Source organism: Streptacidiphilus fuscans (genome assembly GCF_015690355.1).
Lineage (GTDB): Bacteria > Actinomycetota > Actinomycetes > Streptomycetales > Streptomycetaceae > Streptacidiphilus > Streptacidiphilus fuscans.
The window spans coordinates 687,206-743,541 of sequence record NZ_JADPRT010000003.1; the positions used below are offsets into that span (position 1 = coordinate 687,206).

The 56,336-nt window shown below is 72.0% G+C and carries 53 protein-coding genes, 1 tRNA gene and 1 riboswitch (2 of these 55 running past the window's edge); of the genes, 27 read left to right on the forward strand and 27 right to left on the reverse strand.

The window, feature by feature from the left end:
- From I2501_RS10270 to I2501_RS10290, 5 genes are all read left to right on the forward strand, one after another.
- A protein-coding gene (locus I2501_RS10270; protein WP_196193551.1) for a type I polyketide synthase crosses the window boundary here: on the forward strand, positions 1–2,156 show its end. The gene continues 6,988 nt to the left of window position 1, outside the view; 2,156 of the gene's 9,144 nt are visible here — the last part of the coding sequence; the start codon falls outside the window, past its left edge; its stop codon occupies positions 2,154–2,156.
- A gap of 8 nt (positions 2,157–2,164) precedes the next feature.
- The gene (locus I2501_RS10275; protein WP_196193552.1) at positions 2,165–4,573 is read left to right on the forward strand and encodes a type I polyketide synthase; all 2,409 of its coding nucleotides are present in this window, start codon (positions 2,165–2,167) and stop codon (positions 4,571–4,573) included.
- On the forward strand, positions 4,570–5,325 hold the full coding sequence (locus tag I2501_RS10280; protein ID WP_196193553.1) for a thioesterase II family protein: 756 nt from the start codon (positions 4,570–4,572) through the stop codon (positions 5,323–5,325). The genes I2501_RS10275 and I2501_RS10280 overlap by 4 nt, the downstream gene beginning before the upstream one ends.
- Positions 5,326–5,501: 176 nt before the next feature.
- Positions 5,502–6,539, forward strand: a complete 1,038-nt coding sequence (locus I2501_RS10285; RefSeq protein ID WP_196193554.1) for a ketoacyl-ACP synthase III family protein — start codon at positions 5,502–5,504, stop codon at positions 6,537–6,539.
- A 103-nt stretch (positions 6,540–6,642) separates the two neighbouring features.
- Positions 6,643–6,993 carry a YrdB family protein gene (locus I2501_RS10290; protein ID WP_196193555.1) on the forward strand — a complete coding sequence of 117 codons (351 nt, stop codon included), beginning with the start codon at positions 6,643–6,645 and terminating at the stop codon, positions 6,991–6,993.
- 84 nt (positions 6,994–7,077) lie between these two features.
- Here the strand turns inward: I2501_RS10290 and I2501_RS10295 are convergent, their stop codons facing one another.
- The 7 genes from I2501_RS10295 to I2501_RS10325 all read right to left on the reverse strand — a co-directional run bounded on the left by I2501_RS10295 (position 7,078) and on the right by I2501_RS10325 (position 14,957).
- Positions 7,078–8,685, reverse strand: a complete 1,608-nt coding sequence (locus tag I2501_RS10295; RefSeq protein ID WP_196193556.1) for an amino acid adenylation domain-containing protein — start codon at positions 8,683–8,685, stop codon at positions 7,078–7,080.
- Positions 8,686–8,738: 53 nt separating this feature from the next.
- Entirely contained in the window at positions 8,739–8,987 is a 249-nt protein-coding gene (locus I2501_RS10300) for an acyl carrier protein (protein ID WP_196193557.1), read from the reverse strand.
- 170 nt (positions 8,988–9,157) lie between these two features.
- Positions 9,158–9,478, reverse strand: coding sequence for a DUF6059 family protein (locus I2501_RS39185; protein WP_196193558.1), 321 nt, complete (start codon positions 9,476–9,478; stop codon positions 9,158–9,160).
- Positions 9,475–10,554, reverse strand: coding sequence for an SRPBCC family protein (locus I2501_RS10310; RefSeq protein WP_196193559.1), 1,080 nt, complete (start codon positions 10,552–10,554; stop codon positions 9,475–9,477). The genes I2501_RS39185 and I2501_RS10310 overlap by 4 nt, the downstream gene beginning before the upstream one ends.
- 439 nt (positions 10,555–10,993) lie before the next feature.
- A complete protein-coding gene (locus I2501_RS10315; RefSeq protein WP_196193560.1) occupies positions 10,994–11,812 on the reverse strand; it encodes an AfsR/SARP family transcriptional regulator in 819 nt (272 codons plus the stop codon).
- 249 nt (positions 11,813–12,061) lie between these two features.
- Positions 12,062–14,296, reverse strand: a complete 2,235-nt coding sequence (locus tag I2501_RS10320) for an MMPL family transporter (protein WP_196193561.1) — start codon at positions 14,294–14,296, stop codon at positions 12,062–12,064.
- Between the two features lie 208 nt (positions 14,297–14,504).
- Positions 14,505–14,957 carry a MoaF-related domain-containing protein gene (locus I2501_RS10325; RefSeq protein WP_196193562.1) on the reverse strand — a complete coding sequence of 151 codons (453 nt, stop codon included), beginning with the start codon at positions 14,955–14,957 and terminating at the stop codon, positions 14,505–14,507.
- 388 nt (positions 14,958–15,345) lie between these two features.
- Between I2501_RS10325 and I2501_RS10330 the strand changes: the two genes are divergently transcribed.
- The 4 genes from I2501_RS10330 (at position 15,346) to I2501_RS10345 (ending at position 20,272) form a co-directional block, all read left to right on the forward strand.
- Entirely contained in the window at positions 15,346–17,166 is a 1,821-nt protein-coding gene (locus I2501_RS10330) for an AMP-binding protein (RefSeq protein ID WP_196193563.1), read from the forward strand.
- A gap of 175 nt (positions 17,167–17,341) precedes the next feature.
- Positions 17,342–19,267, forward strand: a complete 1,926-nt coding sequence (locus tag I2501_RS10335) for an acyl-CoA dehydrogenase family protein (protein WP_196193564.1) — start codon at positions 17,342–17,344, stop codon at positions 19,265–19,267.
- Positions 19,264–20,112, forward strand: coding sequence for a 4'-phosphopantetheinyl transferase family protein (locus I2501_RS10340; RefSeq protein WP_196193565.1), 849 nt, complete (start codon positions 19,264–19,266; stop codon positions 20,110–20,112). The genes I2501_RS10335 and I2501_RS10340 overlap by 4 nt, the downstream gene beginning before the upstream one ends.
- A gap of 87 nt (positions 20,113–20,199) precedes the next feature.
- A tRNA-Lys gene (locus I2501_RS10345) sits at positions 20,200–20,272 on the forward strand.
- A 206-nt stretch (positions 20,273–20,478) separates the two neighbouring features.
- Here I2501_RS10345 and I2501_RS10350 read toward each other — a convergent pair.
- Positions 20,479–20,667: a hypothetical protein gene (locus tag I2501_RS10350; RefSeq protein WP_408022717.1), complete on the reverse strand. Its 189-nt coding sequence runs from the start codon at positions 20,665–20,667 to the stop codon at positions 20,479–20,481.
- A 789-nt stretch (positions 20,668–21,456) separates the two neighbouring features.
- On the opposite strand from I2501_RS10350, the gene I2501_RS10355 reads away from it, so the two are divergent.
- Positions 21,457–21,687, forward strand: coding sequence for a ribbon-helix-helix domain-containing protein (locus I2501_RS10355; RefSeq protein WP_215909408.1), 231 nt, complete (start codon positions 21,457–21,459; stop codon positions 21,685–21,687).
- Complete coding sequence (locus tag I2501_RS10360) at positions 21,684–22,160, forward strand: PIN domain-containing protein (RefSeq protein WP_196193567.1); 477 nt, start codon at positions 21,684–21,686, stop codon at positions 22,158–22,160. Before I2501_RS10355 ends, I2501_RS10360 begins: the two co-directional genes overlap by 4 nt.
- A 110-nt stretch (positions 22,161–22,270) precedes the next feature.
- Here the strand turns inward: I2501_RS10360 and I2501_RS10365 are convergent, their stop codons facing one another.
- From I2501_RS10365 to I2501_RS10380, 4 genes are all read right to left on the reverse strand, one after another.
- Entirely contained in the window at positions 22,271–22,474 is a 204-nt protein-coding gene (locus tag I2501_RS10365; protein ID WP_196193568.1) for a cold-shock protein, read from the reverse strand.
- Between the two features lie 262 nt (positions 22,475–22,736).
- Positions 22,737–23,009, reverse strand: a complete 273-nt coding sequence (locus tag I2501_RS10370; RefSeq protein WP_196193569.1) for a hypothetical protein — start codon at positions 23,007–23,009, stop codon at positions 22,737–22,739.
- A gap of 127 nt (positions 23,010–23,136) precedes the next feature.
- Positions 23,137–23,901 carry a glucose 1-dehydrogenase gene (locus tag I2501_RS10375; RefSeq protein ID WP_196193570.1) on the reverse strand — a complete coding sequence of 255 codons (765 nt, stop codon included), beginning with the start codon at positions 23,899–23,901 and terminating at the stop codon, positions 23,137–23,139.
- A gap of 109 nt (positions 23,902–24,010) precedes the next feature.
- On the reverse strand, positions 24,011–24,655 hold the full coding sequence (locus tag I2501_RS10380; RefSeq protein WP_196193571.1) for a TetR family transcriptional regulator: 645 nt from the start codon (positions 24,653–24,655) through the stop codon (positions 24,011–24,013).
- A gap of 72 nt (positions 24,656–24,727) precedes the next feature.
- On the opposite strand from I2501_RS10380, the gene I2501_RS10385 reads away from it, so the two are divergent.
- The 5 genes from I2501_RS10385 (at position 24,728) to I2501_RS10405 (ending at position 29,643) form a co-directional block, all read left to right on the forward strand.
- Positions 24,728–25,306 carry a pyridoxamine 5'-phosphate oxidase family protein gene (locus tag I2501_RS10385; protein WP_196193572.1) on the forward strand — a complete coding sequence of 193 codons (579 nt, stop codon included), beginning with the start codon at positions 24,728–24,730 and terminating at the stop codon, positions 25,304–25,306.
- A gap of 184 nt (positions 25,307–25,490) precedes the next feature.
- On the forward strand, positions 25,491–25,940 hold the full coding sequence (locus I2501_RS10390) for a hypothetical protein (RefSeq protein WP_196193573.1): 450 nt from the start codon (positions 25,491–25,493) through the stop codon (positions 25,938–25,940).
- Between the two features lie 2 nt (positions 25,941–25,942).
- On the forward strand, positions 25,943–26,269 hold the full coding sequence (locus I2501_RS10395) for a hypothetical protein (RefSeq protein ID WP_196193574.1): 327 nt from the start codon (positions 25,943–25,945) through the stop codon (positions 26,267–26,269).
- Positions 26,270–26,357: 88 nt separating this feature from the next.
- Positions 26,358–27,509: a Gfo/Idh/MocA family protein gene (locus I2501_RS10400; protein ID WP_196193575.1), complete on the forward strand. Its 1,152-nt coding sequence runs from the start codon at positions 26,358–26,360 to the stop codon at positions 27,507–27,509.
- Positions 27,510–27,588: 79 nt separating this feature from the next.
- Entirely contained in the window at positions 27,589–29,643 is a 2,055-nt protein-coding gene (locus I2501_RS10405) for a S9 family peptidase (RefSeq protein ID WP_196193576.1), read from the forward strand.
- 8 nt (positions 29,644–29,651) lie between these two features.
- Here the strand turns inward: I2501_RS10405 and I2501_RS10410 are convergent, their stop codons facing one another.
- Positions 29,652–29,990, reverse strand: a complete 339-nt coding sequence (locus I2501_RS10410) for a cupin domain-containing protein (protein WP_196193577.1) — start codon at positions 29,988–29,990, stop codon at positions 29,652–29,654.
- Between the two features lie 97 nt (positions 29,991–30,087).
- Between I2501_RS10410 and argS the strand changes: the two genes are divergently transcribed.
- The gene (argS, locus tag I2501_RS10415) at positions 30,088–31,917 is read left to right on the forward strand and encodes an arginine--tRNA ligase (RefSeq protein WP_196193578.1); all 1,830 of its coding nucleotides are present in this window, start codon (positions 30,088–30,090) and stop codon (positions 31,915–31,917) included.
- Between the two features lie 474 nt (positions 31,918–32,391).
- Entirely contained in the window at positions 32,392–32,991 is a 600-nt protein-coding gene (locus I2501_RS10420; RefSeq protein ID WP_196193661.1) for a DedA family protein, read from the forward strand.
- A gap of 14 nt (positions 32,992–33,005) precedes the next feature.
- On the opposite strand, the gene crcB is transcribed toward I2501_RS10420, so the two are convergent.
- From crcB to I2501_RS10440, 4 genes are read right to left on the reverse strand one after another with little or no spacing between them, the layout of a single operon-like run.
- Positions 33,006–33,374, reverse strand: coding sequence for a fluoride efflux transporter CrcB (gene crcB, locus I2501_RS10425; RefSeq protein ID WP_196193579.1), 369 nt, complete (start codon positions 33,372–33,374; stop codon positions 33,006–33,008).
- Complete coding sequence (locus I2501_RS10430; protein ID WP_196193580.1) at positions 33,374–33,754, reverse strand: DUF190 domain-containing protein; 381 nt, start codon at positions 33,752–33,754, stop codon at positions 33,374–33,376. Before I2501_RS10430 ends, crcB begins: the two co-directional genes overlap by 1 nt.
- Positions 33,751–34,236, reverse strand: coding sequence for a fluoride efflux transporter FluC (locus I2501_RS10435; protein WP_328806298.1), 486 nt, complete (start codon positions 34,234–34,236; stop codon positions 33,751–33,753). Before I2501_RS10435 ends, I2501_RS10430 begins: the two co-directional genes overlap by 4 nt.
- Positions 34,237–34,261: 25 nt before the next feature.
- A complete protein-coding gene (locus tag I2501_RS10440; protein WP_196193662.1) occupies positions 34,262–35,959 on the reverse strand; it encodes an LCP family protein in 1,698 nt (565 codons plus the stop codon).
- 273 nt (positions 35,960–36,232) lie between these two features.
- On the opposite strand from I2501_RS10440, the gene I2501_RS10445 reads away from it, so the two are divergent.
- From I2501_RS10445 to I2501_RS10455, 3 genes are read left to right on the forward strand one after another with little or no spacing between them, the layout of a single operon-like run.
- A complete protein-coding gene (locus tag I2501_RS10445) occupies positions 36,233–37,462 on the forward strand; it encodes an ABC transporter ATP-binding protein (protein ID WP_196193582.1) in 1,230 nt (409 codons plus the stop codon).
- Positions 37,459–38,118: an ABC transporter permease gene (locus I2501_RS10450; RefSeq protein WP_196193583.1), complete on the forward strand. Its 660-nt coding sequence runs from the start codon at positions 37,459–37,461 to the stop codon at positions 38,116–38,118. The genes I2501_RS10445 and I2501_RS10450 overlap by 4 nt, the downstream gene beginning before the upstream one ends.
- The gene (locus I2501_RS10455) at positions 38,115–38,783 is read left to right on the forward strand and encodes an ABC transporter permease (RefSeq protein WP_328806299.1); all 669 of its coding nucleotides are present in this window, start codon (positions 38,115–38,117) and stop codon (positions 38,781–38,783) included. The genes I2501_RS10450 and I2501_RS10455 overlap by 4 nt, the downstream gene beginning before the upstream one ends.
- Before the next feature lie 149 nt (positions 38,784–38,932).
- Here I2501_RS10455 and I2501_RS10460 read toward each other — a convergent pair whose 3' ends face one another.
- The 4 genes from I2501_RS10460 to I2501_RS10475 are packed head-to-tail and all read right to left on the reverse strand — an operon-like array spanning position 38,933 to position 43,128.
- A complete protein-coding gene (locus I2501_RS10460) occupies positions 38,933–39,460 on the reverse strand; it encodes a GTP-binding protein (protein WP_196193664.1) in 528 nt (175 codons plus the stop codon).
- 43 nt (positions 39,461–39,503) lie between these two features.
- Entirely contained in the window at positions 39,504–39,944 is a 441-nt protein-coding gene (locus tag I2501_RS10465; protein ID WP_196193665.1) for a DUF742 domain-containing protein, read from the reverse strand.
- A 53-nt stretch (positions 39,945–39,997) separates the two neighbouring features.
- Positions 39,998–40,438: a roadblock/LC7 domain-containing protein gene (locus I2501_RS10470; RefSeq protein ID WP_196193584.1), complete on the reverse strand. Its 441-nt coding sequence runs from the start codon at positions 40,436–40,438 to the stop codon at positions 39,998–40,000.
- Positions 40,435–43,128: a HAMP domain-containing sensor histidine kinase gene (locus tag I2501_RS10475; RefSeq protein WP_196193585.1), complete on the reverse strand. Its 2,694-nt coding sequence runs from the start codon at positions 43,126–43,128 to the stop codon at positions 40,435–40,437. The genes I2501_RS10470 and I2501_RS10475 overlap by 4 nt, the downstream gene beginning before the upstream one ends.
- 362 nt (positions 43,129–43,490) lie before the next feature.
- Here I2501_RS10475 and I2501_RS10480 point away from each other — a divergent pair, with 362 nt between their 5' ends.
- Positions 43,491–44,498, forward strand: coding sequence for an ABC transporter substrate-binding protein (locus I2501_RS10480; RefSeq protein WP_196193586.1), 1,008 nt, complete (start codon positions 43,491–43,493; stop codon positions 44,496–44,498).
- Between the two features lie 193 nt (positions 44,499–44,691).
- Here the strand turns inward: I2501_RS10480 and I2501_RS10485 are convergent, their stop codons facing one another.
- Positions 44,692–45,252: a MarR family winged helix-turn-helix transcriptional regulator gene (locus I2501_RS10485; RefSeq protein WP_196193587.1), complete on the reverse strand. Its 561-nt coding sequence runs from the start codon at positions 45,250–45,252 to the stop codon at positions 44,692–44,694.
- A 187-nt stretch (positions 45,253–45,439) separates the two neighbouring features.
- On the opposite strand from I2501_RS10485, the gene I2501_RS10490 reads away from it, so the two are divergent.
- The 5 genes from I2501_RS10490 to I2501_RS10510 all read left to right on the forward strand — a co-directional run bounded on the left by I2501_RS10490 (position 45,440) and on the right by I2501_RS10510 (position 50,722).
- Positions 45,440–46,744 (forward strand): MFS transporter, encoded by a 1,305-nt coding sequence (locus tag I2501_RS10490; protein ID WP_196193666.1) that lies wholly within the window; start codon positions 45,440–45,442, stop codon positions 46,742–46,744.
- A gap of 156 nt (positions 46,745–46,900) precedes the next feature.
- Positions 46,901–47,827 carry an undecaprenyl-diphosphate phosphatase gene (locus tag I2501_RS10495; protein ID WP_196193588.1) on the forward strand — a complete coding sequence of 309 codons (927 nt, stop codon included), beginning with the start codon at positions 46,901–46,903 and terminating at the stop codon, positions 47,825–47,827.
- 225 nt (positions 47,828–48,052) lie between these two features.
- On the forward strand, positions 48,053–48,598 hold the full coding sequence (locus I2501_RS10500; protein WP_196193589.1) for a thioredoxin family protein: 546 nt from the start codon (positions 48,053–48,055) through the stop codon (positions 48,596–48,598).
- A 99-nt stretch (positions 48,599–48,697) separates the two neighbouring features.
- Positions 48,698–49,801, forward strand: coding sequence for a bile acid:sodium symporter family protein (locus I2501_RS10505; RefSeq protein ID WP_196193590.1), 1,104 nt, complete (start codon positions 48,698–48,700; stop codon positions 49,799–49,801).
- Positions 49,802–49,832: 31 nt separating this feature from the next.
- Positions 49,833–49,961: riboswitch (cyclic di-AMP (ydaO/yuaA leader) on the forward strand.
- A gap of 11 nt (positions 49,962–49,972) precedes the next feature.
- A complete protein-coding gene (locus I2501_RS10510) occupies positions 49,973–50,722 on the forward strand; it encodes a M23 family metallopeptidase (protein ID WP_196193591.1) in 750 nt (249 codons plus the stop codon).
- Between the two features lie 176 nt (positions 50,723–50,898).
- Here the strand turns inward: I2501_RS10510 and I2501_RS10515 are convergent, their stop codons facing one another.
- From I2501_RS10515 to lhgO, 5 genes are all read right to left on the reverse strand, one after another.
- The gene (locus tag I2501_RS10515; protein WP_196193592.1) at positions 50,899–51,198 is read right to left on the reverse strand and encodes a hypothetical protein; all 300 of its coding nucleotides are present in this window, start codon (positions 51,196–51,198) and stop codon (positions 50,899–50,901) included.
- Between the two features lie 15 nt (positions 51,199–51,213).
- Complete coding sequence (locus tag I2501_RS10520; RefSeq protein WP_196193593.1) at positions 51,214–52,803, reverse strand: hypothetical protein; 1,590 nt, start codon at positions 52,801–52,803, stop codon at positions 51,214–51,216.
- Between the two features lie 198 nt (positions 52,804–53,001).
- Positions 53,002–54,771 carry a PrsW family intramembrane metalloprotease gene (locus I2501_RS10525; RefSeq protein WP_328806301.1) on the reverse strand — a complete coding sequence of 590 codons (1,770 nt, stop codon included), beginning with the start codon at positions 54,769–54,771 and terminating at the stop codon, positions 53,002–53,004.
- A 118-nt stretch (positions 54,772–54,889) separates the two neighbouring features.
- On the reverse strand, positions 54,890–55,696 hold the full coding sequence (trmB, locus tag I2501_RS10530; protein ID WP_408022718.1) for a tRNA (guanosine(46)-N7)-methyltransferase TrmB: 807 nt from the start codon (positions 55,694–55,696) through the stop codon (positions 54,890–54,892).
- Between the two features lie 128 nt (positions 55,697–55,824).
- Positions 55,825–56,336: the 3' end of an L-2-hydroxyglutarate oxidase gene (gene lhgO / locus I2501_RS10535; RefSeq protein WP_408022719.1), read on the reverse strand. It continues 670 nt past the right edge of the window; only the last 512 of its 1,182 coding nucleotides appear in the window; the start codon falls outside the window, past its right edge — the gene reads right to left on this strand; it ends in the stop codon at positions 55,825–55,827.

Here is a 56,336-nt window from a genome sequence, read left to right on the forward strand (position 1 = left end):
TGGGCAACTACGAGATCTACCCGGGCCTGATCGACTCCAGCTTCCAGTCCATCGCCGGCTTCATGGTCGACGACGTGGCGGAGGAGGCACCCTCGCTGGCGATCCCGTTCGCCGCGACCAGGATCTCCTTCCCGGGCCGTCCCGAGACGGGCGAGGAGCTGTGGGGCCACGTCAGCGTGACCCGCGCCGAGCCGCTGCCGAACGGCCGCAGCCGGGTGGAGACCGCCGACCTGCACATGTTCCGTGCCGACGGTGCCAGTGTGATGGTCGCCGACGGCTTCCGGGTCCGGCACGCGCCGCGCGCGGTGCTGGAGCACAGCCTGCGCGGCGGCGTCGCGCACGCCTACACGCTCGGCTGGTACCCGCTCGCGCAGGACGCAGACCAGGCCGAGCAGGCCTCGCTGCGGATCCGCCTGGTCGGCGGGACCAACTCCCGTGCCAAGGCGCTGACCAAGGCGCTGCGCGGCCAGGGCCACACGCTGACGACCAGCGCCAAGGGCAGCGCCGACCTGGTGCTCGACGCCCGGCTGCTGGCCTTCGGCGACGACGCTCCCGCCGGTGCGGCCGAGGCGCTCGCCGCCACGACCGGCCTCGCCGTCCAACTGGCCGAACTGACCGACGAGAACAGCAAGCGCGCCCCCTACGTGGTGCTGGCGGGCGCCGACGCGGCGACCGCTCCGGCCCGCGAGAGCGTCTGGGGCATGCTCGCCGCCCTGGAGGTCGAGGACGCCCAACGCCGTCTGCTGCGCGTCGCGTTGGAGCCGGACTGGCAGGCCTCGGACCTCGCCGGGCTGCTGGGCCGCGCGGCTGCCGCCGACGTCGCCGAGTCCCGGTTCGCGCTCGGCGCGGACGGGATCCGGGTGGCCCGGCTGGAGGCGACCGAGGACGCGCCGGAGGAGCCGCACTGGAACGGCGGCGTGCTGATCACCGGTGGCCTCGGCGCCCTCGGCCTCAGCGTGGCCCGCACGGTCGCCGCCCAGGGTGCTCCGGCGGTGACACTGATGGGCCGCTCCCAGCCCGACGAGGTGGCCCGCGCGGTCATCGCCGAGCTGGAGCAGTCCGGCGTCGCGGTGAGCGTCGTCGCAGGCGACGTCACCCGGGCCGAGGACTGCGCCCTGGCGGTAGCCAAGGCCAGCGCCACGACGCCGCTGCGCGGGATCTTCCACCTCGCGGGCGGCACCGACGACCGGCCCTTCGACCAGCTGACCCCGGAGTCCTTCGACCGCGTCTTCGCGGCCAAGGTCTTCGGCGCGGAGAACCTGGCGCAGGCGGCGAGCGAGGCCGGACAGGAGCTGGACGCCTTCGTCCTGTTCTCCTCCGTCTCGGCCCTGCTCGGCTCCGCCGGGCAGGTCAACTACGCGGCGGCCAACGGATATCTGGACGGACTGGCGCAGCGCCTGCGGGCGTCCGGTGTGCCGGCGACGGCCGTCAACTGGGGTCCGTGGGTGCCGCAGGACCGTCCCGGTCTGGCGGGCAACGCGGTGGTGAGCCGCGCGGCGGAGCGGATGGGCGTCAAGCCCCTCGGCGACGAGGAGGCGCGTCCGCTGCTGGCGCTGGCCGTGGCCGGTGGACTGACGCGGATGGCGGCCGTGGCGCTGGACCCCGCCCGCTACGCGGAGCGGCTCGCCGGATCCCCGGCGTCCGCGCTGGTCGAGCGGCTGATCCCGACCGACGCCCCCGACGCCCACTCCCCGGCCGCCGCACCCGCGGCGGGTGACCGGGGTGGGCTGCGCCGCCGCCTGGCGGAGGTGCCCGGCGCGGTCCGCGAGGAGCTGCTGCTGGAGTCGGTCCGCGAGCTGGTCGGCCGGCTGCTGGGCGACCCCGGCGCGGTCCGCGACTCGGTGGGCTTCGCCGACCTGGGCCTGGACTCGATCATGGTGATCGACCTGCGGTCCGAGTTGGAGCACGCCCTCGACCTGGACCTGCCCGCGACGGTGGCCATCGACCACCCGACCGTCTCCGCGCTGACCCGCTGCCTCGCCGAACTGCTCTCCGAAGAGGAGCAGGCGGACGAGCCCGCGCTCGCCGCGCCCGTCACGTCCCTCCCCGCGCCGAACGCGCCGAACGCCGAGTCGGAGCAGGCTGCCGACGCCGACCTCGGTGGACTCAGCCTGGACGAGCTGCTCGAAGCCGTGCGACACGACCTGTCGAATTGAGGACGACCATGCAACTCGAAGAGATCCGCGCCCTGATGGAGGACCAACTCCGGCTCTCCCGCACCCTCAGGAACCGGGTGCGCGAGCTGGAGGACGCCCGCCACTCGCCACTGGCCGTGGTGTCCGTCGCGCTGCGGCTGCCGGGCGGCGTGACCACCCCCGAGCAGTACTGGAACTTCCTGACCTCCGACGCGGACGGCCTCGGCCCGATCCCCGCCGACCGTCCCGGGCTGCGCGCCGTCCACGACCCGCAGCCCGGGCGGCCCGGCCGCTCCTACGTCGACCGCGCCGGATTCCTGGACGAGATCGCCGAGTTCGACCCCGCGTTCTTCGGCATCTCGCAGCGCGAGGCCGAGGCGATCGACCCGCAGCAGCGCCTGCTGCTGGAGACCTCCTGGGAGGCCTTCGAGCGCGCCGGCATCGCGGTGCGCCGCCAGGAGCGCCTCGACGCCGGGGTCTTCCTCGGCATCATGACCTCGGAGTACGCGGAGCGGTTCGCGGGCCGCGAGGACAAGTCCGGCATCGACCCCTACTACGGGATCGGCGCGGGCCACTCGATGGCCGCCGGGCGGATCAGCTACGTGATGGGCTTCTCCGGTCCGGCGCTCAGCGTCGACACGGCCTGCTCGTCCTCGCTGGTCGCGCTGCACCAGGCGACGCAGAGCCTGCGCCGCGAGGAGTGCCGCTACGCCCTGGTGGCGGGGTCCAACCTGCTGATCTCGGCGGACCTGATGGTCTCCCTGTGCCAGAGCCGGGCGCTGTCCCCTGACGGCCGGTCCAAGTCCTTCACGGCCGCCGCCGACGGCTACGGCCGTGGCGAGGGCATCGGCACGATGGTGCTGATGCGGCTCGCCGACGCCGAGGCGGAGGGCCGCCCGGTGCTGGCCGTGCTGCGCGGCACCGCCGTCAACCACGACGGCGCCTCCTCCGGCCTGACCGTGCCCAACGGACCTGCCCAGCAGCAGGTCATCCGGGCCGCCTACCGGGACGCGCGGATCGACCCGGCCGAGGTCGGCTGGGTGGAGGCGCACGGCACCGGCACCTCGCTCGGCGACCCGATCGAGGCCGGGGCGCTGGACGCGGTGGTCGGCTCCGGCGCCAAGGGCCGGACCGCGCCGCTCGCGATCGGCAGCGTCAAGTCCCGCATCGGCCACCTGGAGGCCGCCGCCGGACTGGCCGGGCTGATCAAGGTCGTGCTGATGCTCCGTCACGGCATCATCCCGGCCGCGCTGTCGGAGGCGGACGGCGAGCTGAACAGCTTCATCCCGTGGCAGCGCACCCGCCTCACCGTCCCGCGCGAGTCCGCGCCGTGGCCGGACGCGTTCGCGCGCCGGGTGGCCGGGATCAGCGCCTTCGGCATGAGCGGCACCAACGCCCATGCGGTGCTTGAGGCGTACCAGCCGGCGTCCGAGGTCGCTGCGGAAAGTGCGGGGTCGGAAGCGGAGTTGGTCGTGCTCTCCGCGCGGCACCCCGACAGCCTCTACCAGTTGGCCGTCGGCACCGCCGAGGTACTGGAGCAGGCGGACGCGGCTCGGCTCCACTCGGCCTGCCACACGCTGCGCGTCGGCCGCACCGCCTTCGAGTACCGGATCGCCGTCACCGGCGCCACCGGGGTCGAGCTGGCGCAGGCGCTGCGCACGGCCGTCGAGCAGCACACCGCCGCGCCGGTCGGCGAGGCGCCCGCCGTCCGGATCGGCGTGGCCGAAGGTCCGCAACTCGCCGCCGCGCTTGAGGCCTTGGATGCGGCGTACCCGGGCCTGGTCCCTGCGGGTGGCGGCCTGCGCGAGCTGCTGGCCGGGCTCGGCGTCCGCGTCCAGTCCGGCGAGGTGACGCTGCCCGGCGGCGTCCACGCCGCGCTGGAGCTGGAGGGCGGCACGCTCCTCGCGCTGGTCGGCGCGGACCCGGCGCAGACGCCGTCGCTGCTGCTGACCGCGCTCGCCGCGCTGCACGACGCCGGCGCCGAACTCCGCCTGGACGCCCTGCGTCCGGCCGGGGCCGAGCTGCTCGGCGACCTGCCGACCTACGCCTTCCGCCGTCGCCGCTGCTGGGTCGACGAGGTGGTGCACGCCGGCGCGGGCGGCACTGTGGCGCAGGACCAAGGCACGCCGGACGAGGAGTCCGGCTCGGCGGCGGAGGGCGTCCACGAGGTCGAGCAGTTCCTGCGCACCAAGCTCGCCGAGGTGCTGCGCGCCGACGAGCTCGACGGCACCCGCCCGTTCGCGGAGGTGGGCGGCGACTCGTTCTGCGCCATGCAGCTCACCATCGCCATCGAGGAGGAGTACGGCGTCGAGGACGTCCCGCTGGACCACTTCCTTGAGGAGATCCCGCTGGACGAACTCTTCCTGCGCCTCAGCACCTTCGTCGTCAGCAGCACCCTCAAAGCTGGGCTCACCGAAGACATGGAGCAGAGCGCATGACCCCCTTTGTGCGGCCGCGTCCGGTGGAGAAGCCGCGACTGCGCCTGATCGGCTTCCACCACGCGGGCGGTTCCGCGTCCGTCTACTACCCCATGAGCCGGGCGCTGCCCGATGACTGGGACCTGGTCCTGCTCGACCTGCCCGGCCGCGGCAAGCGCCACGGCCAGCAGCCGCTCCACGACATGGAGGAGCTGGTCGACCTGGCCGTCGCGGACGTCCAGCCGTGGCTGGACGCGCCGTTCGCGATCTTCGGGCACAGCCTCGGCGCGATCCTGGCGGTCGAGGTCTCGCGTCGGCTCCAGGCGAGCGGCAACGCGCCGTCCTTCGTCGTCGTCTCCGGCCGGGCCGCCCCGGCCTACCAGGCGCAGGTCTCGCGCGGCCTGCACGAGCTGGAGGACGACGAGCTGCTCGCCGAGCTGCTCGCGCTGGGCGGCACGCCGGACCGGATCCGCGAGGTGCCGGGCTTCGTCGAGCGGTTCCTGCGGATCAGCCGGGCCGACCTGAAGGCCGTCGACTCCTACAAGCCCTCGGCCGACCGGGCGCCGCTGCGTTGCCCGATCCTCGCCTTCGGCGGGATGGGCGACGCCTGGGCGCCGCTGGACATGGTCCTGGCCTGGGAGGAGGAGACCAGCGGGGACTTCCACACCCGCTTCTTCCCCGGCGGTCACTTCTACTTCCTGGGCGAGCCGTTCGCCCACTTCACCCGCCAACTGGTCACGGACGCACGGGAGCTGGCACTGGTGGCTGCCTAAGGTACGCAGGACGACGGCGCCGACCGATCCGCGTGATCGGTCGGCGCCGTCGTGCGTGCCACCGCAGTTCAAGGGGCGTTCGAGGACGGAGGCCGATGCTGGGACCGTCGGCTGGCGCAGGCCGACCCGCAGCACGATCCCCGGACAGTTCGTCCCCACCACCAGAGGAGCACGCCATGCGCTGGCAGAACCTGTACATCGCCGGTCTCGGCGCCTACCTGCCGGAGCAGGTCTTCACCGCCGAGCAGGCGGTGGCGGACGGCCTCTACGGCGAGGGCGAGCGCGAGGCCAACGGCTACCGCGCCGTCCGGGTCGCCTCCGACGAGGAGACCGGCCCGGTCATGGCCGCCGCCGCCGGCCGCCAGGCCGTCGAGCGCTCGGGCATCGCCGCCGAGGACTTCGCGGTGACCGTCCACGCCAGCGTCGGCCACCAGGGCCAGGACGTCTGGACGCCCGCCCACTACGTGCAGAACGAGACGGTCGGCGGCCACGGCGCGGCCTTCGAGGTGCGTCAGGGCTCCAACAGCGGCCTGGCCGCCACCGAGGTCGCGGCCTCCTGGATCGCCGCCCGCCCGGAGCACAAGGCCGCCCTGGTCACCACCGGCGACGCGTTCAAGCTGCCCTACTGGGACCGCTGGAAGGCCGACGACCAGGTCGTCTACGGTGACGGCGCGGGCGCGGTCGTCCTCTCGACCGAGGGCGGCTTCCTGAAGGTCCGCTCCACCGCGAGCCACGGCGACCCGTCCCTGGAGCCGCTCTACCGCGGCAGCGACGCGTGGACCCCGGCGCCGTTCTACAACGGCGAGGCCGTCGACCTGGCGGGCCGCAAGAAGGCCTGGCTGACCCGTAACGAGGGCGGCTACGACGAGGCGATCGCCCGTATCAACAAGAACTTCGGCGCGGTCCTCACCCAGGCCCTCGCCGATGCCGACACCGAGCTCGGCGACACCCAGTGGTTCATCCACGCCAACATGTCCAAGACCATCGTCGAGTGGGGCTTCCACGGCGCCCTCGGCCTGGACCCCGACAGCACCGTCTACGACTGGGGCCTCGACTACGCCCACATGGGCGGCGGCGACCAGATCATCGGCCTGAACCGGCTCGTCGAGACCGGTCGGCCCAAGCCCGGCGACCTGATCGTCACCGCGGGCGCGGGCATCGGCTTCATGTGGACCGTCGCCGTGCTCGAGGTGCTGGAAACTCCCTCCTGGTGACCCTGTTCCGTCAGTAGCCTTGTACCAATGACCCGTCGACCGGCCGGTCCCCGCAGAACCTTGTCGGGACCGGCCGGTCGGCCTGCCTGGAGGGTGACCTTCCGTGCTTGACCTGGCCAAGAACGCCAACGCCGGCCTGGCGTTCCTGCTGGAGCTCGTGGTGTACGTGTCCGTCTGCGGCTGGGGGTTCACCGCCAGCCCCAAACTGCTGCTCCGTCTGCTCTTCGGCCTCGGTGGGCCGATCCTGATGATCGTGCTGTGGGCGCTGTTCGGCGCACCCAACGGCGCGCCGTACCCGCTGCACGGCGTGCCGCGCATCGGGTTCGAGATCGTCTGGTACGGCCTCGGCACCGCGGCGCTCGCAGCCTGGTGGAAGGCCGCGCCCGCCGCGGTCTTCGCCTTCCTCGTCGTGCTCAGCGGCGTCCTCGCCCGCGTCTGGGGCCAGGAGCACTGAGAGCCCCTGCCGAACACCCAGCCGAACCACGAAGGCGCCGCCCGGAGTTGATCCGGGCGGCGCCTTCGTTCCGTTGCCGGTGGCTCAGCCGAGCAGGGCGAGCAGCGCCTTCTCGTCGACCTTGCCGTTGGGCGTCATCGGGAACTCCGCCACGCCCCGGATCACGTCGGGCACCAGGTACGGCGGCAGGCCGGTCGCCAGGGCCGCGCCGAGGCCGACCGGGTCGTCACCGTCCACCCGGTTCTCCGTCTCGCCCGGCACGTAGAAGAGCGCGATCTGCTCCCAGGCCGCCGTCTTGCCCGGGACCGGGACCACCACGGCACGGCGGACGCCCGGCACACGCGTCGCCGCGCTCTCGATCTCGCCGGGCTCGATCCGGTAGCCGCGCACCTTGACCTGGCGGTCGGACCGGCCGCGGAAGTGCAGCACGCCGTTCTCGTCCTTGAAGCCCAGGTCACCGGTCTTGTAGACGCGGATCGGCGTGCCGTCGAGCAGCAGCGTCGGGAACTTCTCCACCGTCAGCTCGGGCAGGCCCAGGTAGCCCTGGGCGAGGCCGGCGCCGCCGATGCAGATCTCGCCCTCCTCGCGCGGCGCGGCCGTCCGGCCGTCGACCACGACCAGCACGTCCGTGGCGGCGACCGGGACGCCGATCGGCAGGCCGCCGGGGGTCCCCAGGTCGGCGACGCCCAGCTCGTGCGTGGTGGCGTAGATGCAGCTCTCCACCGGGCCGTAGGCGTTGAAGAGGCGGACCTGCGGCAGCTCCGTCAGGAACCGCTCGATGTGCGCCACCGACAGCCGCTCGCCGCCGGTGTAGACGGCGTCGACGCCCTGGAAGCACTCCAGGTCCATGTCCACGAAGAGGTTGAACAGCGAGGAGGTGAGGAAGACGGTGTCCACGCCGTGGTCGGCGACCGCGTCCCGCAGCACGCCGGGGAGCAGGTAGTCGTCCTCGCTGATCACCACCGTGCCGCCGGTGGTCAGCATGCCCCAGACCTCCAGGCTGAACGCGTCCCACGCGCACGGCGCGGCCTGCAGCGTGCCGCCGCCGGGACGGTAGCCGGGGAGGCCGTCGGGGCCGCCGAAGAGGCGGGTGGTGGCCTGGTGCGTGGAGACGACGCCCTTGGGCGTGCCGGTGGTGCCGGAGGTGAAGAAGACGCAGGCGGCGTCGGTCGCGTCGACCTCCACCTGGCCGGGACGACCGCCGCGCTCGGCGGCCTCCGTCAGCGGCTCGACCGGCGGCTCCCAGCGGGCCATGGCCTCGCGGACGTCGGCCTCCAGGCTCGCGACGGCGGCGTCGGCCACCTCGGCGGCGTCGGAGACGAACACCTTGGGCTGGAGCTGTCCCAGCAGCCCGGCCACCCGGTCGGCGGGCCAGCGGTGGTCGAACGCGGCGTAGGCGGCTCCGGTGCTCAACACGCCCAGCAGCACGGCGAACTGCTGCGGCGAACGCGGCATCCGGACCGGGACGACGTCCCCGGGGCCGATCCCGAACTCGGCGAGCCGGACGGCGTACGCGCCGGCCGCGGCGTCCAGGGTCCGGTAGTCGACGGCGTTGCCGCGGAAGACGACGGCGGCCGCGTCGGGACGTTCGGCGGCCTGGGCGGCCACGGCCGCGTGGATGGTCGGGAACCCGGCGCCCGGGTTCGCCTCGGCCCCGCCGGACTCCGCCGGGGCCGTCAACAGGTCGGTCATGTCAGCATCCTTCGTCTGGGGGCGCGAGGCGGCGCGGTGTCTCTGATTAATCGTCAGGCGGCGGGGACGGCACCCTGGATGGCGCTGAAGATGGCGCCGAGGCGCTTGTCCGCCAGCAGCGGGCCGACCGGCATCCGGTGCCCGGTCTCCTTCTCGACGGCGGCGACCAGACGCAGCACGTGCAGGGAGTCCCAGGCCACCGGGCCGCCGTCGGCGGGCAGGCCGTCGGTCAGGTCGATGCCGTTGAGCGGCAGCTTCAGGTCGTCGCGGACGATACGGATGAAGGTGCTCTCGGTGATCATGCGGACCTCTCCGGAGGGCGGGAGTGAACAACGGGAATGAGCAAGGGCGTGGGCGCGCGCAGAATCGGTGCAGCCCGGACCGCCACAGACTGCGGCAGCGCGCTAGAGCCGGACTCGCGCCGTGGACTCGCGTGGGGACTCGCGTCGGGATTCGCGTGGTGAAGGTGTGCTCAGTGCGTGGATTCGGGCCAGAGCTCGGCCAGTTCGGCCAACTGCTCGGCGAGCACCGACTCGGCGGCGGTGAGCGGCACGTCCCCGCAGAGCCGCTCCGGATGCCCGGCGGAGGGCCCGCACAGACGGCGGCGCCGCACGGGGGCGTCGTGCGGGGACCAGCGGCCGTCCCACTCCGCGCAGGGCGGGGCCAGCATGCAGAGGCCGATCGATCCGAAGACCGTGAGCGCCTTCAGGACGTGCAGCAGCGCCCCGCGTACCAGCAGCAGCGCCGTCGGCTGCTGCCGTCCTGCCCGTCTCGTCGGTCTGGTCGCTCTCACGTCGGGCCTTGGACATCGGGGGCGACCAGGTCGCGCAGGCCGGCCAGCAGCAGTTCGTCCTCGACGAGGACCGCGTCGCGCACCTGCTGCCTGGCCTGGGTGAGCGTCACATCCGCGCCGAACTGGGCGAAGACGCCGACCGCGTCGAGCGTGACCGTGTGCCGCACCGTGATCAGCGCCTTGTCGGCGGCGATCGCCCGGACCGACCAGCGGCCGGTGTGCGCGGCGACCGAGGGCGGCGGGTCCAGCTCCTTGAACACCAGCTCGTGGGTGGCCCGTTCGGCGCCGGGGTCCGCTGCGGCTGCCTCGGCGTCCTCCGGATGGTGCGGCTCCGGGGTCTCCGGCTTGTCCAGGCGGAACGTGGTCGGGGGCAGCGCGATCTGCATCTGCCGACGCCGGGCGGTCTCGCCGTCCGGGGCGACCCGGACGAGCTGGAGCACGGTCACCCGGTGCCCGCCGCCGTTCCACAACCCGTGCGTGCCGTGCGCCTCCGCCGAGCGGACCTGCGGGAGCCGTGTCCACAGCTCCGGCCGGTCCAGCTGCGCGATCGCCTCCGGATGGTCGGGGCCGACCGGCAGCACGGTGGTGGCGCGGACCTCGAACTGCAGGTCCGCATGGCCGGACCCGGTGTGCACCGACGACCGCAGCGCGTGCAACTGGCCGACGGCGGCGGCCCCGAGCTGCTCCTGCAACTGCTCGTACTGCGCGTCGTCGCGCACCTCCGCGGTGAAGTCCTGCCGCAGCAGCACCCGGCAGCGTCCACTGCCGCGGTCCACGACGTGCCACTCACCGCAGGTGAACGCGAGCGGGTCGGCGGGCTCCACCCGCTGGAACGTGATGCTGCGGCGCTCCCAGTCCAGCCGCCGGGTGGAGGTCCAGGCATACGGCCTGCCCTCGCTCACTGACCAGATCCGGCCGAGCTGACGGGTGCTCTCGTCCTCCAGCACCTCGGTGTGCACCACCTCGTCGAACAGCTGCGGCCAGGTGGCGAGATCGGCGAGCAGACCGAAGACGCTGGTGGCGTCCATGAGGAGGTCGACCCCGTTCGCGGTGGTGAGTCGCCTTGTGTCCGGCATGGTAGTAGGAGTCCCTTCGGAGGCCGGCGTTCGCTTCTCCCCGGGGCGCCGGCCGGTGACGGTGCTGAGGGTGGGTGGGGAGGGGAGAGCGACGCCTCGGCGTTCCGTCCTTTCCTCGCTCTGCTGCATACCGATCGCGTACGTTCGAGGCAGCTCCGTCATGGTGCGTGCGCACCCTCGAACGATGCTCGACTCCCCATCGCGCGGGGGACGTTGCACCACCAGGGGCGCGAGGAACTGCGCGAGAAACCACGCTGTCCGGATGGCCCTGATCGTTCGGGGCTCTACCTGTCTGGGTGGCTTGTCGCGCAGTTCCCCGCGCCCCTGATGGTGCAACTACCTGCGGCAGCGAACGCCGTGACCTCTCGCGCCCACGCGGCGGAGCCGCATATCAGCAGAGTCCCGCGCCCCTGGGTGGCGCTTCGCGCCACGGCACCGCCTACGCGGCGAAGAGCTCCAGCAGCGGTCGCTCCCGGGTGTCCAGGGTGTCCAGCGCGGGATCCGCGGACAGCATCGCCTGGTGCAGGCGCTGAAGCCCCATGCACGGCTCGATGCCCAGCTCCTCGACGATGCGGCGACGGAGCCGCTGGTAGACCTCCAGCGCCCGCCACTGCTTCCCCGAGCGGTAGAACGCGGTCATGCACTGCGCGTGCAGCCGCTCGTTGAGCGGGTGACGTGCCGTCAGCTCGATGAGCTCGGTGAGCATTTCGGAGTGGTGCCCGAGCCGCAGCTCGGCCTCCACCCGGCACTCGAGGACGCCCAGCCGGCTCTCCTCCAGGCGGGCCAGCTCGATCTCCAGGACCGGGCCGACAGGCACGTCGACCAGGCCCGGACCGCGCCACAGCTCCAGCGCGCGGGTGTAGAGGCGGACGGCCTCCGCGTCGTCGCCGGCCTGGAACTCGGCGTGGCCCTCGGTGGCCAGACGGTCGTACTCGTGCACGTCCACCGCGCCCGGCTGGACCTCCAGCAGGTAGCCGCGGTGGCGGGTGGAGAGGATGCCCTTGGCCGCGCCCGGGTTCAGTTCGCCCAGGGAGGCCGCCAACAGCCGCCGCAGCTGCAGGATGTAGGTCTGCAGCGTGGTGAGGGAGCTGCGCGGCATGTTGCTGCCCCAGATCTCCTCGATGAGCGTGGGGACGGGGACGACCTGGTTGGCGTAGACCGCCAGCAGGGCCAGCACCTGGCGCGGCTTGCCCGCGCTAGGGACGATGGATCTGCCGCCGGCCTCCGCGGACAGGGGTCCCAGAATCCCGATCTCCATGGTTCCTCCGTGGTGAGCCGACCCGCTGTTGATGCGGGCTTGACGTCGTGTCGAGATTCCCGACGTCACGACTGTCACATTCCGAGGATGTGCGGCGACAGTGTCAGGTACCGCAGTCGGCCGTGAGTTCCCAACGTCCGAGTCGTGAAATATTCACGACCGATCGTTCGGTTGCGCGCAACCGCCCCCGTCGCGGACAGGTCGACGGGGGCGGCGCGGCGTGCGTAACCAGTGCTGACAGAAGGGCGCTCAGCCCGCGGCCACGGGCTCTCCCGCGTCCTCCGGGCTGTCCTCGTCGGCCACCGCAGGCGTGGCCGGCGAGGCCGCTGAGGCGGCCGTGGCGCCCGTGTGGCGCTCCGAGCGGCGCCAGTTGCGCTCGCCCAACAGCGTCATCACCGAGGGCAGCAGCACCCCGCGGATGACGGTCGCGTCGACCAGCACCGCGACGGCGAGGCCCACGCCGACCTCCTTCATCGAGGTCACCGACAGCGTGCCGAAGATGGCGAACACGCCCACCATGATCAGCGCGGCGCTGCTGACCACGCCCGCCGTGCTGCCGATGCCGCGGGCGACCGCGGTCTTGGTGTCCAGGCCCTGGTCGTGGCCCTCCTTGATCCGGGACACCACGAAGACGTGGTAGTCCATGCTCAGACCGAAGAGGATGACGAAGAGGAAGAGCGGCAGCCAGGACGTGATCGCGCCGACCGTCCGCGCCCCGATCAGCGAGGCCGCGAAGCCGTGCTGGAAGACCAGCGTCAGCGCGCCGTACGCCGCTCCGACCGAGAGCAGGTTGAGCAGCGCCGCCGTGATCGCGATGACGATGGAGCGGAACGAGATCAGCATCAGTGCGAAGGCCAGCGCGATGACGAAGGCAAAGACCGGCAGCGCGCTGTTCGAGAGCTGCTTGCTGAAGTCCACCGACGCGGCGGTGTCGCCCGCGACGTCGACCTCCGCGCCCGGCAGCTTGCCGAGCGTGGCCGGGATGACCTGGCCGCGCAGCACGTTGAGCGCGGCGACGCTGGGCGCGTCGGTGCCGGTGCCGTCCAGGGTGACGGTGATGACCGCGATGTCCTTGTCGGCGTGGACGGTCTCGGTGATCGGCTCGTGCAGCTTGCCGGTCGCCAGCGCGGCCTGCTTGAAGGCGGCGAAGGCCTGCGTCTGGGCGGGGTCACCGACGGCGGAGGAGCGCACCACCACGGTGGCCGGCAGCGGGCTGCCGGGGAAGGCCTTGGCGATCAACTCGCCGGTGCGCACCACCGAGTTGCTGCTCGGCAGCTCCTGGGAGGCCGTCAACTGCGCGGTGTGCATGCCCAGCACGGGCACCGCGAGGCCCAGTAGCGCCAGCGTGGCGACCAGGGCGGAGATCAACGGCCGGGCCAGGACGGTGCGCAGCACCGGCGCCAGCAGGCGACCACCCTCGGGGGAGGGACGACGACGGCCGAGGAACGGGATGCGCAGCCGGTCCACCTTGTCGCCGAGCATCGACAGCAGCGCCGGAAGCACCGTCAGCGAGCCCAGCACCGCGACCAGCACGACCACGATGGTCGCCACGCCCATGGCCCGGAAGTCGGCGATCCCGGTGAGGAACATGCCCGCCATGGCGACCATCACGGTCAGGCCGGAGACCAGCACCGAGTGGCCGGAGGTCTCCGCCGCGATCCGCAGCGCGGTCTCCGGGTCCTTGCCCGCAGCCCGCTCCTCGCGCTCCCGGCTGAGGTAGAAGAGGCAGTAGTCCACGCCGACGGCCAGACCCACCAGCAGCATCACCGAGGAGGCGTCGGAGCTGGTCGGCACCAGCTTGGTGGTCAGCGCGACCAGCCCGAAAGCGCCGGTGAACGCGGTGACCGCGAGCACCACCGGCAGCACGGCGGCGACCAGCGCGCCGAAGACGATCAGCAGGATGCCCAGCGCCAGCGGCACCGCCGTCCACTCGGCGCCCGCGAAGTCGCTGTTGAAGGTGTCGTTGAACTCCTTCGTCGCACCAGCGGTCCCGTACTCGACGACGGTCGCCTCCGGGTGCTGCTTCTGCACCTTGGCGACCGCGTCGAGCACGGGCTGCACCCGGTCGGCGGCGGTGTCGGGGTCGCCGCTCATCACGAACTCGACCAGCGCGGAGTGGCCGTCGGCCGAGAGGGCGCCGCTGGTGTACGGGCTCTGCACCTGCGCGACGCGCCCGGTGGACTCCACGGCGGCGACGGAGGCGTCGACGATGGCGTGGAAGCGCGGGTCGGTGGCGGTGAAGCCCTGGGACTGGATGAAGACCGACTCGGCGGCGGGCTGGGCCAGCCCCGCCGCGGCCAGGGCGTGCACGGCACGCCCCGACTCACCGACGCCGTTGTCGGCGTCGGTGGTGTTCTTCGTTCCGGCCATGCTGCCGAGCGTGGTCGCGAGGACCACGAAGAGCAGCCAGCCGAAGACGGCGGTCTTGCGGTGCCGGGCGCTCCAGTCGCCTACGGCGACCGTGAGCCGGGACCTGTTGGACATGGGAGGAGCCTCCTTGGGAATGGGTCCGCAAGGGGGATCGGTCCGCCAGTGCCCTCACCGGGCACGCCCCTGCGGTCGTAGTCGGGTCGACCGGGCAGTCACCGTCGTCGCAGGGCCGCCGGCCCGGCGGTGGTCCGCTCCCGCTGGGGGAGGAACCCTGGTGGCAGCGCCCGGCCGGACCGTGTTGCGTGATCGCGTGCGCGGGATGTCAGCCGGCCAGGCAGGTGACGGTTCCCTTGTGCTGCTCGCCGACCTGGTTGCCGGAGCTGTCCGGGTAGCTCCAGAACAGCTGCATGGTGCCGGAGTTGAGGTCCTGCGCCTCGGTGACGGTGAAGTTGCCGGGCTCGATCCAGCTGACGGTGTAGATGCCGTCGGCGACCTTGGCCGTCGACACGTTCTCGGTCAGCACGGTGCCGACCGGGATCCCGAACGGGCCACCGGAGGTGACGGTGGCGGTCAGCTGGGTTCCGGCGGCGTTGTAGGCCATCTTCTCGTTGAAGCCCACGTCGGTCGTCGCCTGGAAGGTGTGCCCGTCCAGCGTGTGGCAGCCGGTGTCGGTCACCCGGGTGGTCGCGGCAGAGGCCGTGGTGACGGCTGCGGTCGTGGTGGCCGCGGCGAGCACGGTGGCCGCCGCCGCGAGCAGGACGGGTCTGGTTCTCATCGGGCGTCTCCTGACTTGTCGGGCATGGTTGATGTCTACGGTGCATCCAGGCGCTCGAACGCTCCTTGAGCCCGGCTCGGCGGCGTGCGAACGGATTTCCGGCAGGTCGCGCCGGGTTTCGCAGTTGGCTGCGGACAGGTTGCGCGCGGGTGACCGGACGGGGTCGCCGTGGGTTCGTGGCGCGGGGTTCCTGCTCGGGCCTCGTGCCGGTTCTTGCTTCGGATGTGCGGCCCTTTACCGCCGTTGTCGCCGCATTGCCGACGATTGCGCGGTCCACGGCTCGACGAGCGCGCGTCCAGCCGCAATCACGGCCGCGTTCGAGGCCCTTCCGAGGCGGGGCGCGCAGACTTCACAGAATCATTCGCACGGCCTGCAATGGGGGTAGGGCATGCACGCGGAGCGAACTCTCACCGGCGACGTCATCGCGGCACTGCGGACACGACCGGACCGGGAGGCCCTCGTCGTGGTCCACCCCGACGGCCGTGACGAGCGCGTCAGCGCAGCCGAACTCGACCGCGACGCCCGGGCGGTGGCCGCAGAACTCCAGGCCCGCCGCGCGACCGGACGCCAGGTCCTGGTGGCCATGAGCCCCGGACGGGACCTCGTCGTCGCCCTGCTCGCCTGCCTCTACGCCGGATCTGTGGCCGTCCCCGCGCCGCTGCCCGGCGTCTCCCGTGCGGCGGGCGAGCGGACCACCGCGATCGTCAAGGACTGCGCGGCCTGCCTGGTCCTCACCCGGGCCGAGTCGGCCGCCGAGATCTCCCGCCTGCTCGCCGCCGCCGGACGCCACGACGTCCCGTGCCTGGTCGTCGACGCGGTGGCGACCCGACGCGATCCGGGCGAGTGGACACCGCCCCGGCTCTCCGGCGGCGACCTCGCGCTGATCCAGTACACCTCCGGGACCACGGCGCTCCCGCGCGGTGTCCGGATCACCCAGGCCAACCTGTGCGCGGCCATGGACGCGGTCCGCACGGTCTTCGACACCGGCCCGCAGTCGCGCATCGGCGGCTGGCTGCCGTACTACCACGACCTCGGCCTGATCGGGCAGTTGCTGCACCCGCTCTGGCTGGGCGCGACCGCCGTGCTGATGCCGCCCGAGCTCTACCTCGCCGACCCTGCCGCCTGGCTGCACGCCATCGGCCGGTACGGAGTGACGACCGCCGCCGCGCCCGACTCCGCGTACGCACGCTGTGCGGCGGAGGTGACGGACGACCAGCTGGCCTCGCTGGACCTGTCCCGCTGGCACACCGCCGTCAACGCTGCCGAGACGGTCCAGGCGACCACGCTCGCGGCGTTCCGCCGCCGCTTCGCCGCGGCCGGGCTGCCGGAGGGCGCCCAACGTCCCGCCTACGGCCTGGCCGAGGCCACGCTGCTGGTCGCGGCCGGCCGGGAGCCGGGCGGTTGGCAGGCGGCCGGTCGGGAGCTGGGTGGTCGGCAGCTGGGCAGTCGGGGCGCGGAAGGCACGGTCTTCTCGGCGGACCGCCTCCAACTGGGACGCGGGCTGCTCCGGCCCGCCGAGGTCGCGGCCGACGGCCGGGCCGTGGTGGCGAGCGGGATGCCCGCGCCGGGCATGGAGCTCGTGGTGGTCGACCCGCGCACCGGCGCCGAACTCCCGGACGGTGCCGTGGGGGAGATCCTGGTCGGCGGCCCGTCCGTGGCCCCCGGCTACTGGGGACGCCCGCTGGAAACCGGCGAGGTCTTCGGCCGCCGTGGCTCCTCCGGGAGCGGCAACTCCGGAGGCAGCGGCCTCCTCGCCACCGGCGACCTCGGGGCGCTGCTCGACGGGCAGCTCCATGTGCTCGGCCGCCAACGCGAGTTGCTCAAGGTCGACGGTCGCTCCCTCCATCCCCAGGAGATCGAGCGCCAACTGCTGGACTGCGGCGCCATGCTGGCATCGGCCGTGGTCTTCGCCGTCGGCGGCGGCAGCGAGCAGTTGATCGTGGTGCAGGAGGTCCGCGGCACCGTGCGGTCCCACGGTGGCCACGCGGAGCTGGTGGCCAAGGTCCGCCGCTGCCTGGCCGAGGAGTTCGGCGCGGTCGCGGACGGCGTGGTGCTGGTCCGGCCGGGCACGGTCCGCCGCACCACCAGCGGCAAGGTCCGCCGCTCGGTGCTGCGGGAGAACTTCCTGCGCGGTGAGCTGCGGGCGCTCCACGCCGAGTGCACCGAGCAACTTCGTTGCGACATACCGGAGTTCATCGCAACCGCGTAGGCCGTTCCGCCGGTGGCCGCCCGCCCTGGAACCGGGCGAGTCGTGTACGAGCCGAACTCCAGCCCCGCCCCAGCGGAGCGCGATGTCCCGCCCACAGACTCGCGCCTGCCGGCCCCCGAACGGATCATCATCCGTGTCGGGAGGCAGGGCCTGCACCAGGGAGTGAGGGACAGCCGTGACACTTCAGCCCACCTGGACCGCGAGCGGCGCATCGAGCGGCAGTGCGAGCGACAGCGCGAGCGGCCCAGCCATGCGGAGAGCGATCGGCACAGCGACGCGCCCAGTGACCGGCACCGCGCCGCACGCACGACGCCGCGCCGCGCAGGCCCGCTTCGCCGAGATCGAGACGGCGTTCGGCGACCCCTGGGACCCGGCCGCCCCGCTCGGATTCCGCGCCCTACTGGCCGCCGACAGCGCGTCGACGGTCCCGCAGGCCGCCCTCGCCCTCACCCGGGACCTCGGTCTGGCCGCGGAGTTCGTACCCACCGCGCTCGGCGGCAACCTCGACGGCGTCGACGTGCTGGGCCTGCTGCTGCGCCCGGTCTTCCGCCGCGACGTGGCCCTGGCCGTCCGCTCCACGCTGAGCTCCTTCCTGGCGGCCACGCACGTGTGGATCAACGGCGACGAGCAGCAACAGCGGCTCACCGCCGACACGTTGCGCGCGGGCGGCACGATGGCCGTCGCCTTCCAGCACTTCGTCCACGCCGCCGACCTCGCGGGCGACGAGCTCACGGTCGCCCGCACCGCCGACGGCGGCCTGCTGCTCGGCAGCGGCCGGCAGGTCGTCTGCAACGGCGCGGACGCCGACCTCTTTGTCGCCTTCGCCCGCGTCGGCGTCGCGCCTGAGGGGTCTTCCGACGCACCCGAGGCACCTGAGGCATCCGAGGGCTCCGACGTGGGTGCCGACGCCTGCACCGCCGTCCTCGTCCCTCTTCGCGAGCTGCACCACGGCAGCGCGCGCCTGCTCGACCGCGTCCCCACCGAGGCCGTCCCGGGCCTCGAACTACGCGGCCTCGCCTTCGACGACTGTGCGCTGCCCGCTGCCGCGCTGCTCGGCACCTGGGGGCGGGGCGTCGAGGAGGGCCTGCGCGCCTACCCCGTCGTCCACGCCGCCGCGCCCGGCATGCTGATCGGCGTGGCCGACACGGCGTTGCGCACGGCCGCCCGGTTCGCGGTCCAGGTCGGCGTCGCCGGACGCCCGCTGGCGCGCGTCCGCAACGCCCGCCACGCGCTGGCGGCCACCTTCGTCGACCTGCTGGTCGGCGACTGCGTCAGCCTGGTCGCCGGTCGGGCGCTGCACCTGCTGCCGGGGCAGTGCAACGCGCTGGCCGCCGTGGCGACGTACCTGGTCCCGCCGATGCTGGAGGAGGCGCTGCGCCACCTCGCGGTGGTGATGGGCGAAGCCCTCCACGGCCAGGACCACGGCCAGGACCAGGGCCGGGACCACGGTCATGACGGGGAGGCGTACGGCATCTTCGCCAAGCACCTGCGCGACATGGACGCGGTCAGCTTCTGCCATGTCAGCCGCGCCGTCTGCCAGGTCGCGATCGCGCCCTGCCTGCCCGGCATCGCCGCCGACCCGGCTCGCTCCGGCCTCGCGCCCGAGGAGCTGTTCCACCGCTACGGAGCGCTCCCGCCGCTGGACCCGCAGCGCCTCTCCGCCGGCGGCGGCCACGACGGCCTGGCCGCATGGTTCCTGGCGCTCCCCGACCTCTTCGCCCTCCCCGCCGAGGACGCTCCGCTCGCCGATCTCCTCTCCCGCCAACTCACCGAACTCCGTGCCGAGTTCGACGAGATCTTCGCGGAGGCGGCAGCGCTCCCGGGCGACGACGCCCACGTCCTCGCCCTCCCGCTGGTGGACCGCTACGCGCTGGCCCTCGCCGCCGTCTGCTGCCTCGGCGTGCACCGGCAGGCCGGAGGCGACCCTTTCCTCTCCTCCCTCGACTGGATCGTCACGGCCCTCGACCGGCTGCTGCGCCGGGCAGGCCGGTCCACCCCGCCGGTCCCGAGGGAGGTGACGGAGCGCCTCTGCGCCGAGGTGCTGCGCCGTGACCGCGAGGCGCGCAGCCTCGACCTCTACGATCTGGAGCTCGCCGGATGACCCGGCTGGTCGTCCCCGCCGCCGTCCACCTGGTCACCGGCCCGGACGGTCCGTGGGGCGCGGTCCGCCGCGACTTCGCCCGCACCGGCGTCGGCCTGGTCCACGGCTCGACGGTGCAGTGGCAGCAGCAGGACGGCGAGAGCCTGCGCGGCCTCCTCGGCCGCGACTTCGACCGCGAGCGCCGGAGCGGCCCCGGCGGCGCGCAGTTCGTGGCCACCCGACTGCTGGTCAAGCACCTGGTCGCACGGCTGCTCGGCACCCTCCCCGGCACGGTCGAGCTCGGCCAGGCCCTCACCGGGCGTCTGTATGTGCGGGGTTGCGACCAGATCGACCTCAGCCTCAGCCACACCGGCGACGTGATGCTGGTCGGCATCACCTCCCTCGGCCGGATCGGCGTCGACGTCGAACCGTTCGACCGCCCGCTCAGCGGCAGCGGCGTCGAACGGCAGATGTCCACCGCTCCGGAGCTGGCGGAGGTCGCCGACCTGCCCGAACCGGCGCGCAACGACCGCCTGGTCCGGCGCTGGACGCTCAAGGAGGCCTACACCAAGGCGCTGGGCCTCGGCCTGGCCTACCCCTTCAACGGCTTCGGCTTCGACCTCGACGCGGAGCTGCCCCGCTTGCTGACCGCCGACGGCTCCCCGGTCCCGGGCCGCTCCTGGCACTTCCGCACGCTCTCCGTCGGCCCATCCCACGTCGGCGCCCTCGCCCTCCACGACCGCACCCTCGCCAACCCCGCCGACCCCGGCACGCCCGGCCACCCCACCGACGTGGACCTCTCCACCTCCCTCGACCCCCGCGCCCTCCTCGCGGTCCGCCGAGCCCTCCACACCCCGACCCCCTGACCCGCCGCACCCCGCCACAACCCAGGAGCCCAAGCCCGACCGGGTAGGCTACGCTCTGGCCGGTCCAGCCTTCTCCGGACCGCGCACGGGGCGCTAGCTCAATTGGCAGAGCTGCGGACTTTTAATCCGTAGGTTGTGGGTTCGAGCCCCACGCGCCCCACAACCTCCCTCCCAGGTCAGAGCGATCGACCTGGGATTCTCTGTCAGCGGTCCCCAATGGGTGCTCGTCGGCCGTCGCCGTGAGCGCGATGTGGGCGCCTTCCCGTGGCGAAGCCCTAACCGAGCACGAGCGATTCATCGCCGAAGTCGGCCACGATCTTCAACTTGCCGCCCAGCGCGGCCACGTAAGCCGCAAGCGTGTCGACCTCACAGCGGCCGAGCTTCCCTCGACACACCCATCCGGGCTGCGAGTTCGGTCTGCGTCGCATGCCGGCGCTGCCGGATCTCGGCCAGACGGTGGGCTCGGACCTCGGCCCGGAGCGCGTCCGCACGGACAGCGATGTCGGCCTGGTCTTCGACGTCGAAGAGCTCATCCTTGAGTGCGCTCCAACTCATGGCGGCAGGGCCGGAAGGAGTGTTCACAGGCCGTCCTTTCGTCAGCTCTCAGTATGCGGATTTGCGAGCCTCGGAGGCGACAGGCGTAGCGAGGTAATCCGGGTACGCGTTCGGCTTCCTGACTGCACTGTTGTGCCAGGTCGGGGCGCGCGACCTCGGATTGTCTACGTCCGGCAGACGAGGCGGTTGCCCTCGCCCACCTACGGCTCCGGGGAGGCAGCTGGCCCGACAGGATTCGCTGACTCGACACGCCTCGCGTTCCGGCGGACGACGGGATTGACGTCGTGCTGCGTCGACCCGTCGTAGATGTCCACGTTCAGAGCCAGACCCGGGGATGTGCTGGTGATCAGGTCGACCACGAAGCCGATCGCCTCCCACATACCCACCCTTCGGCGTGCATCTGGCGGCCCCAGCACCTCCCACGCCCAGCCGACAGCTGCCCGAGCGACCCGTACGTCACCGCAGGACTGGCCGCGGGCGGCATCCTCCATCACACGGTGACGGACGGTCTTGGACAGCCCCGCCCACTGACGCCTCGCGAAGTCGCCTCTCGGGATGTTCTCGCTCTGCAACATCGCGCCTCCCCTCCGCGTGAACAAGCACATGGTCCTCCGACGGAGCGCTCACGTCATCCACCCCCGTCCACGAACATGTCGGAGCCGCCCTCGTGCGGTCCGTGGTCAGGAGGGTCGATCGTCCGCAAGGGCCGAGCACTCCTACCGAGTTTGGAGTGGCTTCCTTCGGTGGGGAATGTGGATATGTACCGTCACATGTACTAGTCTGAGGTGTATGAAGCGGACGAACGTGTACATCGACGAAGCGCACGACGCGCAGCTGAAGGAGATCGCCGCCCGAACCGGCCGGAGCGAGGCGGAGCTGATCCGCGCCAGCATCGAGCGGTTCATCCTCTCCGAACGCGCGTGGCAGGACGACCTGGAGGACTGGCCCACCTTCGACAGCGGTGATCCGACTCTGGCGTCGCGCAGCGACGAAATGCTCGCTCGTGGGTTCGGCCGTTGATCACCATTGCGGACACATCCGTCCTGCTCGCCTCGGCTGACCGGGCCGACCCCCTCCATCGGCAATGCCGTGCCGTTCTCAGTGGGGCGGTGGCCGGAACGGTAGTGATCTCGCCACTGGTCATGGCTGAGCTCGACTACCTGATCGGCTCCACCAAGACGCTCGGCCCCGACGCATCACTGGCCATGCTGCGCGGGATCGCGCAGCGGGAAGCCAGCGGACGTTTCATCCTCGGTGTTCTCGACGCCGAACTTCTCGCCCACGCCATGGCTGTCATGACGCGTTACCGTGAGCTTGCTCCGGGCCTGACTGACGCCGTCAACGTCGGCCTGGCAGCTCGCTACGCCACCACGCGCATCATGACGCTGGACCAGCGCCATTTCCGGGTGATGCGCCCCTTGGCCAACGGTCCCGCGTTCACCATCCTGCCCTTCGACGACCCTTCGTTGAGTAGCGGCGTCCCACCCACCTGACACCCCGGTGCGACCCGTCCCGGCAGGGCTGGCGGGCGCGGAACACGACGCCCGGCCGGGAGGAGGACCTCCCGGCCGGGCGTCGCTGTTTGGGTTGGCGCTGGTTCGCGTCAGCCGCGGACGACGTTCGCGGCCTGCGGGCCCTTCGGGCCCTGCTCGACGTCGAAGGTGACCGTCTCGCCCTCGTTGAGCTCGCGGTAGCCGGTCGAGTTGATCGCGGAGTAGTGGACGAAGACGTCCGGGCCGCCGCCCTCCTGCGCGATGAAGCCGAAGCCCTTCTCGGCGTTGAACCACTTCACGGTGCCCTGAGCCATGGCATTCTCCCTGTCGGGACGCGGGGCGCTCGCTGCTGAGCCCCCCTGGGGTCGGTCGCGTCCTCGAACAGCAGGTGAAGCGGTACCGCGGACAGCGAACTACGAAATCGGCTCTACCCCGGCAACCACCCCGGCGAAACGCGTCGGACACGGCTACCCGGCGCGCCGTCCCGGTATCGGATCACAAAAGTGGTACAGCACAGAAAGCCCAGTTCATACCGCTTCTGGGCATATGCTCTGCGCCCGCCCCGTGGCGAACGGATCAGCTCTCGTGGAGGGCCCGCGAACAGGCCTTGCACTCCCACGGAGTGAGGTTCGGCGGGTACCAGCTCGCGCCCGGCCCCGACGGGTGGTAGCTGTGCTTCTCCATCCCCGCCGTGGCCAGGCCGCAGAGGGTGGTGTCGGCCGGATCGCCTGCGACGTCGTCGGCGGCGCGGGCGGCGTGGACCGCGCGCAGGCCGCCGACCACCCAGCTCTTGCCCTCGACGTCGGGGGTGTGTTCGGCCTGCGGCTCGATCATCACGATGACACCCATGTCTCCACGATCACCCGTGTCACGGGGGCCCGCATCCCGGCCGGACCCGGGGCGAATTGCGACCGTCTGAGCCGTCCCCGCCGTGTGGGTCGGGGAGGAGTGAGTCAGGAGTGAAGCAAGGCGAAACCTACTGGCCCATCACGTACTTGACCGTCGGGCCCGTGGTCCAGCCGCCGTCGACGGCCAGCTCCGCGCCGGTGATGTAGGACGCGGCGTCGGAGAGCAGGAAGCAGCTGGCCGCGGCGATCTCGGCGGCCTCGCCGACCCGGCCCATCGGGGTGTTGGGGTAGTTGCCCTCGCCGCGCTGGATGCCGACGCCGGCCGTCATCGGGGTGTAGGTCATGCCCGGGTGCACCGAGTTGACCCGGATGCGGTCCGTACCGAGCTCGACCGCGCCGATCTTGGAGAGGCCGCGGACGCCCCACTTGGACGCGCCGTACCCGGCGGTGAGCGCCAGGCCCATCAGGCCGGCCGCCGAGGAGATGTTGACGATCGAGCCGCCGCCCGCCTCGCGCAGGGCGGGGATCACGGTCTTCATGCCGATGAAGACGCCGGTCAGGTTGATGTCGAGGACGCGGCGGAAGTGCTCGACCGACTCGTCGGCGAGGAAGCTGCCGGTGGAGATGCCCGCGTTGTTGACCAGGCCGTTCACGCCGCCGAAGGTGTCCAGCGTGAAGGTCAGGACGTCGGCCCAGTCCTGCTCGGAGGTCACGTCGTGGTGGTGGTAGCGGGCGCGGTCGCCGAGCTCGGCGGCGGTGGCCGTGCCGTCCTCGTCGAGGACGTCCGTGATCACGACGTTGGCGCCCGCCGCGACCGCCTGCCGCGCGGTCTCGGCGCCGAGGCCGCGGGCGCCGCCGGTGATGATGACGGTCTTGCCGTTGAGGTCGAACATGGTGCGCTCCTTCGAGGTGTAGCACTTCAGGTGTGGCACGTCAGCGGTGTGGCACGTCCGTGGCGTACCACTTCGGTGAGGTGGCACGTCGGTGTGGCTGGTGCCGGAGTTACGAACCCGCCGTGGCGGACGGCGGATGCGGTGCGGTGAGCAGCGCCGCGGTCATGGAGACGAGGTCGGCCAGGAAGACCGTCTCGTCGGTCAAGGGGGGCTCGCGGTCGGCCAGTTGGCGGGCGCGCTCGGCGAGGGCGGCGCCGATCAGGGTGAGCGCCAGGTCGAGGCGCTCCAGCCGGACGGGCTCCGGCAGCGCGCCGAGCGGGCGTTCCAGCTCGCAGATCAGCCGCCAGTAGCCGGTGCCGGCGAGGCCGGGATGGGGCTCACGGGTGCGGATGCCGCTGCGGTGGCTGATCTGGGCGGAGATCCGCAGGCAGTGGCGTCCGCGCTCGGTGCGCAGCTCCGTGCCCTCGGCGGTGACCAGCGCGTCGAGCAGCTCGACGAGCGGCAGGCCGGTCGGGTCCGGCTGCTGCTGGGCGAGCACGGCCTCGACGCGCTGCTGCCGCTCGGCCATCAGCGCGAGCAGCAGGTGCTCGCGCGAGCCGAAGTGGTACTGCACGGCGGAGGGGTTGGCCTGCCCGGCGAGCGCGACGATGTCGCGCAGCTGCGCTCCGTCGACGCCGCGCGTGGCGAAGAGCTGCTCGGCCGCGAGGATCAGGCGTTCGCGGGTGCTCGGGCCGTTGGTCGGGGTGCGTGCCATGCATCCACGGTAATGCTGGCCATTATTAATTGCGAACGGGCAGGTCAGGGCCACCAGACGCAGACTGGAGCCATGGCAGAGACAGAGACGGACGCGGAGACAGCAGACGCGGAGACAGAGGCACTGGCGGAGCCGGCGCCGCAGCCGGTGCGGATCCCGATGGCCTGGCCGGAGGTGCGCACCCGGTTGGCTGGGGCCCGCAACTACTGGATCTGCACCGCCTCGCCGGACACCGGCCCGCATGCGATGCCCGTCTGGGGAGTCTGGGTCGGCGGACGCCTCTGGTTCAGCACCGGCGCACGCACGCGCAAGGCGCGCAATCTTGCGGTCGATTGCCGGGTCAGCGTCCATCTGGAGAGCGCTGCCGAACTGGTCTCCCTCCAGGGCACCGCCGAGCCCGTCCCCTCGGCCGACCGACCGCCGGAGGTGGACGCGGCGTACGCCGCGAAGTACGCGATGCCCAGAACCGGGGACCCGGGCACGATCGTGATCGGCGACTCACCGGTCTTCGCCGTCACTCCGCACCTCGGGTTCTCGTGGTTCGAGGGCGCTTTCCCCGAGTCGATGACCCGCTGGCGCTTTCCCGAAGCCGCGCATGTGACGCACGAGTTGGGGGAGCCGACCGGCGAGGTCGCCTCGTATCCCGCGTAGCCGCCCACCTGGCTCTGCCCGGCTCCGACCGGCTCTGCCCGGCACTGCCCGGTTCCGACGTCCTCTTCGGCGAAGTTCACCGCGGACCACAGAGATTCCACAAAGTGCCCTCCTACGCTCCGCGAGCGGCTGGACGACAGTTCGGGTCATCCAGCCGCCCACGGAGTTCGAAGGAGTAGGTCTCATGATCCGTTTCAAGAAGAGTGCACGCGTCGCCGTGGCCGGAGTGGCCCTCACCGGGGCCCTGCTCGCGGGCGGGCCCGCGTTCGCCGCGAGCGGCAGCGCGACCACCAGCTCCACCGGCGGCTCCACCGCCGCCACCGCTCCCGCCGCGCACGGACCGAAGGGCGACGGCGCCCACGCGCTCTGCGTCCGCGTGCCCAAGCTGGACAAGCGCATCCAGCGCGAGCTGCACCGCCTGAACGGCGGCGTCAACGTCGTCGGCTCGGTCGCCCGCCTGGAGCAGCGCGTCGACAACGCGAAGAAGGCCGGGCACACCGCCATCGCCACCTACCTCCAGGACCGGCTGAACTTCCGCAAGTCGCTCGTCACCACGCTCCAGCAGCGTGAGAGCGACCTCCAGGGCGTCCAGACCTGGTGCTCCGCGAACGACAACGGCAAGGGAGCCAGCTGAGCATGCGATCCCTGCGACCCGGACGATCCCGTCGTGCTGACGTGCCGACGGACATGGTCGGCCCGGCCTCCACGCGCACCACGCTGACGCGTGCCGCAGTCGGCTCACTGCTGGCGGCGGCGGTCCTGCTGGGCGCGACCGCCTGCGGTGGCGGCTCCGGCAGTTCGGCCGGATCCGCGCCCGCGTCGGGCACGGCCGCGTCGGCCGGCGCGACGCCGAACGCGGGCCAGACCGCAACGCTCCAGCAGGAGCAGGCGAAGGTCAACGCCGCCCAGTCGGCCGCCAACGCGGCGGACTCGGACGCGGCGAACGACCCCACCCAGCAGTAGCGGCGGCAGGACGGGTCGCGGTGGTGGCGCATCTCGACGGGGACGCACGGCAGTTCCGTGTGTCCCCACTCCCTGTCACAGTGGGTGCATGGGTCACCCTGCTCCCCCTTCAGCCTCCACCGTCGCCGCCGTCACGGCCGATACCGCCGAAACCGCCCCCACTTCCGCGCCTGTCTCCGGGCCCGACACCGAGCTGCGGATCGGCGTGCTCGGCGCGGCGGCCATCGCGCCCACCGCGCTGATCAAGCCCGCCGCGCAGACGCCCCGGGTGACCGTCGCCGCGGTCGCCGCACGCGACCGGAGCCGGGCGGAGATCTTCGCGCGCAAGCACGGGGTGCCTGTCATCCACGACGACTACGACGCGCTGCTGGCCGATCCGTCGATCGACGCGGTCTACATCCCGCTGCCCAACGGCCTGCACGCCGAGTGGATGCTGAAGGCGCTCGACGCCGGCAAGCACGTGCTCTGCGAGAAGCCGTTCACGGCCAACCGCGCCGAAGCCGAACTGGTCGCGAAGGCCGCCGACGCGGCGTACGCGGAGCGCGGGTTGGTGGTGATGGAGGCCTTCCACTACCGCTACCACCCGCTGGCGGAGCGGATGCGCGAGATCACGGCCTCCGGCGAGCTCGGCGAGATCCGCCGGATCGAGGCGCAGCTCTGCTTCCCGCTGCCGAAGTTCCAGGACATCCGGTACTCCTACGCTCTCGCGGGCGGCGCGATGATGGACGCGGGCTGCTACGCGCTCCACGTCGCACGGCTGCTGGGCGACGGCGGCGGCGTCGGCGATCCGCGCGTCGTCTCGGCACGCGCGTCGACGCTCCGCCAGGATCCGCGGATCGACCGGGCGATGGAGGCGGAACTGGCCTTCGAAGGCGGCGCGACCGGGCGGGTGCGGGCCTCGTTGTGGTCGCGGCGGGTGCTGTCCATGCGGGCCCGCGTGGTCGGCACGGAGGGCGAGCTCAGCGTCTTCAACTTCGTGGCACCGCAGGTCTTCCACCGACTCACGGTGCGCAGCCGCCGGGCGGCGGGCGGCAGTTCCGTAGTCCGCCGCGAGCGGATCAGCGCACCGAGCAGCTACGCCTGCCAGTTGGCGGCCTTCACCGCGGCGGTGCTCGACGGCGGTCCGGTGCTCACACCGCCGCGCGACGCGGTGGTGACGATGGGCCTGCTGGACGACGTCTACCGGGCGGCGGGCCTGCCCCTGCGCGGAGCGCCGGAAGAACAGGAAGCGCCGGAGTGAGCCGGTAGCGCCGGGCCGCGCAGCCGCAGCCCGGAAAATGGCGGGCGGGCCTGTACGGGGGTGTGCGAGTGTGCCTCGCATGGCTCCCGACTCGCCCTCCCTGCCGCGTCAGCTCGCCCGGACGCATCGCTTCTCGCTCGGCGTGCCCGGGCAGTTCACGCTCACCTCCGACGGTTCGACGGTGCTGTTCCTGCGCAGCCGGGGCGGCAGCGATCCGGTGGACTGCCTCTGGGCACGCGACGTGGCCGACGGCACCGAGCGCCTGCTCGCCGACCCGGCCGCGCTGGCGCCCGAGCAGGGTGGGATCGGCGCCTATGCGACCGACGCGAGCGGCCGGCGCATCGCCTTCGCCCTCGCCGGACGCCTGTGGACGCTGGACCTCGGCGACAAGGACGGCGACGGCGATGGTCATGCCACCCCCCGCCCGCTGACCCTCGACCCCGCCGCCGCGCCGCCGGTCGAGCCGCGTCCCGACCCGACCGGGCGGCGGATTGCCTACCGCAGCGGGCCGACCCTGCGCGTCGTGGAGTGGGACGGCACCGCCGACCGGGTCGTCGCCGCGCCCGAACCGGCGGAACTGGGCGGCGAGTTCGGCGCCGACGTCAGCTTCGGCGCGCCCGAGTACGTCGCCACCGCGTCCATGCACCGCACCCGTGGCTACTGGTGGTCGCCGGACGGGGAGCGGCTGCTGGTCGCCCGGGTCGACGTCTCCAGCGTGCAGCGCCGGTGGATCGCCGACCCGACCGACCCGACCGTCCGGCCCCGCGCGGCCCGCTACCCGGCGGCGGGCACGCCCAACGCGGACGTGAGCCTCTGGCTGGTCGACGCGGATTCACCGAAGAGGCATCAAGTCGCCTGGGACCGCGCGGCATTCGAGTACGTCACCGAGGCCGGATGGGACGAGCACGGCCCCTTCGCCTCCGTCCAGAGCCGGGACCAGCGCACCGTGCGCGTCCTGGCCGTCGACCCGGCGGACGGGACCACGAGCCGCCTCGCCGAGCAACGCGACGACGCCTGGGTCCAGCTCGTCCCCGGCCTGCCCGCCCGGACGGCATCCGGCGCCCTGCTCACCCACCTCGACCAGGGCGACACCCGCCACCTGGCGGTCGACGGCGTCGCGGGCACCCCGGCCGGGATCAACCTCGGTGCGGTCCTGTCCGTGGACGGCGAGTCGGTCCTCATCACCGCCGTCCCCGCGGACGACGTCTTCTCGGCCCACCTCTACCGCCTCGACCTCACCACCGGCGCGACGGAGCAGCTGACCCACGAGCCCGACGTGCACGAGGACGGTGTGCTGCGCGCCGGGACGCTGCTGCGCCCGGCGGACGTGCCGTCGTGCGCGGAGCAGCCGATCGGCGAGCTGCGCCGGACCCTGCTGCGGGTCGGCGAGCGGTCGCTCTGCACGGCGGTCTTCCTGCCGTCCTGGTACGAGCCGGGCAGCGGCGAGCGGCTGCCGGTACTGCTCGACCCGTACGCGGGCCCGGCGATCCAGCGGGTGACGGAGGGGCGGTTCTGGGTCGACGACGTCTCGCAGTGGTTCGCCGAGCAGGGCTTCGTCGTGCTGGCGATCGACGGGCGCGGCGTGCCGGGGCGGGGCCCGCGCTGGGAGCGCGAGGTCCATCTCGACTCCTTCGGCCCGGCGCTCCAGGACCAGATCGACGCGCTCCACGCGGTCGCCGCCGAGCACCCGGAGTTCGGGCTGGACCTGGACCGGGTCGCCATCCGCGGCTGGTCCTTCGGCGGCTCGCTGGCCGAGGCGGCGGTGCTGCGGCGCCCGGACGTCTTCCACGCGGCGGCGGCCGGGGCAGGCGTGACCGACCAGCACCTCTACGACACCCACTGGCGCGAGCGCTTCCTCGGCCACCCGGACGCCCAGCCCGCCGCGTACGAGGCCTGCGACCTGCTCCGGGACGCCCCCTCACTGCGTCGCCCGCTGCTGCTGATGCACGGCCTCGCGGACGACAACGTGTACCCGGCCAACACCCTGCGCCTGTCCAACGCGCTGCTGGCGGCCGGTCGCCCGTACGAGTTCCTGCCGCTGGCCCGCACGGGCCACCGCGTCACGGACGAGGCCCTGGCGGAGGGCATGCTCCTGCACCAGCTCGACTTCCTGCAGCGCGCGCTGGGGCTCTGAGGCCTGCCTCAGAACTCCGGCCCGGACACGCCGGTGACGGTGGTCAGCAGCACCACGGCGTCGCTGATCGCCAGCAGGTCGTGCCGCTCCTGCGGCACCTCCGCGAGCTCGCCTGCGGCAAGCTCCAGCGTGGCGCCCGACTCCGCGCTGAGCCGGATCTTCCCCTCCAGCACCTGGAGCGTCCCGGCGTGCGGAGCCTCGTGCTCGTCCAGCACCGAACCCTTGGTCAGCGCGATCAGCGAGGTCCGCAGCATGTTCATGTGCAGCAGCAGGCGTGAGGCCCGGCCGTGACTGGACGACCGCGCCTGCTGCAGCTGCGTCGCGGCAACGAGCGGAAGTTCGTGCATGTGATCAGTGTGTGCGCGCCGGATCGGTCCTGCCATCCGGAGTCCGCCGGCGAAAAGCAGATGCTGTGTGTGCCGGCGGCTCGCCACAATGCCCGGCATGAGTCCCTCCTCCTTCGCGCCTGTCGTGACGGCGCACGCCGCGTCCACCCCCGTCGAGCCTCTCGCGGTCGTGGTCGAGCGACGCGTCGCGGCCGCGATGGGAGGGGCGTCACCGCTGCTGCGGCGGAGCAACCGGGCCGACTTCCAGGCCAACGGCGTCCTGCCGCTGGCCAAGGCGGAGCGGCGGCAGCCCGCCGCGCTCGCAGCCGAGATCGCGGCGCGGATTCCGGTGGACGACGTCGTCCTCGTCTGCCGGCCCTCCGGTCCGGGGTTCCTCAACATCACCGTCAGCGACGGCGCCCTGCTGCGGAACCTCGCCGCCCGGGCGGCCGACGCCCGGCTCGGCGTCGCGCCGAAGAGCGCACCCGGCGTGACCGTCATCGACTACAGCTCACCGAACATCGCCAAGGAGATGCACGTCGGCCACATCCGGTCGACGGTGATCGGCGACGCCCTCGCCCGGGTGCTGGCCTTCACCGGCGAGACGGTGGTCCGGCGGAACCATCTGGGCGACTGGGGTACCTCCTTCGGCATGCTGATCCAGCAGTTGGCCGAGACGACGGGCCTCGCAGGCGACATGCAGGTGCCCGAGCTCTCCGACGTGTACCAGCAGGCACGGGCGCGGTTCGACGCCGATCCGGACTTCGCGGAGCGGGCACGGCTGCGGGTCGTGGCCCTCCAGAGCGGGGACACCGAGACAGTGGCAGCCTGGCAGCGGCTGGTCGCCGCCTCGCGGCGCTACTTCGCCCGGGTCTACGCCGAACTGGGTGTCCTGCTCGAGGACGCCGACGCGCTCGGCGAGAGCCACTACAACCCGATGCTGGCGCAGGTCTGCGCGGACCTGGAGCGGGCAGGGATCGCGGTTCCCTCCGACGGCGCGCTCTGCGTCTTCCCGTCGGACGGCGCTGACGGCCCTGACGGCTCTCACGGCCCTGACGGCGCAGGCGGTGCGGCCGGTCCGGAGGGCCTGGGCAGTGCGCCGCTGATCGTCCGGAAGGGTGACGGCGGCTACGGCTATGCCGCGACCGACCTGGCCGCCGTCCGGGACCGGGTCGACGGTCTGGGAGCGACCCGGCTGCTCTACCTGGTCGACGCCCGGCAGGCCCGGCACTTCGCCCAGGTTTTCGACACCGCCCGGCGGGCAGGCTGGCTGCCGCCGGAGGTGACGGCCAGCCACCTGGCCTTCGGCACGATCCTCGGCCCGGACGGACGCCCGTTCAAGACGCGGTCCGGCGACACCGTCCGGCTCCAGGACCTGATTGACCAGGCTGTCGCCGCCGCCCGGACCGTCGTCGCCGAGAAGAACCCGGACCTCGCCCCGGAGGAGCTGGAGGCGCGGTCCCGGCAGGTCGGCATCGGCGCGCTCAAGTACGCGGACCTGTCCAACAACCGGGTCAAGGACTACGTCTTCGACCCGGCCCGGATGGTGTCGCTGACCGGTGACACCGCGACCTACCTCCAGTACGCGCACGCCCGGATGCGCTCGGTGCTGCGGAAGGCGGGTGTCACGGGTGTCACGGCGGTCGCGGGCGTCCCGGCGGCCGGAGCTTCCGTCGCGCTTGAACCCGCCGAGCGGGCGCTCGGGCTGCTGCTGGACGAGTTCGGCGCGGCGGTCGACGCCGTCGCCGAGAGCTGCGAGCCGCACCGGCTCTGCTCCTACCTCTCGGCCCTGGCTTCGGCGTTCTCGACGTTCTGGGAGCAGTGCCCGGTGCTGAAGGCGGAGGACGGGGCGGTCCGGGACACCCGGTTGCTGCTCTGCGCGCTCAGCGCGCGGACCCTGGCACAGGGCATGGACCTGCTGGGCATCGAGGCGCCGGAACGGCTGTAGAGCCATCTGTGGCGGCGTCGCGACGGCCAGTGATCCACAGGCCGCGCGGCGTCGTCCAGTCCTGGGGAAAAGCGCGATCCCGGGCCTGGCCGGGAGGGAGAGGGCCAGCGGGCACCCATGGATAGATCTCATGACGAGACGTCAATTCTCATGTCAGTAACGCCAGTTGAATGTCTTCGCGGTCCCGCGCGGGCTGTGGGCGCGCTCCTGTGAACGGTCGAGGGGAGGTGTGGGGCGGCAACCAGGCTCGGCTCGGCCGAACGGGGCGAGTGGAGATATCCACAAAACGATTCCCAGCCCTGTGGATAACTCGAACGGCCGCATCGTCAGGCTGCGGCCATACCCGACCGGGGTGTCTCCACCCTCCGGAGGAGGCCTCGGCGGGCGAGATCAGCACCAGGGGCTGATGAACCCTGCCGCCGTTCGGGCTACGGTTCAGAAGTGTTGACGAACCTGCTCGCAGCGGTGAACCCGATGAACGGGTCCTCGCTGCTGTCCGCGTTCGGTGCGCTCGCCGTGCTGGTCGTGACCTTCGCCGAATCCGGCCTGCTCATCGTGGGCTTCTTCCTGCCGGGCGACACCCTGCTGTTCCCCGCAGGAGTCCTGTGCGCGACGGGGGCCGCGCACGGCGGGAGCGGTCTGTCGCTGTGGCAGGTGATGGTCTGCGCGGCGGTCGGCGCGTGCGTGGGCGCGCAGGTCGGCTACTACATCGGCCGCCGCGGCGGACGCGCGATGCTGGCCCGGTCGCACTCCGTCCGGCTCAAGGAGGTCGTCACCCGCGGGGAGGAACTGCTCGCCCGCTACGGGCAGCGCAAGGCGATCCTCATCGGCAGGTTCATTCCGATGGTCCGCACGGTCCTCGGCCCGGTGGCCGGTGTCCTGGAGGTCCCCGCGAAGACGTACACGCTGTGGCAGGTGGTCGCGGGGATCGCGTGGTCGCAGAGCCTGGTGCTGTTGGGCTACTGGCTCGGCGCGGAGGTCCCGGGTGTGGACAACTACCTGCTCCCGCTGGTCGCCCTGGTGGTCGTGGTCTCGTTCCTCCCGGTGCTGTTGCAGCGGCGCAGAAGGAACTGATCAGGCGACTGCACCTACAGCGTCGAGACCAAGGCGAACCCCGCCGCCGCTGAGGCCAACCCGGCGACCAGCGAGCCGCAGGCGTTGAGCGCGGCCTCCGCCCGCGCCCCAGCGGTCAGCAGCCGCAACGTCTCGTAGCCGAAGGTCGAGAACGTCGTCAGGCCGCCGCAGATCCCCGTGCCCGCGAAGAGCGAGATGTCCGGGGACCAGCCGTGGTGGGCCACACCGGAGGCGATCCCGCCGAGGACAAAGGACCCCACGACGTTCACGGTGAACGTCCCCCACGGGAACACGCTGTCGTGGCGGGACTGGACCGCACGGTCGGTCAGGTAACGCAGGGGCGCGCCCAGCATGCCGCCGACGAAGACGAGCAGAACCGCCATCAGCCCCCGCCCTCCCCGTCCGCGTCCCCGTCGTCGACATCCTCGGCGTCCTGGACATCCTCGACGACCTCCACGCGTTCCAGCGTGATCAGCCCGTTCCCCGCGCCCAGGACCTCCTGGACGGACGGGACGAAGGCCCGTACCTTCCGTTCCTCGTCGACGATGACGACCATCAGCGGCAGGTCGCCCGCCAGGTCCAGCAGGCGGGCGGTGTGGACGCGGCCGCCGTGGCCGAAGCCCTCGACGCCGCGGAAGACGCTGCCGCCGGCCAGGCCCGCGAGGTGGGCGCGGTGGACGATCTCGGTGGCGGCGGGGTGGTGGTGCCACTGCGCGTCCTCGCGCAGGTGGACTGTCAGGCGCAGATGTCCGGTGGCGCTCACTGTCGGCCCTCCGTCGGTCCTGTCGCGGGCACTGGCTCCGCCCCGGGTCCCGGTTCCTCATGTCCCCGTGGACGCCGCGCCCGGCCCGACAGCCGGGCCAGCGCCGCGCCCGCCGCGACTGCCGCGAGTCCGGCGAAGAGGCTCCCGGCCAGGTACGCGAACGCGGTCCCCGCGTGGCCGCCCGCCAGCAGGCCACGGCTCTCGACCACGGCCGTGGAGAAGGTGGTGAAGCCGCCGCAGATGCCGACGCCGAGGAACGGCCTGCGGTAGCGGGACGGCGGCCAGACCTCCAGGACCAGGTACATCAGCGCGCCCAGCACCGCGCAGCCGACCACGTTGGTCACGAAGGTGGCCCACGGGAAGCCCCCGGCCGGGGTCGGCATCGCGCGGCTCAGCCCGTACCGGGCGATGCTGCCGATCCCGCCGCCGAGCGCGATCACGGCCAGGACGTCGAGGTCCCTGGGTCCCTTCCGCGCGGTCACGCCAAGCATGCTAGATCGTCCGGCGTCAGGGAGCCGAGTTCGGCACGGTCGAGCTGAGCTCGTACGCGCGGGTCGGGGTCATCGGGCCGTAGCCGGGCAGGCTGACCGTGGCGAAGGTGCTGACCTGGGCGCAGCCGTCGCGCTGCGCGGCGGTCTGCGCGTGGGCGTTGTCGAGGGCCGCCTTGGTGTCGGCGGGCGCGGGCGCCGTGCCGCTGCCGGCGGGGAAGGTCGCGCCGGAGGGCCAGTCCGCGCCGATCAGCAGCACGATCGAGCCGACCGCGCTGTCCTGCTTGACCGCGCTCGCGGGGAGACCGAGTGACTTCGCGACGGCCTGGGCCTGCGCGGCGTGAGCGGCCGGGTAGCGCAGCGACGTGGTGGCGGCGGACGGGCCGGTCAGAGCCGCCGTCTGCTGGCTGTAGCCGTCGTCGAGCAGGGCCTGGGCAACCGCACCGGCCCGTCCCGTGACGGTGGTGCCGTTCTCGACCTTGACCGCGACACCGCTCTTGTCCACTGGCACAGAAGAAGGGGCAGCGGGCGCGCTCGGCTTCGCGCTGCCCGTCCCGCCGCCCTTGCCGGCGACCGCGCTGAGCGACTCGTCGTTGGCGATGGCGTCGAACATGTCCCGTGCCCCGGGCGCGATGACGACCCGTGAGTTGTCCGTCGGGTCGGCCGTCGTCTGCATGGTGGCGAACGTGATGTTGCCCGTCGGGACCTTGTTCAGCTCGTCGCCCAGCCCGAGCAGGCTGGTGATGCTGCCGAGCCCGTTGTCGACGGTCAGCGCCTTGGTCGCGGCGTTGGCCAGGTTCCACATGTCGCCGACGTTGGTCAGCGTCCCGGCGTCCTTGAGCTTGTTGACCAGCTGCGACAGGAACAGGTGCTGCGCGTAGGTGCGGCCCAGGTCGCTGCCGTCGCCGAAGCCGTGGCGGGTGCGGACGAACTCCAGCGCGGCCACGCCCTTGAGGGTGTGCGTCCCGGCGGAGAGCTTGAGGTGGGAGTAGGGGTCGTAGACGTTCTTGTCGACGCAGATCTGGACGCCGCCGACGGCGTCCGACATGTTCACCACGCCGCCGAAGTCGACCTTCATGAAGTGGTCGATGTGGATGCCGGTGAGCTGCTGCACCGCCGCGACGCTGCAACCGGGGCCCCAGTTAAGGGCGCTGTTGATCATGTCGGTGTGCGCGGGCTCACTCGGCTGGTTCGGGGCGGCCTTGCACTGCGGGACGGCCGTCTCCAGGTCGCGCGGGACGCTCATCACCGTCGCGTTGCTGCGGTCCGCCGAGACGTGCAGCACCATCTCCACGTCGGCGCGGGCGCCGGGGGAGTTGCAGTCGCCGCCCAGACTGCAGTCGGCGGAGCTGCTGCGCTCGTCCGAGCCGATCAGCAGGATGTTGATCGGGCTGCGGCCGAACGCGTCGACCTTCTCCGCGCCGCCGCTGCCGGTGCCGGAGAACAGGTCCGAGGAGCTGATGTTGCCGTTGAGCTTCTGGTAGGCCCAGACCGCGCCGACGCCGCCGATCAGCGCCAGTGACAGCCCGACAGCCCCGGCGATCCGCAGGTTCCTGCGGGCCGGTCCCCGGCGGACCAGTCGGCCGAAGCGGCCCACGCGGCCGACGCGACCGGGCAGCCCACGGTCCTTGGCGCGACCGTGTCGTCCCGCCGACCGGCCACCGACTGCGACGGCCCCGTTCAGGCTGTCGGCCTCGTCCTGGCCCTCGGTCCGCATCTCGGTCACGCTCAGTTCCTGTCGTTTTCTTGTCGTTTTCGGGTAGACGGCGACTCTGCCACAGGTATGGACCGCTCCGATGCGGCGAGGGTCACATCACAGGGTGCAGAAACGGTTGGATAAGGCGGTTTTGTCGCGGCACGCCCGGTGACAGATCGTTGACGCCTCCCGGAGGCCACTGAAAGATGAGTGGTCGTTGTCCCGTCAACACCCGGGAGAGACCTGCGGGGCGGGGGAGACGAGAGGTACGAAGCCCGAAGGGCGCACGCACTCGTGATAGAGATCGACGCCGTCAGCAAGCGCTACCCGGACGGGACCACCGCGGTCGACCGGTTGACCCTGGAGATCCCCGACAGGTCGATCACGGTGCTGGTCGGGCCGTCCGGCTGCGGCAAGACGACCACGCTCCGCATGATCAACCGCATGATCGAGCCGACCGACGGCCGGATCCTGCTGGACGGTCAGGACATCCGCGAACGACCGGTCAACGCGCTGCGGCGGTCCATGGGTTATGTGATCCAGCACGCCGGACTCTTCCCGCACCGCACCATCGTCGAGAACATCGGCACGGTGCCGCGCCTGCTCGGCTGGGACCGGCAGCGCAGCCGCAGCCGCGCGTTGGAGCTGATGGAGCGGGTCGGCCTGGACCAGTCGCTGGCCAAGCGCTACCCGTACCAGCTCTCCGGCGGTCAGCAGCAACGCGTCGGCGTGGCACGCGCGTTGGCCGCGGACCCGCCGGTGCTGCTGATGGACGAGCCGTTCTCGGCCGTCGACCCGATCGTCCGCAAGGGCCTCCAGGACGAGCTCCTGCGGATCCAGGCAGACCTGGGCAAGACCATCGTCTTCGTCACCCACGACATCGACGAGGCCATCAAGTTGGGCGACATGGTCGCGGTGCTGCGCGAGGGCGGGTACCTGGCCCAGTACGCGCCGCCGAACCAGCTGCTCTCCGCGCCCGCCGACGAGTTCGTCGAGGACTTCCTCGGCGCGGACCGAGGCATCCGCCATCTCTCCTTCTTCGACGCCTCCGGCCTGGAGCTCACCTCTGAGCCGATCGTCGCCGAGGACGCCACACCGGAGCAGATCCGCGCCCTGAGCGCGCGGACCGCGCCGCAGACCCCGTACCTGCTGGTCACCGACACGGAGGGCCGACCGCTCGGCTGGTCCCGCGCGGCCGATCTGGCCGCAGGCGCGGACGCCGAGCGGCTCCCTTACGGCCACGCGTTCCACCTCGGCCGCGACTCGCTCCGCGCGGCGCTCGACTCCGCGGTGCTGTCGCCGACGGGGTGGGCCGTGGCCGTCGACGACGAGGGCCGGGCGGCCGGAGTGGCCGCGCAGGAGACCATCGCCGAGGCGATCCGGACCGCGCACGCGGCACGAAGCGTGGTCACGGACAAGGTGGTCACGGGCCAGGCGGGTACGGAAAAGGTGGTCACGGGCCAGGCGGGCACGGGAAAGGTGGTCACGGACGAGGTGGCCATGGACAAGGGCGGGCGGTCGTGAACTTCGCCCAACGGTTCTTCGAGGTCCCCAGCGACCTGCAGAACACCTGGTGGGGGCTGGTTCTCTGGCAGCTCCAGCTCACTCTCGTCCCGGTCGCCGTCGGCCTCGCGGTTGCCCTGCCGCTGGGCATGCTCTGCGCCAGGTTCCGCTGGTTCTACCCGCCGGTTCTGGGCGTGTCCACGGTCTTCTACGCGATCCCCTCGCTGGCCTTCTTCGTCTTCCTCATCGACTACACCGGCGAGAGCAGCCTCACCGTCGAGATACCACTCACCGTCTACACACTGGTGGTGCTGGTCCCGGCCATCGTCGACGGCATGCGCTCGGTCTCCGAGGACGTCCGCGCCGCCGCCACGGCCATGGGCTTCGGCACGCTGCGCCGCTACCTGCAGGTGGAACTGCCGATCGCGGTCCCGGCCATCATCGCGGGCCTCCGGGTCGCCACGGTCTCCAGCGTCAGCCTGGTCAGCGTCGGCATGCTGATCGGCAACGAGGGCGCGCTCGGCAACCTGCTCTCCGACGCCCTCAACTACCAACGGCCGCTGCTCGCCTGGGACGCGGTGCTGAGCATCGCCGTCCTCGGCGTCGTGCTGGACGGCCTGTTGGTGCTGGCCCGACGGATCCTCACGCCCTGGGCGAGGAAGGCGGCCTCCGCGTGAACCTCTTCGGCTTCGCACAGCAGTTCTTCGACGACCCGACCCGCTGGTCCGGCCCGGACGGCATCCCGACGCGGCTCGCAGAGCACGTCGAGTACTCGCTGCTGGCCCTCGCCATCGCGATGCTGATCGCCCTCCCGATCGGCCTGATCACCGGCCACACCGGCCGCGGCGGCAACGCGCTCGCCGCGCTGGCGACGGCGGCGCGTGCGCTGCCCAGCTTCGGCCTGCTGGTGCTGCTCACCATCCTGATGGGGTTGGGTCTCACGCCGGTGATGGTCCCGCTGGTGGCGCTGGCCGTCCCGCCGATCCTGGTCACCACGTACGAGGCGATGCGGGGTGTCGACCCGTCACTGGTGGACGCGGCGAAGGGCATGGGGATGCCCCGGTCCCGCGTGCTGTGGCAGGTGGAGCTGCCGGTGGCACTGCCGCTGATCCTGAGCGGGATCCGCTCGGCGGCGATCCAGATCGTCTCGACGGCGACGATCGCGGCGTACGTCTCCTTCGGCGGCCTGGGCCGCTACATTGTCGACGGCCTCGCCCAACTGCGCTACGAGAAGGTCGTCGGCGGCGCTGCGCTGGTCGCTGCGCTGGCGTTGGTCACCCTGGGGGTGTTCTGGGCGTTGGGCCGAGTGCTGGTCTCCCCGGGCGTCCGCCGTTCGCGCTGAGGCTCGGTGCAACACCCAGGGGCGCGGGGCTCTGCTGATATGCGGCTCCGCCGCGTGGGCGCGAGTAACCACCCACGCAGCTGGCAGGCCGAACGAGCAGGGCCATCCGCACGGGGTGGTGTCTCGCGCAGTTCCCCGCGCCCCTGAGGTCAGCTCTCTGCGCGCTCCAGCGCCAGTTCCAGAACCACCAGCAACGCGTCCCGCACGCTGCCGCGTTCCCTCGCGTCGAAGAGGACCAGCGGCACCGAGTCCGGAATGTCCAGCGCCCAGCGGACCTCGTCGAGGTCGTGGTCGAGGTTGCCGTCGAAGACGTTGATCCCGACCGCGAACGGCAGGCCCTTGTTCTCGAAGTAGTCCACCGCGGCGAAGCAGTCGTCCAGTCGTCGCGTGTCCACGATGACCAGCCCGCCCAGCGCGCCCGCGACCAGGTCGTCCCACATGAAACCGAAGCGGTCCTGGCCGGGCGTGCCGAAGAGGTAGAGCTTCAGGGTCGGGTCGAGCGTGATGACCCCGAAGTCCATCGCCACCGTGGTGGTGGTCTTGTGCGGAGTGTGCGAAAGGTCGTCGACGCCGGCGGCGACCTCGGTGATGGACGCCTCCGTCGTCAGCGGCTCGATCTCCGAGATGGACGCCACGGTCGTGGTCTTGCCCACGCCGAAGCCGCCCGCGATCACCATTTTGACCGGCAGCGGAGGGCGGTGCGCGCCGGACGCGGAGGGGTTAGGCAGGACTGTTGTTGTCACGCTTGAAGCCTCGTGAGTCGGGGACGGCGCGCAGACCGTCGATCACCCGGCGGAGCACGGAGAGATCGTTGGCGGTGCCGACCTGGGGTGCGTGGACTGTCAGATGGTTGGCGGAGCGCAGGTCTCCTGCGACCACCCGTACCACGTTGAGGTGGAGGTGGAGTCGGGCCGCGAGCTCCGCGAGCGACAGCGGGTCCTGGCAGGCGGCGATGATGTCGTGCTGTTCGAACGTCAGCGTGGGCAGGTCGGCCAGACCCTGCGGCGTCGCGACGACCTGCGTCTCCAGCGGGAGGTAGGTGTCGTCGCTGACCCGCCCGGCGGTGACCAGGAACGGGCGCACGGACAGGCTCCGGCGCGGTGGCTCCGCCGTGGGCGCGGCGGAGCCGGGTCTCGGAGGGTCGTCGTCCGACTCCGGCATGACGTACGGGCGCAGCGGACGCGTCATCGCGTGGCTTCCCGTGTCGCTGGCGTTCACGCGCCCACGCCGTTCTTGAGTTCCATGATCAGCTGCGGGCTGAGCGCCGCTCCGGACCGGTTGGCGAAGAGCGTCATCTCGTAGGCGATGTTGCCGAGTTTGGCCTCCTTGGAAGCCACCACGCCCAGCACGCAGCCGCTGCCGATGGCGCAGACGAGCAGGTGGCCGCCCTCCAGGTCGATGATGACCTTGTTCAGGCCGCCCAGGCCGTAGTTGCCGGAGGCCCCGGCGGCCAGGCTGGTGATGCCGGAGACGATCGCGGCCAGCCGCTCCGAGTCGGCGTGGTCGCGCAGCCGGGAGACGGCGATGAGCAGGCCGTCCGAGGAGACGGCGATCGCGTCCACGACCCCGGCGGTGTCGGTGGCGAAGCGGCGCAGCAGCCAGGTGAAGTCCGCCGCGGCACTCTGCAGGTCCTGCACGGTGGGCTCGGTGGTCACTGTCCCACTCCTTCCGTTTCCTTGGGATTGCTGGTGGAGCGCTGACGTTCACGAAGGGACGCGACGGCGGACGCCAGCGTGGTGGGCGTCGCGCTGTCGCGCTCGGCCCGACTGACGGCGTCCTCGAACTCCTCCAGGGAGGAGCGGACTTCGTCGGGATCGGGCGGGCGGACCGCGATCCGCTCGGCGCCGACGAGGTTCTCCCGCAGCGTCGCGCCGCGAACCCGGCGCTTCAGCGCGCCGGGACGTTCGTCCGGCGACGCCTGGGTGTCCGTAGCGGCAGCCGTCGGCGTCGGCTTCGGAGTCGGCGTCGGGCGGGTGTCGACGACGGGGCGTGAGAGCGCGTCCTCGTCCGGACCGGTGCGCCGCCGCCGGGGCAGCCGGGAGTCGGCGGTCGGAGCGCCCGTCTCCTGCGCGCCCGTCTCCCGCTCGCCACGGCCCTGGTGAGCCGGTTCGTCGAAGCCGGACCGCGAGCCCGAACCGGCACCGCGCGGGGTGAAGAAGTCGGCGCCGGTCTCGAACTCCGGCTCGCGCGGGCCGCCCGTCGCCCCCGGCGACCGCGTCGGCAGCGCCGCCCGCACGGGCGTGGCGGACACCGCACGAGCCGCAGGCGTGGCGGCAGGAAAAGCAGCCGCAACAGCGGCCGTGACAGCAGCGGGAACCGCCGCCGGAACCGCCGGAACCGGCTGCGGCGCCGACGGCGACCAACTGCGGCCCGAGCGCGGCAGCGAGGGCGAGACCCAGTCCGCCGGGATGGCCACGCGGCTGGTGACACCGCCGCCGGGCGTGCGGGCGAGGGTGACCTGGATGCCCCAGCGCCGAGCCAGCGCGCCGACCACGAAGAGGCCGAGCACCCGGGTGGGCGCCAGGTCCAGGCGTTCGCGGCGGACCAGCCGCGCGTTCTCCTCCGCCAGCCGCTCCGAGCTCATGCCCAGACCGTGGTCGACGATCTCCAGCACTGCCTGCCCGGCGTGCTCGCGGACGCTCACCTGGACCTCGCTGTGCGCGGGCGAGAACGAGACCGCGTTCTCCAGCAGTTCGGCCAGCATCAGCACCAGGTCGTTGACCACGTCGGGGGCGACGGTGGCGTCCACGTCGGCGGTCAGCCGGACCCGTTCGAAGCCCTCGATCTGGCCCAGTGCCGCACGCACCACATGGGTCAGCTCGGCCGGACGGCCGTCCAGTTCGGTGTCGCGGATCCCGGCCAGCAGCATCAGCGAGTCGGCGTTGCGCTGGAGCCGGACGGCGATGTGGTCGATCCGGTAGAGCTGGTCCAGCAGCTCGGGGTCGGTCTCGCCGCGCTCGACCGAGTCGATCAGGGCCAGTTGGCGCCCGGTCAGGTTGGCCACGCGGCGGCCGATGTTGCCGAACATCTCGGCGGTGTTGTGGCGGCTCATCGCCTGACGTTCCAGCAGGTCGCCCGCCGTGCGCTGGACCTGGTTGAACGCCTTGGCCAGCTCGCCGATCTCGTCGTCCGCCAGGATCGGCAGATCCTCCAGGCGCGGCGGGCCGTCGATGCCGACGGGGGTGTCCTCGTCGGCGACGCGGGCGAGCTCGGCCGCCGACAACTCCGAGACGCGGCGCGCGGCCTGGGTGACCCGGCGCAGCGGCCGCAGGATCGACCGCCGGATCAGCGCCAGCACGCCCACCCAGAGCAGGAGCAGCACCACGGCCGCCCCGAGCAGCAGCCCGGCCCGCCACCAGGACTGGACCGACGCGGCGTTGGACTGGTCGGCGATCCCGGTGATCAGCTGCTGCGCGATGGCCAGCCGGACCGTCGACTCGCTGTCGACCGCCGGTTGCAGGTCGAGCGCCGACTGGTGCGCGATCTGGCGGCGCTTGACGTCGTTGGTCGGGATGATCAGCTCGTTCGTGCTGAGTGCCAATCCCTGAAGCGCGTCGGTCAGCTCCACCTGGTACTGGTTGAAGCCGATCTCGGCGAGCCGCGAGGAGTCCGCGGCGGGCGCGATCGCGGTGTAGCGCTGCAGCTCGAACTGGTAGAGCTGGAGCGAGCCGACGGCGTCGTCGAACTCCAGCATCGCGTTGGCGTCACCGGTCTCCGCCGACAGCACCGCTGTCTCAAAGGACGCGTGCGCGACCTCGGTCCGCAGCAACGCGTCCAGCTGCTGCTCCAGCCCGGACGCCTCCGCCGTCTGCTGCGGCGCGCTCAGCCCGAGGCCGTCGATCAGCGCCTCGCTGAGCGGCCCGTAGGCGGAGTCGATCTCGCTCGGCGGCAGCTTGCCGTCGGCGACGGCGGCGCGCGGCGTCTGCAGCACGGACATGTTGTCCAGCGCCGCCGACTCGGCGTCAGGGATGAAGCGGCCGAAGGACTGCCGGACCCTCTCCACCTGGGCGTCGGTGTCGCTCTGGGCGGCGAGATACGCGGTCTCGTCGGGGTGGACGCGGGTCTTCGCGTAGGGCTCGTCGAAGTAGCTCTCGAAGTAGAGCAGCGCCTGGCCCTGCTCCCGCTGGACGTCGTTGACCAGCTCCGCGACCTGTAGTCCGGCCCGCAGTTGGTGCGCCTGCCGCCACGCGCTCGTGGCCTGGGCCACCTCGCCGTATGCGTAGACGGAGATCAGCAGACAGATCAGCGCGAGCGGAACCGCGATCAGCACGTTCAGCTTGCGTCGGAGGGGCAGCCGGGTCAGGCGCCGTCCGAGCCGATCGGCCAAGGTGTCCAGGGAGGACAACAGGAACTCCTAGTTCCCTGCGAGACAACTTAGTTGATGGTGCGACGACCCGAGATCGAATGTGAGTCCGCCCCCCGAACCCGTGACCGCGCGGCGAGACTACCGGGTCGGCCCACGATTTGTCAGAGGCGGTTGTGAACATCTCACGACAAATCCCGTCGTGACCTTCCGATTTCTCTCCTTGATGGATCAGGATCGGTCGGTCGCCGTGAGAATGTTGGGAATCCAGAGGATCCAGAGGGGTCCCGAGGAACCCGAGGAACCCGAGGAAGAGGAAGACGAGGAAGACGAGAGAACAACCCGACCGACAGCGAATACGCCACGCGCGTCAGCGAACGCGTCTCAGATGCTGGATTGGAACCGTGAACTCAACCGCCTTCTCCACCGACTCCTCCACCCACGCCGGCCGGACCGGCGCGACGCGCTCGCGGGGCCGCGCCCGGACGGCCGCCGCGCTGGTCGCCGTGGCCGCCGCCGTCGCCCTGTCGGCGTGCGGCTCGTCGAGCAGCAACTCCGGCGGCTCCGGCGGCAACCCGCTGGCTCCGTCGTCCGCCGCGTCCGGCGGCACGATCGTGATCGGCAGCAACAACTTCGCGGAGAGCACGATCCTCGCGGACCTGTACGGCGCGGCGCTGACGGCCAAGGGCTTCAAGGTCTCGTACCACCCGAACATCGGCAGCCGCGAGATCTCCTACGGCCTGGTCAAGAACGGCCAGATCACGCTGATGCCGGAGTACAACGGCGCGCTCCTCTCCTACCTGGACAGCACCGCCGCGCCCACGACCGAGGCCGACACGGACACCCAGGCCGCCGCGAAGCTCGCCCCGAACCTTCAGCTGCTGACGCCGTCGGCGGCCGAGGACAAGGACTCGCTCACGGTCAACGGCGCGACGGCCAAGCAGTACAGCCTGACGGGCGCCTCGACCATCAGCTCGCTGAAGTCGATCGCGGGCGGCATCGCGATCGGCGGCTCGTCGGAGTTCCAGACCCGGCAGCAGGGCCTGGCCGGCCTGCAGTCGGTCTACGGCCTGAAGTTCAAGAGCTTCAAGGCCCTGGACGCGGGCGGCTCGCTCACCGAGGCGGCGCTGAAGAACAACGACGTCCAGGTCGCGGACATCTTCACCACGGACGCGTCGATCCAGAAGAACGGCTGGACCACCCTGGTCGACGACAAGCACCTCTTCGGCTTCCAGAACGTGATCCCGCTGGCCGCGAAGTCCCTCCCGGCGGGCGCGGCAGCCGCCGTCGACGCGGTCCAGGCCAAGCTGACGACGGCCTCCCTGATGAGCCTCGACGCAGCGGTCAACGGCGGCGGCCAGGACCCGCTTGCTGCTGCGCAGGCGTGGCTGAAGTCCAACGGCCTGGGCTGAGCCTTTGCCACGATGAGGTAGTTGCAACTCCCCAAGGGGCGCGAGGCTCTGCTGATGTGCGGCTCCGCCGCGTGGGCGCGACAAGCCACCCCGTGTGGTGAGTCGCTGATCGAGCAGGGCCATCCGCACAGGGTGGTTGCTCGCGCAGTTCCCCGCGCCCCTGATGGTGCAACTACCTGCGGCAGCGCAGCATTCAGCTCTCTTCCAGGTCCTCCACCCGCCCGACCCCGTCGGGCTGGTCCTCCTCCACCCGCCGGAGCATCCGGCCCAGCGCGCCGGCCAGCTCCGCGCGTTCCTCCGGCGCGGCATCCTGTAGCAGGCTCTCCTCGAAGACCGCTGCCATCCGCATCGAGTCCAGCCACTTCTCGCGGCCGAGCTCCGTCAGCTCGATGTTCACGCGCACGCGATTGCTCTCGTCCCGGCTGCGGGTGACCAGTCCGGCCGCCGCCATGCGGTCCACGCGGTGCGTCATCGCCGCCGGGGTCAGCCCGATCCGCTTGGCCAGCTCGCCCGGCCCCAGCCGGTACGGCGCGCCCGCGACGATCAGGGCCTTCAGCACCTCCCAGTCGGCGGAGGAGATCCCCAGGTCGTTGAGGTGACGGCCGTACGCGACGGACATCCGTCGGGTCAGCCGGTTGAGCGTCGAGACGATGGTCTCGACCTGCGGGTCCACGTTCGGGAACTCGCGCTGGTAGACGGCCACCTGCTCACTGATCGCGAGCTCTTCCGGTGGCTCCTGGGACGACTCGGTCATACCGTCAGTATCTCATGCTCAAGCCTACCGGGATTAAAAGTTTCGCTCGGAAGACTTTAGTAGTGTACTCTTTCCATCGAAACGTAAGAGAGACGACGGACCACGGCGGCAGACGACCGGGGTGACCGCGGGGAGCGGAAAGGCGGTGCGCGTGATGGCGAAGGCGATGGCTGGGGAGACGACGACGATGCAGGGGGCGCTGCGCCGCGTCCAGGTGGGGAACGCGCTCAGCGCGTTCGGCAGCGGGTTCACGCTGCCGTACATGTTTGTGTACGTGGAGACCGTGCGCGGTCTCGGTTCGATGACCGCATGGCTGGTCTTCACGCTGTTCGCCGCGGCCGCGCTGGCCGTGCTGCCGGTGGGCGGGCGCGGCATCGACCGGTACGGGCCGCGTCCCGTGCTGGTCGGGGGCGCGGTGCTGACCGCGCTCGGCGCGCTGTCCTTCGGGCTGGCGACGACGCAGTGGACGATCCTGGTCGCCGCCTTCCTCTTCGGGGCCGGCGTCACCACCTGCCAGCCCGCGCTGGCCACCATGGTGGTCCGCTGCTCGACCAGGGCGACCCGCGCGCACGCGTTCGCGCTGCAGTTCACACTGGTCAACCTGGGCATGGGCATCGGCGCGATGATCGGCGGCCAGATCGTCGACGTGTCGCGTCCGGCCAGCCTGACGCTGCTGTTCGCCATCGAGGCGCTGATGTTCCTGGTGCTGGCCGCCGTGACCGGCACGGTCAAGCTGCCCGCGCCGGTGGCCGAGGCCGCTTCGGCGGTCGCGGACGCGGCGAAGGGCATGAAGGCCGGCAAGGGGAAGTCCGACTTCCGCACGCTGCTGGGCGACCGCGCGATGGTGAAGCTCTGCGTCCTCGCCGGGCTGATCTTCTTCGCCTGCTACGGCCAGTTCGAGAGCGGCGTCGCCGCCTACGCGACGGGCACGGTCGGGATCTCCCCGTCCGCGCTGGGCTTCGGCCTCGGGGCGAACACCTTCGCCATCGTCGTGCTGCAGATGTTCGTGGTCCGGATGACCTCGCGTCGCCGCCGGACCACCGCGATCGCGGCGACCGGCCTGGTGTGGCTGGCGGCGTGGATCTTCGCGGGCGTCGCGGGCCTCTTCCACGGCGGGTCCGGCCTGGCGGTCGGCTCGATGATGATGACCTACGTCCTCTTCGGCGCGGGCGAGGCCCTGCTGGCCCCGACCCTCGGCCCGATCGTGGCCGACCTCGCCCCGACGCGACTGCTCGGCACCTACAACGCCGCGTTCTCGCTGGTGAAGCAGGTTGCCATCGCGATCGGCCCGGCCGTCGGCGTGCTGCTGGTCGGTGCCGGGATGTCGACGGTCTACCTGGCCACCCTGGCGCTCTGCTGCGTCGGCATCACGGTCGCGGCGCTGCGCCTGCGCCGGGTCCTGCCGAAGGCCGCCGACAACGCGGCCCCGATCGCGTCGACGGTGGTCACCGGCTCGGTGCCGCGCGTCGAGGAGCTCAGCACCGCGGCCTGAGGGCCGCGGTTGCCTGGGGGTCGGGAAATCTGTAGGGCGGATTGACGGTGAACTTCGCACATCGCGTCGATGAACAGCCGTCATATCCGCCCTATCCGTCTACACCCCTGTAGTACTTTCGGGCTGCCCGTATCCCTCCCAGCAGCCAGGGTCGTCATGTCGTCCGTGCTCACCTATCCCGAAGCGATCGGCGTCGGCCTGCTCCAGGGCGTCTCCGAGCTGTTCCCGGTCTCCAGCCTCGGGCACAGCCTCCTGGTTCCCGCCCTGCTGGGGCCGCCCTACTCGAACGACCTCAACGTCTCGGCGCCCGGGTCCACCTACCTGAACGTCCTGGTGGCCCTGCACGTCGCGACCGCGCTGGCGCTGGTCGTCTTCTTCTGGCGGGACTGGGCGCGGATCCTTCAGGGCCTGTTCAGCTCCATCAAGGAGCGCCGGATCGAGACGGTCAACCAGAAGCTGGCCTGGCTGCTGATCGTGGCGACGATCCCGGTCGGCGTCGCGGGCATCGCCCTGGACAAGGTCTTCCGCGAGATCCTCGGCAAGCCGACCGTGGCCGCGCTCTTCCTCATGCTGAACGGCCTGGTCCTCTTCGGCGCCGAGCGCCTCAAGCGCGGCGGCACGGGACGACGACGCGCCAACGACGCGGCGGTGCTGCCCGGCGACGAGCACCTGCACCCGGACATCCTCTCCGACCGACGCATCGTCAAGCTCGGCTGGAGCAGCGCGATCATCGTGGGCGCGGCGCAGATCCTCGCCCTGTTGCCCGGCATCTCCCGCTCCGGCGTGACCATGAGCGCGGGCATCTTCAAGGGCCTCCGCCACGAGGACTCCGCCCGCTTCGCCTTCCTCCTGGCCACCCCGGTGATCGGCGGCGCGGCCCTGCTGAAGGTCCCGTCCCTCATGGGCCCGGCGGGCAACGGCATCCACGGCCAGCTCCTCGTCGGCGCGGTCTGCGCGTTCGTCGCGAGCTATGTCGCGGTGCGATTCCTGACCAAGTACTTCGAGACGAAGACGCTGACCCCGTTCGCGATTTACTGCTTCATCGCGGGCGCGGGAAGCTTGGCCTATCTGTCGATGAGTTAGTTGCAGCGCTTAGGGGCGCGGGGCTCTGCTGATCTGCGGCTCCGCCGCATGGGCGCGAGAAACCACTGATGAGCGGATGGCCCTGCGCGTTCGGGGCTGTACCTCGCAGGGTGGCTTGTCGCGCCCACGCGGCGGAGCCGCACATGAGTAGAGCCCCGCGCCCCTGATGGTGGAACCGGCGCGTCGGATGCTCTCCCTCGGAGAGTGAGTGTTGCACTGGGTGACGTGCGTTCACTCCGTGCGTTGCTCCTCGGCGTCCTGCCGCTCGCGCTGCTCGCCGCCTGCGTGCAGGTCTCCGGGCGGCAGCCCGGCCCGCACTATGCGACGCCGTTCGTCGCGCTGCCGAGCGTCTCGCCCGCGCCCGTGCCGACCGGGTACAACCCCGCCGCCGACGCCACGGCCGAGCTCGCCGCGGCTCAGGCCGCCTCCCGCAGGGACGGGCGGCCCGTCATCGTCGAGTTCGGGGCCGACTGGTGCGCCGACTGCCAGGTGCTGGCGCAGCGTTCGCTCAGCGCCGGTGCATGGCTGATCCTGTCGCGCGACTACCACCTCGTCACCGTCGACATCGGGCACTACGACCACAACACCGCTCTGGCGGCCCGCTGGATCAACCTCCAGAAGAGCGGGATCCCGGCCATGGTCGTGCTCAATCCGAACGGCAGCGTCCGCGCCACGACCCAGGACGGATCGTTCGCCAACGCGCGCACCCTCTCCTCCGACGATGTCGCGAATCGACTTGTCGACTGGCTCTATCCCGCTTCCCGATCATGACGGAATCCACTCGATGTCATGAATCGCCCCAGCTCATCGGGACAGTGCGGATGCGAACCTGATCTGATGCCGCCACAAGCACGAAAGGCGGTGCCCCTCATGCGTCCGCTCTCCACATTCCTCGCCGCCGTACAGCGACGCCTGCTCTGGATCATGCTGCTCGCCTACGTCCTCGCCGCGGTGTGGCCGGGGCCGGGGATCGCGTTGCGCGGGGTGAGCCTGGGGCATGTCGGCGAGGCCGACTTCCCGCTCCAGGCCGGGCTGTTGGCGCTGATGGTCTTCAACGCGGGCCTCACGGCGCGTGCTGAGACGCTGCCCTCACTGCTGCGGCGTCCCCGCGCGCTGCTGGTCGGGATCGCCTCCAACGCTCTGCTGCCGACGCTGCTGCTGGGCGTCGGCGCGCTCGCGGCCGACGGTTGGCACAACCCGCGTGAGGCGCAGAGCCTGCTGGTCGGGTTGGCCCTGGTCGGGGCGATGCCGGTCGCCGCCGGGGCCACCGTCTTCGCCCAGGGCAGCGAGGGCAACGCGACGCTGACGCTGGGCCTGGTCGTGGGCAGCACGCTGCTGAGCCCGCTCACCATCCCGCTCGGTCTGCACCTCGGCGGATTCCTCGCCTCCGGTCCGTACGCGTCGGACCTGCACCGGGTGGCCGAGCACGCGTGCAGCGCGTTCGCCGTGCTGGCGGTGGTGCTGCCCTGCGCTGCGGGGTTGCTGACGGGCCGCCTGCTGCTCTCCGGGGCGGCGCGGGAGCGCTGGCTGCCGGCGGTGAAGGCGGTCAACCTGCTGGTCGTGGTGACCCTCAGCTACACCAATGCCTGCGGTGCGCTGCGTCAGGTGATCGAGCGGCCCGATCCGGACTTCCTGCTGCTGGTGGTCCTCGCGGCGGCGGCGATGTGCGCGGGCTCGTTCCTGGTCGGGTGGGTGCTGGCCGTCCGGCTCGGGGTGCCGCGTGCGGACGCCATCGCGTTGACGTACGCGTCGGGCATGAACAACAGCAGCGCGAGTGCGGTCGTCGCTGCCACCAGGATGCCCGGCAACCCGGCGGTGCTGCTGCCGATCCTGGCATACAGCCTGCTCCAGAAGGTGCTGGCGGGCTCCGTCGGCACACTTGTCCGAAATGCCCGAATCGATGACGAAGGCTCAGCTGCAGGCCCTACCGCCCCAACTGCACCCCGGGAAGCACTTGGATTCAGACGGCTTTAGTATTAACTTTCAATAACAGTACGCGCGGCCGTCGCGCGGATCGCCTAATCCTCACGGAGCCGGGGACCCACTTACCCCGGGGTGAATCGGCCTCAGGGCCGTAGGAGACCGCCCTCTCCGAACCCGTCAGCTAACCCGGTCGGCGAAGGGACGGAAAGGAGCACGCCAGTCATGGCGTCATACCCGGTCGAGACCGTCGCCGAGCCCACGGCCATGCTGCCGCGCCAGCGCGGTGCCGCACTGGGCCTCGCGGCCATGGCGGTCGGTGCCAGCAGCGTCATCGGCCTGGCCGGTCCCGCCCTCGCGGCAGACCACTCCGAGCACGCCGGTGCCACCGGCACGATGCGACTCCAGGACGACGAGCAGGTTCCGGCAACCCATGGCTCGGACGCCGGTGTGGCCCTCGCGGACCGCATCCTCGCCCAGGCCGCCCCGCAGCGCGCCGCCGAGAACACCGCTCGCAGGGAGGCCGCGAGCGCGGCCACCGCGAAGGCGCAGGCCGTCGAACGTGCCCGCCTGGCGGAGCCGTTGGTCGCCCCCCTCACCGCCGTCCAGAGCAGTGCGGCGCGCGGCGCCGTGGGCTCGTACTGGGCCCACCTGCACGCCGGCCTCGACCTCGCGGCCCCGGCGGGCACGGCGGTCCGCGCGATGGGCACCGGCGTGATCACCGAGGCGGGTTGGGCGGGCAGCTACGGCTACCGCGTCGTCCAGACCCTGCCGGACGGCACGGAGATCTGGTACTGCCACCTCTCGGCGATCACGGTCGCCAACGGCGCTGCGGCCGCCCCGGGCCAGCCGCTGGGTCGCGTGGGCGCGACCAGCAGTTCCACGGGCCCGCACCTTCACCTGGAGATCCGCCCGGACGGCGGCGACCTGGTCGACCCCACGGCGTGGCTCGCCTCACGAGGCGTGAACCTCTAGAAACTTTCTGCAGCCGAGGTAGTTGCACTTTTGGGGGCGCGGGGAACTGCGCGAGCAACCACTCTGTGCGGATGGCCCTGCTCGTTGAGGACGATCTGCATGCCGGTGGCTTGTCGCGCAGTTCCCCGCGCCCCTAAGTCGTGCAACTACCTGCGGGAGCGCCGGTTGGCCTCGGCTTACTTGCGGTCCGCCAGGGCCCAGGACGCCGCAGCCATGCCCGTGGCGACCGTCAGAACGGACGGCCACGCGCCGATCTTCTTCGCCAGCGGGTGGGAGCCCGCGAACGCCGCGGTGTAGAGGCCGCCGAGCACCGCAGCCGTCCGCGGCCCCGCCGCCTTGCGCCACTGCAACGCCGCCGCGCCGCCCGCCGCGGCGAGAGCGACGCCGCCGAGTTCCCTCCGCTTCGTCGCGCGGGCGATCGCGAAACCGCCGACCAGTCCGCTCGCGGCAATCAGCGAGGAAGGGACCTGAGCCATGACCGTGAACCTCCGTCAGTTCGTGCGTGTGTTGTGCAGATGCAGGCCTATGTATCCGACATAGACCTTGCCCGTGTTCGAGCAGTCATCGTGGTAGTGCAGGCGCGGAGCCGTTCCGCCGCCGCCTATCCGCAGGTGGGCGCCCATGAAGACGCGGCCCGAGGGGTCGACCGTCGCCGGGACCGGGAGCAGGCGTTCGCGCTTCCACTTCGCGTTGGTGCTGACGGTGCGTGACTCGCCGCGAATCACCTTGCGGGGCGGGAAGGGGTGGCAGTCCGGCGGGGTGTTCTCGCACCAGCTGCGGAAGTCGCCGCCGGACGCGCCCTCCTTCGCCGCCTCCGCGTAGTCCTGGAGGGCCAGCAGCGCGTCCCAGGTCATCCGCACCCAGGTGGGGTGGTCCGTCTGCTCGTCCAGCTCCTTGGTCAGGCGCGGGTCGCCGGTGAACTCCAGCAGCGGGAACTCGTCCCAGCGCTCCAGCAGTTCGGCGAAGGTGCCGGGCTCGGAGTCCTGCGGACGGGCCGGGCGGCCGGAGAGGGAGCGCAGCTCCGTCCGCGCCGCGCGCAGCTCGCTGTACTGCTCGTCGTACTCCGCTGCCAGCTGCGACTCGCGCTCCTCCGCCGCGCGGAGCCAGCGGCGGACCTCCTGGAGCTCCTCGGCACGGGCGCGCTGCTCGTGGAGCTCCTCCTCGTCGTGGTCGACCAGCAGCCCGCCGGGCGCGATCGTGTCGGCCTCCGGCAGGCCCTCGGGACGCAGCGGCGGCAGGCCGACCAGCTGGTCCGGCAAGGGGGTCTGCACGGCCAGCCGGCGCGGCAGCCAGGCCAGCAGGCCGGAGGCCCGGCGCAGGTTGTCCTCGATGGTGGACCGGGACATCACCCGGTGCCGGGCCGCCTCCGGCGCCCATGCCGGGTCGAGGCCGGGGAGGTACGTGCGGACCGCGCCGCCGTAGACGCGGTGGTGTTCCAGCGCGGCGTTGAAGGTGCGTTCGGCGCCCGGTGCCAGCGCGTAGAGGACGGCCAGGCCGCTGCAACTGCGGAGCAGCGGGTCGACGGTGTCGTTGAGCCAGTCCTCGAAGTCGGTGTGCAGGGGAGTGCTGGCGACCACGATCGGCAGCCGCCGGTCCGGGTCGCACAGCTCGTCGAGGATCTCGTCGACGTCCTGCTTCTCGATGATGCCGGGCAGCGCGTGGACGCGGGCCGCGCCGCTCTGCTCGCCCTCGACGGCGTCCATCACGTCCAGCAGGCCGCGGGCCAGGGCGGGGACGGGGGCCTTCGCGGGTTCCTCGCCGCGGACCGGCAGCTGTTCCGCGTCGAGCTGCACCCAGGTGCGGCCGTCGCGGGCCGAGGCCACGGTGAGGGATGTCTGCCAGATGCCCTGCACGGTGAACTCACGTAGTCGCCACCGGGCGAGCCGGCCCTGGACCGCCTTGCCCCGGGCCACCTGGTCCAGCACGGCCTGCGGCCCGACGAGCCGACGACCGTTGCCCGAACCGGGCTCGTCGTAGTGCAGCGCCTTGAGCCACTGCCGCAGCTGCTGCTCGGCCAAGGCCACAGTCTCCTGGTGGCCGTGCCCACTGGTCACGGCCATCCGATAGATGCCATCGGTCACTGGCGCTGCCTCCTGACGCTGTGTCGGCGTCGCCGCACGTCAGTGTGCGGATATTTGGACAACGCGACAGGGGTGGCGGATGGTTCCGGTACGGCCGAAGGACAGGCGATGTCGGGGTGTACGGCGGATGAGCCGGACGTGTGCGTTCGACGTCGGCGTCAGCTCCCGCCCGACGTCAGGCCTCGGCAGGCCCAGCTTTCAGCTCTCGGCCGGCGGCTGCTCGGACGCAGGGTTCGCCTGCGCGGGGCTCGCCTGCGCGGGGCTCGGCTGCACCGGGGACGGCGCCACCGGCTGCTGGTGTGCGTAGGGGTAGGGCTGCTGCGGATAGGCCTGCTGCGGCGCGTACGCCCGCGGGGCGTACGGCTGTCCCCCGTACGGCGGTCGGCCGCCGTACTGCGGGGGCGTCTGCTGCTGCGGCACGAACGCCTGCCCGTATCCCGGCGGCTGGGTGTGCGGGTAGGGCCCGTAACCGGGGCGCTGCGGATAGGGCCCGTAGCCCGGTCCGTATCCCGGACGCTGCGGGTACGGGTAACCGAAGCCCGGCGCCGGGGGACCGGCCCAGGCCGTGGCCAGCGGCGGGTGGGTGCGGTACCACTCCTGCTCGCCGACGCGGTTGAAGACGGGCTCGACCGCCTCCTTGCGCTCCCACAGGTGGTGCAGCAGTTCCTGCTCGCGCTCCGCGAAGTCCTGCACCGCGAGGCCGCGGGCCACCCGCTCGCGCAGCAGCGCCAGCGAGGTCGCGAAGCCCTGGTACTCGCGCATCGCCTTGTCGGCGGCCGGACCGCCCTGGAACCGGGCCAGCGCCCGCGCCTGCTTGCGGGTCCGCATCGACGCCAGCACCAGCGGCACCGGACGGGCGATCCACCCCGCCGCCACGTACACGGCCAGCTGCTTGCCGACCACCCGCAGCTCGTTGCCGCGCGACCAGATCACCAGCCAGACCATCAGCGCGAAGACCGGCATCATGAAGAGGAAGTAGACGCCGAAGAAGCCCAGCGGGCCCAGCACCGGCGCGCTGTTCCAGGTGCCGTGCATCAGCATCGCGAAGATCCAGCCCGCGATCGGGGCGCAGATCCGCTGCCAGCGCTTGCGGCTGATCGCCGCGAGCCCGAAGCCGACCGCCGTCATCGAGGTGAAGAGCGGGTGCGCGAACGGCGACATCACCTCGCGCATCACGAAGGTCATCACGGTCGCCGCTATGCCGGTGCCGCCGTCGTTGCTGCCGTCCATCACGGAGCGGCCGATGTAGAGGATGTTCTCGGTGAAGGCGAAGCCGGTCGCGGTGAACCCGGCGTAGACCGCGCCGTCGACGATGCCGGTGAAGTCCCGGCGGCGGAAGAGGAAGATCAGCAGCAGCGGCGCGGCCTTGGAGGACTCCTCGACCAGCGGCGCGACCAGGCTCGCGCCCAGCGTCTCGCCGCCGCCCACCTGGTGGCTGATGAGCAGTGAGGTGGCCCAGTCGTTGGCCAGGATCGCTACGAGGGTGGCCGCGCACGCGCCCCAGCCGAAGCAGAAGAGCAGCAGCCGGGCGGGCTTCGGCTCGACCCGGTCCAGCCAGTGGTAGGCGCCCAGCACCAGCGGCACCGGCAGCACCGCGAGCGCGACGCCGACGACGAAACCGGCGGTCCCGGTCTGGGTGTGGACCATGTTGAGGATCGCCGCCCCGCACGCGGCGAAGGCGATCACCACCAGCGCGACCCGCAGCCAGCGGTTCTCCAGCAGGTTGCGGCGGACCTTGTAGCGGAGGGTGCGCGGCGGCTCGAACGGCAGCGCGGCCGTCCCCGGCTGGGGAGCCGTCGGCAGGCCCTCGGGCAGCGGCACGTCGGCGGGGTCGACCAGATCCGCGATCACGGGCAGGCCCGGATCGGCGGAGTCGGTGGCGGGGACGGGGGACTCGGCTCCGGATATCGGCCCGGTCGCGTCCTCGGCGGTGCTGTTCGCCGGGGGTTCGTGCTGCGCGCTGCTCACCCCATGACCTTAGCGGGGCGGTGGATCAGGGGGTAAGGACTTGTGCCCGCACGGTCACCCCGCGTGCACCGCACGCGCGTGCGGCCCAACGCCGGCCCAGCGGCGGTTCGGCGGCGGTTCAGCGGCGACGGAAGAGCAGGTCGTGGACCACGTGGCCCTTGGCCAGGCCCTGGCGTTCGAACTTGGTCACCGGCCGCCAGTCCGGGCGCGGCGCGAAGTCGGCGTGCAGGTTGACCAGGTCGGGGGAGGCGCTCAGCACCTCCAGCATCTGCTCCGCGTAGGGCTCCCAGTCGGTCGCGCAGTGCACCGTAGCGCCGGGGCGGAGCCGGGACGCGGCCAGGGCCACGAACTCGGGCTGGATCAGCCGCCGCTTGTGGTGGCGGGCTTTGGGCCACGGGTCAGGGAAGTAGATCCGCAGCCCGGCGAGGGACGCGGGCGCGAGCTGGTCGCGGAGCAGCACGACGGCGTCGCCCTCGGCCAGGCGCACGTTGTCCAGGCCGTCGGACTCGATCCGGCGCAGCAGGTTGCCGTGGCCGGGGGTGTGCACGTCGGCCGCGAGTATGCAGCGCTCCGGCTCGGCGGCGGCCATGGTCGCGGTGGCGTCGCCCATCCCGAAGCCGATCTCCAGCACCACCTCGGCGTCGGTCCGCCCGAACCAGGCGTCCAGGTCCAGCAGCCGCTCGCCGTCGATCCTGATGCCCCACGCGTCCCAGGAGCGCGCCAGCGCGTCGTGCTGCGCGGTGCTCATCCGGCCCTTGCGCGGGTGGAAGCTGCGGATCCGGCGCTCGGTGTGCAGCTCAGGCGACACGGGATCGCCGGGACGCGGCACGTCGGCGCGGGCGCTGGCACCGCTGCCGGGGAGGGCGCCGGAGGCCTCGGGGCGTGCGGCGGCCGGGGGGACGAGGGTGGTGGGCTGGCTGGTCACAATGCGCCCCAGTCTACGGAACCGTTCAGTCTGCGGGCCGTTCGCCCGCCGCCCTCGGCCCGGTAGGCCTGGCCTGCGTCCGGTGCCAGCAGGGGCAGGTGGTCGCCGAAGGGCGAGTGCCGGAGGGCTCAGCCGCTGTGGTCGAGCGCGGCCCGGGCGCGCCCGGCGATCTCGCGGCCGATCGCGAGGGACGCCGTGGCCGCGGGGGAGGGGGCGTTGAGCACGTGGACGGTCCGCGGGCCCTCGGCGAAGGCGAAGTCGTCGACCAGCACGCCGTGCCGGTCGACCGCCTGGGCGCGGACGCCCGCCGGGGCGGGCAGCAGGTCCTGCTCGGTGACTGCGGGCAGCAGGCGCTGGAGTGCGTGGGTGAACGCCCGGGTGCTGAGCGAGCGCCGCAGCTCGACCGCCTCCGCGCGCCAGTGACGCGAGGCGAGCGACCAGGTGCCCGGCCAGCTCGCGGTTTCGAGCAGGTCGCGCGGGCTGATCGTGCGCCAGTCGTAGCCCTCGCGGGCCAGAGCGGGGACGGCGTTGGGGCCGACGTGGACGCCGCCGTGCAGGTCCCGGGTCAGGTGCACGCCGAGGAAGGGGAACGCCGGGTCCGGCACCGGGTAGACCAGCCCGCGCACCAGCGACGCCGCCT

Bases quoted from the DNA above. Each gene is read 5' to 3' on its own strand.
- I2501_RS10275 (WP_196193552.1), top strand. From the start codon at position 2,165: ATGCAACTCGAAGAGATCCGCGCCCTGATGGAGGACCAACTCCGGCTC.
- I2501_RS10280 (WP_196193553.1), top strand. From the start codon at position 4,570: ATGACCCCCTTTGTGCGGCCGCGTCCGGTGGAGAAGCCGCGACTGCGC.
- I2501_RS10285 (WP_196193554.1), top strand. From the start codon at position 5,502: ATGCGCTGGCAGAACCTGTACATCGCCGGTCTCGGCGCCTACCTGCCG.
- I2501_RS10295 (WP_196193556.1), bottom strand. From the start codon at position 8,685: ATGACCGACCTGTTGACGGCCCCGGCGGAGTCCGGCGGGGCCGAGGCG.
- I2501_RS10300 (WP_196193557.1), bottom strand. From the start codon at position 8,987: ATGATCACCGAGAGCACCTTCATCCGTATCGTCCGCGACGACCTGAAG.
- I2501_RS10310 (WP_196193559.1), bottom strand. From the start codon at position 10,554: ATGCCGGACACAAGGCGACTCACCACCGCGAACGGGGTCGACCTCCTC.
- I2501_RS10315 (WP_196193560.1), bottom strand. From the start codon at position 11,812: ATGGAGATCGGGATTCTGGGACCCCTGTCCGCGGAGGCCGGCGGCAGA.
- I2501_RS10320 (WP_196193561.1), bottom strand. From the start codon at position 14,296: ATGTCCAACAGGTCCCGGCTCACGGTCGCCGTAGGCGACTGGAGCGCC.
- I2501_RS10325 (WP_196193562.1), bottom strand. From the start codon at position 14,957: ATGAGAACCAGACCCGTCCTGCTCGCGGCGGCGGCCACCGTGCTCGCC.
- I2501_RS10330 (WP_196193563.1), top strand. From the start codon at position 15,346: ATGCACGCGGAGCGAACTCTCACCGGCGACGTCATCGCGGCACTGCGG.
- I2501_RS10340 (WP_196193565.1), top strand. From the start codon at position 19,264: ATGACCCGGCTGGTCGTCCCCGCCGCCGTCCACCTGGTCACCGGCCCG.
- I2501_RS10350 (WP_408022717.1), bottom strand. From the start codon at position 20,667: ATGAGTTGGAGCGCACTCAAGGATGAGCTCTTCGACGTCGAAGACCAG.
- I2501_RS10355 (WP_215909408.1), top strand. From the start codon at position 21,457: ATGAAGCGGACGAACGTGTACATCGACGAAGCGCACGACGCGCAGCTG.
- I2501_RS10365 (WP_196193568.1), bottom strand. From the start codon at position 22,474: ATGGCTCAGGGCACCGTGAAGTGGTTCAACGCCGAGAAGGGCTTCGGC.
- I2501_RS10370 (WP_196193569.1), bottom strand. From the start codon at position 23,009: ATGGGTGTCATCGTGATGATCGAGCCGCAGGCCGAACACACCCCCGAC.
- I2501_RS10375 (WP_196193570.1), bottom strand. From the start codon at position 23,901: ATGTTCGACCTCAACGGCAAGACCGTCATCATCACCGGCGGCGCCCGC.
- I2501_RS10380 (WP_196193571.1), bottom strand. From the start codon at position 24,655: ATGGCACGCACCCCGACCAACGGCCCGAGCACCCGCGAACGCCTGATC.
- I2501_RS10385 (WP_196193572.1), top strand. From the start codon at position 24,728: ATGGCAGAGACAGAGACGGACGCGGAGACAGCAGACGCGGAGACAGAG.
- I2501_RS10390 (WP_196193573.1), top strand. From the start codon at position 25,491: ATGATCCGTTTCAAGAAGAGTGCACGCGTCGCCGTGGCCGGAGTGGCC.
- I2501_RS10395 (WP_196193574.1), top strand. From the start codon at position 25,943: ATGCGATCCCTGCGACCCGGACGATCCCGTCGTGCTGACGTGCCGACG.
- I2501_RS10400 (WP_196193575.1), top strand. From the start codon at position 26,358: ATGGGTCACCCTGCTCCCCCTTCAGCCTCCACCGTCGCCGCCGTCACG.
- I2501_RS10405 (WP_196193576.1), top strand. From the start codon at position 27,589: ATGGCTCCCGACTCGCCCTCCCTGCCGCGTCAGCTCGCCCGGACGCAT.
- I2501_RS10410 (WP_196193577.1), bottom strand. From the start codon at position 29,990: ATGCACGAACTTCCGCTCGTTGCCGCGACGCAGCTGCAGCAGGCGCGG.
- argS (WP_196193578.1), top strand. From the start codon at position 30,088: ATGAGTCCCTCCTCCTTCGCGCCTGTCGTGACGGCGCACGCCGCGTCC.
- I2501_RS10420 (WP_196193661.1), top strand. From the start codon at position 32,392: ATGAACGGGTCCTCGCTGCTGTCCGCGTTCGGTGCGCTCGCCGTGCTG.
- crcB (WP_196193579.1), bottom strand. From the start codon at position 33,374: ATGGCGGTTCTGCTCGTCTTCGTCGGCGGCATGCTGGGCGCGCCCCTG.
- I2501_RS10440 (WP_196193662.1), bottom strand. From the start codon at position 35,959: ATGCGGACCGAGGGCCAGGACGAGGCCGACAGCCTGAACGGGGCCGTC.
- I2501_RS10460 (WP_196193664.1), bottom strand. From the start codon at position 39,460: ATGGTGATCGCGGGCGGCTTCGGCGTGGGCAAGACCACGACCGTGGCG.
- I2501_RS10465 (WP_196193665.1), bottom strand. From the start codon at position 39,944: ATGCCGGAGTCGGACGACGACCCTCCGAGACCCGGCTCCGCCGCGCCC.
- I2501_RS10485 (WP_196193587.1), bottom strand. From the start codon at position 45,252: ATGACCGAGTCGTCCCAGGAGCCACCGGAAGAGCTCGCGATCAGTGAG.
- I2501_RS10490 (WP_196193666.1), top strand. From the start codon at position 45,440: ATGCAGGGGGCGCTGCGCCGCGTCCAGGTGGGGAACGCGCTCAGCGCG.
- I2501_RS10495 (WP_196193588.1), top strand. From the start codon at position 46,901: ATGTCGTCCGTGCTCACCTATCCCGAAGCGATCGGCGTCGGCCTGCTC.
- I2501_RS10505 (WP_196193590.1), top strand. From the start codon at position 48,698: ATGCGTCCGCTCTCCACATTCCTCGCCGCCGTACAGCGACGCCTGCTC.
- I2501_RS10510 (WP_196193591.1), top strand. From the start codon at position 49,973: ATGGCGTCATACCCGGTCGAGACCGTCGCCGAGCCCACGGCCATGCTG.
- I2501_RS10515 (WP_196193592.1), bottom strand. From the start codon at position 51,198: ATGGCTCAGGTCCCTTCCTCGCTGATTGCCGCGAGCGGACTGGTCGGC.